This window comes from Eudoraea sp. (genome assembly GCF_039969275.1).
In the GTDB taxonomy this organism is placed as follows: domain Bacteria; phylum Bacteroidota; class Bacteroidia; order Flavobacteriales; family Flavobacteriaceae; genus Eudoraea.
Genome location: NZ_JBDVOC010000014.1, coordinates 172,768 through 230,438, shown reverse-complemented (window position 1 = coordinate 230,438; position 57,671 = coordinate 172,768). Strand labels below are relative to the sequence as shown.

Annotated in this window: 54 protein-coding genes (2 of these 54 only partly in view); 34 read left to right on the top strand and 20 right to left on the bottom strand. The window is 36.6% G+C overall.

All coding sequences use genetic code 11. The features are described from left to right. Positions 1-563: the 5' portion of an Ig-like domain-containing protein gene (locus tag ABJH90_RS13175; protein WP_348141335.1), read on the bottom strand. 1,057 nt of this gene lie to the left of the window's left edge; 563 of the gene's 1,620 nt are visible here — the first part of the coding sequence; its start codon is at positions 561-563; its stop codon lies off the left edge, out of view. 49 nt (positions 564-612) lie between these two features. Then, complete coding sequence (locus ABJH90_RS13170; protein WP_348141337.1) at positions 613-1,149, bottom strand: ComF family protein; 537 nt, start codon at positions 1,147-1,149, stop codon at positions 613-615. A gap of 208 nt (positions 1,150-1,357) precedes the next feature. Between ABJH90_RS13170 and ABJH90_RS13165 the strand changes: the two genes are divergently transcribed. Both ABJH90_RS13165 and ABJH90_RS13160 read left to right on the top strand, forming a co-directional pair. Then, on the top strand, positions 1,358-2,254 hold the full coding sequence (locus ABJH90_RS13165) for a hypothetical protein (protein WP_348141339.1): 897 nt from the start codon (positions 1,358-1,360) through the stop codon (positions 2,252-2,254). A gap of 78 nt (positions 2,255-2,332) precedes the next feature. Next, positions 2,333-3,877, top strand: a complete 1,545-nt coding sequence (locus ABJH90_RS13160; protein ID WP_348141341.1) for a glycine--tRNA ligase — start codon at positions 2,333-2,335, stop codon at positions 3,875-3,877. A 21-nt stretch (positions 3,878-3,898) separates the two neighbouring features. On the opposite strand, the gene ABJH90_RS13155 is transcribed toward ABJH90_RS13160, so the two are convergent. Next, positions 3,899-5,977 carry a TonB-dependent receptor gene (locus ABJH90_RS13155; protein ID WP_348141343.1) on the bottom strand — a complete coding sequence of 693 codons (2,079 nt, stop codon included), beginning with the start codon at positions 5,975-5,977 and terminating at the stop codon, positions 3,899-3,901. 127 nt (positions 5,978-6,104) lie between these two features. On the opposite strand from ABJH90_RS13155, the gene ABJH90_RS13150 reads away from it, so the two are divergent. Further along, positions 6,105-6,869, top strand: a complete 765-nt coding sequence (locus ABJH90_RS13150) for an exodeoxyribonuclease III (protein ID WP_348141345.1) — start codon at positions 6,105-6,107, stop codon at positions 6,867-6,869. Between the two features lie 74 nt (positions 6,870-6,943). Then, complete coding sequence (locus tag ABJH90_RS13145; protein WP_348141347.1) at positions 6,944-7,984, top strand: aldo/keto reductase; 1,041 nt, start codon at positions 6,944-6,946, stop codon at positions 7,982-7,984. Between the two features lie 68 nt (positions 7,985-8,052). On the opposite strand, the gene radA is transcribed toward ABJH90_RS13145, so the two are convergent. From radA to panC, 5 genes are all read right to left on the bottom strand, one after another. Next, positions 8,053-9,414, bottom strand: coding sequence for a DNA repair protein RadA (gene radA, locus ABJH90_RS13140; RefSeq protein ID WP_348141349.1), 1,362 nt, complete (start codon positions 9,412-9,414; stop codon positions 8,053-8,055). 115 nt (positions 9,415-9,529) lie between these two features. Next, positions 9,530-10,675 (bottom strand): alpha/beta hydrolase-fold protein, encoded by a 1,146-nt coding sequence (locus ABJH90_RS13135; protein ID WP_348141351.1) that lies wholly within the window; start codon positions 10,673-10,675, stop codon positions 9,530-9,532. A 27-nt stretch (positions 10,676-10,702) separates the two neighbouring features. Next, positions 10,703-11,668, bottom strand: coding sequence for a lysylphosphatidylglycerol synthase transmembrane domain-containing protein (locus ABJH90_RS13130; protein ID WP_348141353.1), 966 nt, complete (start codon positions 11,666-11,668; stop codon positions 10,703-10,705). Positions 11,669-11,670: 2 nt separating this feature from the next. Then, entirely contained in the window at positions 11,671-12,021 is a 351-nt protein-coding gene (gene panD, locus ABJH90_RS13125) for an aspartate 1-decarboxylase (protein WP_299158607.1), read from the bottom strand. 13 nt (positions 12,022-12,034) lie between these two features. Beyond that, positions 12,035-12,883 carry a pantoate--beta-alanine ligase gene (gene panC / locus ABJH90_RS13120; RefSeq protein WP_348141356.1) on the bottom strand — a complete coding sequence of 283 codons (849 nt, stop codon included), beginning with the start codon at positions 12,881-12,883 and terminating at the stop codon, positions 12,035-12,037. A gap of 103 nt (positions 12,884-12,986) precedes the next feature. Between panC and ABJH90_RS13115 the strand changes: the two genes are divergently transcribed. The 7 genes from ABJH90_RS13115 (at position 12,987) to ABJH90_RS13085 (ending at position 24,100) form a co-directional block, all read left to right on the top strand. Beyond that, positions 12,987-13,796 (top strand): glycogen/starch synthase, encoded by an 810-nt coding sequence (locus tag ABJH90_RS13115; RefSeq protein WP_348141358.1) that lies wholly within the window; start codon positions 12,987-12,989, stop codon positions 13,794-13,796. A 5-nt stretch (positions 13,797-13,801) separates the two neighbouring features. Then, the gene (locus tag ABJH90_RS13110) at positions 13,802-15,628 is read left to right on the top strand and encodes a DUF4270 family protein (protein ID WP_348141360.1); all 1,827 of its coding nucleotides are present in this window, start codon (positions 13,802-13,804) and stop codon (positions 15,626-15,628) included. A gap of 115 nt (positions 15,629-15,743) precedes the next feature. Further along, positions 15,744-17,591 (top strand): glutamine--fructose-6-phosphate transaminase (isomerizing), encoded by a 1,848-nt coding sequence (gene glmS, locus ABJH90_RS13105; RefSeq protein ID WP_348141362.1) that lies wholly within the window; start codon positions 15,744-15,746, stop codon positions 17,589-17,591. Between the two features lie 194 nt (positions 17,592-17,785). Further along, complete coding sequence (locus ABJH90_RS13100; RefSeq protein ID WP_348141364.1) at positions 17,786-20,572, top strand: TonB-dependent receptor; 2,787 nt, start codon at positions 17,786-17,788, stop codon at positions 20,570-20,572. 10 nt (positions 20,573-20,582) lie between these two features. Further along, a complete protein-coding gene (locus ABJH90_RS13095) occupies positions 20,583-22,112 on the top strand; it encodes a G-D-S-L family lipolytic protein (protein WP_348141366.1) in 1,530 nt (509 codons plus the stop codon). A gap of 184 nt (positions 22,113-22,296) precedes the next feature. Beyond that, positions 22,297-23,805 (top strand): F0F1 ATP synthase subunit beta, encoded by a 1,509-nt coding sequence (gene atpD / locus ABJH90_RS13090; RefSeq protein WP_348141368.1) that lies wholly within the window; start codon positions 22,297-22,299, stop codon positions 23,803-23,805. Between the two features lie 16 nt (positions 23,806-23,821). Continuing rightward, complete coding sequence (locus ABJH90_RS13085; RefSeq protein WP_348141370.1) at positions 23,822-24,100, top strand: hypothetical protein; 279 nt, start codon at positions 23,822-23,824, stop codon at positions 24,098-24,100. Positions 24,101-24,148: 48 nt separating this feature from the next. Here ABJH90_RS13085 and ABJH90_RS13080 read toward each other — a convergent pair whose 3' ends face one another. Continuing rightward, positions 24,149-24,682: a GNAT family N-acetyltransferase gene (locus tag ABJH90_RS13080; RefSeq protein WP_348141372.1), complete on the bottom strand. Its 534-nt coding sequence runs from the start codon at positions 24,680-24,682 to the stop codon at positions 24,149-24,151. Between the two features lie 60 nt (positions 24,683-24,742). Here ABJH90_RS13080 and ABJH90_RS13075 point away from each other — a divergent pair, with 60 nt between their 5' ends. From ABJH90_RS13075 to bioA, 4 genes are all read left to right on the top strand, one after another. Continuing rightward, a complete protein-coding gene (locus tag ABJH90_RS13075) occupies positions 24,743-25,909 on the top strand; it encodes a pyridoxal phosphate-dependent aminotransferase family protein (RefSeq protein ID WP_348141375.1) in 1,167 nt (388 codons plus the stop codon). Beyond that, positions 25,906-26,286, top strand: coding sequence for a DUF2007 domain-containing protein (locus tag ABJH90_RS13070; RefSeq protein WP_348141377.1), 381 nt, complete (start codon positions 25,906-25,908; stop codon positions 26,284-26,286). Before ABJH90_RS13075 ends, ABJH90_RS13070 begins: the two co-directional genes overlap by 4 nt. A 6-nt stretch (positions 26,287-26,292) precedes the next feature. Next, positions 26,293-26,910 carry a dethiobiotin synthase gene (gene bioD / locus ABJH90_RS13065; protein ID WP_348141677.1) on the top strand — a complete coding sequence of 206 codons (618 nt, stop codon included), beginning with the start codon at positions 26,293-26,295 and terminating at the stop codon, positions 26,908-26,910. 64 nt (positions 26,911-26,974) lie between these two features. Continuing rightward, on the top strand, positions 26,975-28,246 hold the full coding sequence (bioA, locus tag ABJH90_RS13060; protein ID WP_348141379.1) for an adenosylmethionine--8-amino-7-oxononanoate transaminase: 1,272 nt from the start codon (positions 26,975-26,977) through the stop codon (positions 28,244-28,246). Positions 28,247-28,261: 15 nt separating this feature from the next. On the opposite strand, the gene ABJH90_RS13055 is transcribed toward bioA, so the two are convergent. After that, on the bottom strand, positions 28,262-28,690 hold the full coding sequence (locus tag ABJH90_RS13055) for a cytochrome c oxidase assembly factor Coa1 family protein (protein WP_348141381.1): 429 nt from the start codon (positions 28,688-28,690) through the stop codon (positions 28,262-28,264). A gap of 66 nt (positions 28,691-28,756) precedes the next feature. Between ABJH90_RS13055 and ABJH90_RS13050 the strand changes: the two genes are divergently transcribed. The 4 genes from ABJH90_RS13050 to ABJH90_RS13035 all read left to right on the top strand — a co-directional run bounded on the left by ABJH90_RS13050 (position 28,757) and on the right by ABJH90_RS13035 (position 33,299). After that, positions 28,757-29,920 carry a beta-ketoacyl synthase N-terminal-like domain-containing protein gene (locus ABJH90_RS13050; protein ID WP_348141383.1) on the top strand — a complete coding sequence of 388 codons (1,164 nt, stop codon included), beginning with the start codon at positions 28,757-28,759 and terminating at the stop codon, positions 29,918-29,920. 89 nt (positions 29,921-30,009) lie between these two features. Further along, positions 30,010-31,110: a biotin synthase BioB gene (gene bioB / locus ABJH90_RS13045; protein WP_348141385.1), complete on the top strand. Its 1,101-nt coding sequence runs from the start codon at positions 30,010-30,012 to the stop codon at positions 31,108-31,110. A 68-nt stretch (positions 31,111-31,178) separates the two neighbouring features. Next, positions 31,179-32,036 (top strand): cupin-like domain-containing protein, encoded by an 858-nt coding sequence (locus tag ABJH90_RS13040; RefSeq protein WP_348141387.1) that lies wholly within the window; start codon positions 31,179-31,181, stop codon positions 32,034-32,036. Positions 32,037-32,132: 96 nt separating this feature from the next. Further along, positions 32,133-33,299: a hypothetical protein gene (locus ABJH90_RS13035; protein WP_348141389.1), complete on the top strand. Its 1,167-nt coding sequence runs from the start codon at positions 32,133-32,135 to the stop codon at positions 33,297-33,299. A gap of 9 nt (positions 33,300-33,308) precedes the next feature. On the opposite strand, the gene ABJH90_RS13030 is transcribed toward ABJH90_RS13035, so the two are convergent. From ABJH90_RS13030 to ABJH90_RS13010, 5 genes are all read right to left on the bottom strand, one after another. Then, positions 33,309-33,968 (bottom strand): sterol desaturase family protein, encoded by a 660-nt coding sequence (locus ABJH90_RS13030; protein ID WP_348141391.1) that lies wholly within the window; start codon positions 33,966-33,968, stop codon positions 33,309-33,311. Positions 33,969-34,059: 91 nt separating this feature from the next. Further along, entirely contained in the window at positions 34,060-34,536 is a 477-nt protein-coding gene (locus tag ABJH90_RS13025) for a regulatory protein RecX (RefSeq protein WP_348141393.1), read from the bottom strand. A gap of 60 nt (positions 34,537-34,596) precedes the next feature. Further along, positions 34,597-36,996 carry a glycogen debranching protein gene (locus tag ABJH90_RS13020; protein WP_348141395.1) on the bottom strand — a complete coding sequence of 800 codons (2,400 nt, stop codon included), beginning with the start codon at positions 36,994-36,996 and terminating at the stop codon, positions 34,597-34,599. 172 nt (positions 36,997-37,168) lie between these two features. Continuing rightward, the gene (locus tag ABJH90_RS13015; protein WP_348141397.1) at positions 37,169-38,716 is read right to left on the bottom strand and encodes a ribonuclease E/G; all 1,548 of its coding nucleotides are present in this window, start codon (positions 38,714-38,716) and stop codon (positions 37,169-37,171) included. A 254-nt stretch (positions 38,717-38,970) separates the two neighbouring features. Next, positions 38,971-39,261, bottom strand: coding sequence for an HU family DNA-binding protein (locus tag ABJH90_RS13010; protein WP_019669139.1), 291 nt, complete (start codon positions 39,259-39,261; stop codon positions 38,971-38,973). Positions 39,262-39,386: 125 nt separating this feature from the next. On the opposite strand from ABJH90_RS13010, the gene mutY reads away from it, so the two are divergent. The 5 genes from mutY to ABJH90_RS12985 are packed head-to-tail and all read left to right on the top strand — an operon-like array spanning position 39,387 to position 43,791. Beyond that, complete coding sequence (gene mutY / locus ABJH90_RS13005; protein WP_348141399.1) at positions 39,387-40,433, top strand: A/G-specific adenine glycosylase; 1,047 nt, start codon at positions 39,387-39,389, stop codon at positions 40,431-40,433. A 15-nt stretch (positions 40,434-40,448) separates the two neighbouring features. Beyond that, positions 40,449-40,916, top strand: coding sequence for a single-stranded DNA-binding protein (gene ssb, locus ABJH90_RS13000; protein ID WP_348141401.1), 468 nt, complete (start codon positions 40,449-40,451; stop codon positions 40,914-40,916). A gap of 23 nt (positions 40,917-40,939) precedes the next feature. After that, complete coding sequence (locus ABJH90_RS12995) at positions 40,940-42,268, top strand: gliding motility-associated protein GldE (protein WP_348141403.1); 1,329 nt, start codon at positions 40,940-40,942, stop codon at positions 42,266-42,268. Continuing rightward, complete coding sequence (gene gldD / locus ABJH90_RS12990) at positions 42,258-42,815, top strand: gliding motility lipoprotein GldD (RefSeq protein ID WP_348141405.1); 558 nt, start codon at positions 42,258-42,260, stop codon at positions 42,813-42,815. Before ABJH90_RS12995 ends, gldD begins: the two co-directional genes overlap by 11 nt. A gap of 40 nt (positions 42,816-42,855) precedes the next feature. Continuing rightward, positions 42,856-43,791, top strand: coding sequence for a pyridoxal-phosphate dependent enzyme (locus ABJH90_RS12985; RefSeq protein ID WP_348141407.1), 936 nt, complete (start codon positions 42,856-42,858; stop codon positions 43,789-43,791). Positions 43,792-43,794: 3 nt separating this feature from the next. Here ABJH90_RS12985 and ABJH90_RS12980 read toward each other — a convergent pair whose 3' ends face one another. The 3 genes from ABJH90_RS12980 to ABJH90_RS12970 all read right to left on the bottom strand — a co-directional run bounded on the left by ABJH90_RS12980 (position 43,795) and on the right by ABJH90_RS12970 (position 47,730). Continuing rightward, positions 43,795-44,214: a hypothetical protein gene (locus ABJH90_RS12980; protein WP_348141410.1), complete on the bottom strand. Its 420-nt coding sequence runs from the start codon at positions 44,212-44,214 to the stop codon at positions 43,795-43,797. A 107-nt stretch (positions 44,215-44,321) separates the two neighbouring features. Further along, the gene (locus ABJH90_RS12975; protein WP_348141412.1) at positions 44,322-46,400 is read right to left on the bottom strand and encodes a pitrilysin family protein; all 2,079 of its coding nucleotides are present in this window, start codon (positions 46,398-46,400) and stop codon (positions 44,322-44,324) included. A 4-nt stretch (positions 46,401-46,404) separates the two neighbouring features. Next, positions 46,405-47,730, bottom strand: a complete 1,326-nt coding sequence (locus ABJH90_RS12970) for a pitrilysin family protein (protein WP_348141414.1) — start codon at positions 47,728-47,730, stop codon at positions 46,405-46,407. A gap of 172 nt (positions 47,731-47,902) precedes the next feature. Here ABJH90_RS12970 and ABJH90_RS12965 point away from each other — a divergent pair, with 172 nt between their 5' ends. The 3 genes from ABJH90_RS12965 to rpmA all read left to right on the top strand — a co-directional run bounded on the left by ABJH90_RS12965 (position 47,903) and on the right by rpmA (position 49,354). Further along, positions 47,903-48,358 carry a DUF4199 domain-containing protein gene (locus ABJH90_RS12965; protein ID WP_348141416.1) on the top strand — a complete coding sequence of 152 codons (456 nt, stop codon included), beginning with the start codon at positions 47,903-47,905 and terminating at the stop codon, positions 48,356-48,358. Between the two features lie 126 nt (positions 48,359-48,484). After that, a complete protein-coding gene (rplU, locus tag ABJH90_RS12960; RefSeq protein ID WP_348141418.1) occupies positions 48,485-49,048 on the top strand; it encodes a 50S ribosomal protein L21 in 564 nt (187 codons plus the stop codon). A 45-nt stretch (positions 49,049-49,093) separates the two neighbouring features. Continuing rightward, entirely contained in the window at positions 49,094-49,354 is a 261-nt protein-coding gene (gene rpmA, locus ABJH90_RS12955) for a 50S ribosomal protein L27 (protein ID WP_019669128.1), read from the top strand. 82 nt (positions 49,355-49,436) lie between these two features. On the opposite strand, the gene ahcY is transcribed toward rpmA, so the two are convergent. Next, the gene (ahcY, locus tag ABJH90_RS12950; protein WP_348141420.1) at positions 49,437-50,753 is read right to left on the bottom strand and encodes an adenosylhomocysteinase; all 1,317 of its coding nucleotides are present in this window, start codon (positions 50,751-50,753) and stop codon (positions 49,437-49,439) included. Between the two features lie 64 nt (positions 50,754-50,817). Here ahcY and ABJH90_RS12945 point away from each other — a divergent pair, with 64 nt between their 5' ends. The 6 genes from ABJH90_RS12945 to ABJH90_RS12920 all read left to right on the top strand — a co-directional run bounded on the left by ABJH90_RS12945 (position 50,818) and on the right by ABJH90_RS12920 (position 56,941). Beyond that, positions 50,818-51,456 carry a 4'-phosphopantetheinyl transferase superfamily protein gene (locus tag ABJH90_RS12945; RefSeq protein ID WP_348141422.1) on the top strand — a complete coding sequence of 213 codons (639 nt, stop codon included), beginning with the start codon at positions 50,818-50,820 and terminating at the stop codon, positions 51,454-51,456. A 33-nt stretch (positions 51,457-51,489) separates the two neighbouring features. Continuing rightward, the gene (locus tag ABJH90_RS12940) at positions 51,490-51,750 is read left to right on the top strand and encodes a thiamine-binding protein (RefSeq protein WP_348141424.1); all 261 of its coding nucleotides are present in this window, start codon (positions 51,490-51,492) and stop codon (positions 51,748-51,750) included. Beyond that, entirely contained in the window at positions 51,734-52,372 is a 639-nt protein-coding gene (gene pnuC / locus ABJH90_RS12935; protein ID WP_348141427.1) for a nicotinamide riboside transporter PnuC, read from the top strand. The genes ABJH90_RS12940 and pnuC overlap by 17 nt, the downstream gene beginning before the upstream one ends. Beyond that, positions 52,327-52,890, top strand: a complete 564-nt coding sequence (locus ABJH90_RS12930; protein ID WP_348141429.1) for an ATP-binding protein — start codon at positions 52,327-52,329, stop codon at positions 52,888-52,890. Before pnuC ends, ABJH90_RS12930 begins: the two co-directional genes overlap by 46 nt. Further along, positions 52,887-54,428, top strand: coding sequence for a DUF4301 family protein (locus ABJH90_RS12925; protein ID WP_348141431.1), 1,542 nt, complete (start codon positions 52,887-52,889; stop codon positions 54,426-54,428). Before ABJH90_RS12930 ends, ABJH90_RS12925 begins: the two co-directional genes overlap by 4 nt. Before the next feature lie 341 nt (positions 54,429-54,769). After that, on the top strand, positions 54,770-56,941 hold the full coding sequence (locus tag ABJH90_RS12920; RefSeq protein WP_348141433.1) for a TonB-dependent receptor: 2,172 nt from the start codon (positions 54,770-54,772) through the stop codon (positions 56,939-56,941). Between the two features lie 38 nt (positions 56,942-56,979). Here ABJH90_RS12920 and ABJH90_RS12915 read toward each other — a convergent pair whose 3' ends face one another. Further along, the gene (locus tag ABJH90_RS12915; protein WP_348141435.1) at positions 56,980-57,417 is read right to left on the bottom strand and encodes a hypothetical protein; all 438 of its coding nucleotides are present in this window, start codon (positions 57,415-57,417) and stop codon (positions 56,980-56,982) included. 250 nt (positions 57,418-57,667) lie between these two features. Here ABJH90_RS12915 and greA point away from each other — a divergent pair, with 250 nt between their 5' ends. Beyond that, positions 57,668-57,671: the 5' end (the start) of a transcription elongation factor GreA gene (gene greA, locus ABJH90_RS12910; RefSeq protein ID WP_348141437.1), read on the top strand. 473 nt of this gene lie beyond the right edge of the window; only the first 4 of its 477 coding nucleotides appear in the window; it begins with the start codon at positions 57,668-57,670; its stop codon lies off the right edge, out of view.

Below are 57,671 nucleotides of genomic sequence, written 5' to 3'. Positions count from 1 at the left end.
TTTGTAATATAATTTGGTGGTTTATTATAGGTTGTTGAATCGGTATACGCAGTGTCTATTTCGTATAACATAACACTAATAAATTCGTCTGCTTTTTTATTGAAAGCATCTTTAACAACCCCTGAAACGGTTAATGAATCAATATATGTGCCTGTAGAAAAAACATAAGTTAAGAAGCTGTTCGGATTGCCTTCATTATTATCTACGATACTCTGTCCGAAATTTAATATATAGGTTGTATTTTCTAACAAAGTATCTTTTAAAGTGATTTCTACGTATTTGCTGGCACCTCCCTGAGGTGAAACTTCAGGATTGTATTTTAAAGGCGGTGAAACGATAAGCTGATTTTGAACATCCTCCAATTTTATATATTCATCAAAATAAAGCCTGATTTTTTTAGCCTTGAATTCAGTTGTCAGATTTTCGGGTTCTGCCTTTATTAAAACCGGAGGCGTAGTGTCTTTAGGCCCGCCAGTAGGAGTTCCTCTCCTGGCACATTGTAAAGCGGCCAGAACAACTGCAACTAGAAAAAAGAAGGATAAAATACGCTGTATTCGAGGCATTTGATTTTTCTATAAGGCAAAGAAACAATTAATTTAAAGAATTGTAAAATTAAGGAACAACCGCCATCGCAGCAACTGAAACTGTAACATCTTTTGCCTTTTTTATAGCCCGTACACAAGCTTCCATGGTAGCACCGGTAGTAATCACATCATCAATCAATAGCACATTTTTGCCGCATAAAAAATCAGGATTAGTCACTCTGTAAAGGTCTGGTATCCCCCTCCATCGATACAACCTGTTTTTTTTGGTTTGGGTACGGGTATTGGCTGTTTTAACAAGAATATGTTCCATATAACTAGCATTAAGATGATCTGCAATTCTTTTTGCAAACCCAGAAACTTGATTATATCCTCGTTTTTTGAGCTTTTTTTTATGTAATGGAACAGGTATTACAATATCAATATGGTCTAGAGCGTTACCTTCTCTCAGAACCTGGCCATACCAGTCCCCTAAAAATTGTCCTATTTGAGGTTGATTTTTATATTTTAAAAAGTGGATTAAATTTTTAACAATCCCTTGATCTGAATAAAAAAGGAAAGCAGAGGCCTTTTTTATGTCAATTCGGCCATAAAATATTTTATCCACTGCATTTTGCTCAATAAAATCGTATTCGGTAAGTGGTATTTGGTTTCGACAAAGTGTACATAATAGCTGCTCTCCTCGATATAATTGAACATTACATCCAAAACACAACCTCGGTAGAAGTACCGTGTTGATATCATTTATTATATTTGATAGCTTGGAAAAGTACAAATCTTTAATAAACCTAATCTTATTTGCTTAGCCTATCTGAATGGATATTCAAGATAATAAATTTAACTATAAGATAATACTTGCTGCATTAGTTGCCGTAATTTTAGGCATATTAATAGCTTTCTACTATAGTTATGCCCAATCCAGAACTCAAATAAACTATTTGGAAGATGAAAAAGGCCTGCTTGTAAAGGATTTAACCCTTATGAAGACTGAAGTAGACCGGCTTTCTGCGCTTAATGAGGTAAACGAAATAGAATTGCAGGATTCAAGATATCGTGTTCAGCAGCTATTGGATTCTGTGGGTAGACTCAACTTTACCGTAGCCAAATTAAAAGAGTACAAGAAAGAGCTGCGTGAGTTGGAAGTAAAACACGATAGCCTTAAACTTAAAAACAATTTTCTTAAATATAATAATATGCTACTCTCCGATAAATATGAGGAGACTCGCAAAATGATTGAAGAATTAAGAGGCAAAAGTAGTTCTCTTGCAGAAGCGGAAGCATTGCTGCGTGAGAAGAATAAGGAGCTTAACAAGGAATTGCGAATAAAGAGCTATTTAAAATTGCAAAATTCAGAAGGAAGTGGATTCAGAATGCGCAGCAGTAAACCCATTAAAACCACTAAGGCATCAACTATTGAGAAGCTAAGGGGTTGTGTTACAATTATTGGGAACCCCAATGATATAAACGAGGAAAAGGTTATTTACTTTCAGTTTCTTGGCCCTAACATGGGGGTTATAGAGGACAACGCTAATGTCATTTCTGTAAGTGGAAATATCTATAGTAAGAGAGTTGAGCTAGTATCCACCGGAGAGGATTTCAGTGTATGTGATTTTATAACAATTCCTGAAGGTTCGCTGGAATCTGGCACCTACACCCTTAATGTTTTTGAAGACGAAAAACTACTGTCATCTTCAGAATTTCAATTGAAATAAAGACTACTTTTTTTAATGTTATTCTATTTTATTTCTAAGTCTTAAAAAATAAATGCTATAATATTCTATTTTTGCCCAATGGCAAATCAAGAAGACATCTTTAAAAAGGTAATTTCACATGCTAAGGAATATGGCTATGTGGTGCAATCAAGTGAAATATATGATGGCTTGAGTGCGGTGTACGATTATACTCAGAACGGAGCAGAACTTAAAAAAAACATTAAAGAATACTGGTGGAAGGCCATGGTGCAGATGCATGACAATATTGTTGGCATTGATGCCGCAATATTTATGCATCCTACTACCTGGAAAGCATCCGGGCATGTTGATGCTTTTAATGATCCGCTTATTGATAATAAAGACTCCAAAAAAAGGTATCGGGCAGATGTATTGGTTGAGGACCATGTCGCTAAGATAGAAGCAAAAATTGATAAGGAAGTTCAAAAAGCTTCAAAACGATTTGGTGAGTCCTTCGACAAAACCCAATTTTTGACAACTAATCCACGTGTTTTGGGTTATCAGGAAAAAGCACGAAGTATACTTAAACGCCTAGGCAGATCTTTGGAAGCCGAAGATTTAGAGGATGTTAAAAATCTAATCGAAGAGTTGGAAATAGCTTGCCCCGTTTCAGGGTCTAAAAACTGGACAGATGTTAAACAATTTAATTTAATGTTCGGGACAAAACTAGGAGCTTCCACCGAAAATGCCACCGATCTTTATTTAAGGCCTGAAACAGCCCAGGGGATATTCGTAAATTTTCTTAATGTTCAAAAATCCGGGCGACTCAAAATACCATTTGGGATAGCACAAATTGGAAAGGCATTCAGAAATGAAATTGTTGCAAGGCAATTTATATTCAGAATGAGGGAATTTGAACAAATGGAGATGCAATTCTTTATTAAACCAGGAACGCAGATAGAATGGTATGAAAAGTGGAAAGAGTTACGCATGAAATGGCATTTATCTCTTGGAATGGGAGAAGAGAATTACCGTTTTCACGATCATGAAAAACTGGCCCATTATGCAGATGCTGCCTCGGACATAGAGTTTAAATTTCCATTTGGATTTAAAGAACTCGAGGGGATTCACTCCAGAACCGATTTTGATCTGGGGAGCCATGAAAAATATTCAGGTAAAAAATTACAGTATTTTGATCCTGAGCTCAACCAGAATTATGTGCCTTATGTTGTAGAAACTTCTATTGGAGTTGATAGAATGTTCCTGGCTGTTTTTTCAAATTCACTGAAGGAAGAGGAATTGGAAAATGGAACAACCCGGATAGTTTTAAAATTACCTGCCGTACTTGCACCCACAAAAGCAGCCGTCCTACCACTTGTAAAAAAAGATGGCTTACCCGAAATAGCGCATAAAATTATTGATGATCTGAAATGGGATTTTAATGTGGTATATGATGAAAAAGATGCTGTAGGGAGAAGGTATCGAAGGCAAGATGCTGCTGGGACGCCTTTTTGCATTACCGTAGATCATCAAACTCTGGAAGATGATACAGTTACTATTCGCCATAGAGACACTATGGAACAAAAGAGAATAGCCATACGTGCCGTTAATGAGACTATCGCCAATGAGGTTGGAATAAGGAACTGGTTGAAGAAAACGGAATAAAGTCTTATTCGAACGAATAATTCATAATTGATAATTAAGTCCCAGACTAACATAAAAATTTCTGTCATTTCCCGGGTAATAATAGCGAGGTTCGGCTCCACCGAATCCTACGGCATTGATTAATACAGATTGGGCATAATTAACATCAAAAATATTATTTATACCAAAGTCAAATGAAATGTATAAATTCTCTACTATCTCTTTTTTGTAACCCATTCTTGTGTTTAGAATATTGAATGGTTCGCTATACAGAGTATTGGCATCTGTTAGAGGAATACCATCTACATATTGATAGGTAGTATTCCAATAAAAATCTTTTGTATAGTTAAAGCGCAATCCCAAATTTATTCTATTCCTGGGGACACCGGTTAAAGGATTGCCTGAATAATCATTGTTTCCATCTACAAAATCAACGAATTTATGATCACTTAAGGTATAACTTGCAAAAGGGATGATTTGTAATTTTGAGCTTAAATCGAAAGTATAATTAAAATCTAATTCCACTCCCTGATGTCTTGTACTCCCGGCATTTGTGCCAACAAATTGATCTTCTCCTATCCGCTGAGCAACCAGCAAATCATTAATATGCATCCTGAATATAGCAAGGCTCAGCCATAACTTGTTCCCGGCAAGGAACATTTTTGTGCCAAGCTCGTAATTCACCCCCTTTTCCTGAGTAATTTCCGGGTTGATAATTCCTTCGGGAGTTAAAGTTTCTTCCAATCCGGGGTTAGAAAATCCCCTGCTAATATTTGCATAAACCTGCCTCCCCTCATCTATGGAATAGACCAAATCCAGACTGGGCATTACTATGAGATCAAAATTTCGTTTTGCATTCTTATTAGCTTCCCCGGAGTTAAATAAATCTCTGTAATCGTAATGAGTTTTATTTAGGTTTATACCAACTTGCAGTTTGAATCTTTTAGCAAGAGGTAGTGTTAGAGTGCCAAATGCATTAAATTGCCTTCTGTATTCCTTGTTGCGACTGAGTTCATTTCCCTGCAGACTTCCATTTCCATTGTTATCCTCGTATAAATTCTCATAAGTTTTCCAGTTGTATTCATCTTTGTAGAGTTCTCCTCCAAATAGGTAAGACGCTTTTCTATCCTGATATCCAAAATAACCTATAAATTGGGTTCTGAAACCATAACTGTTGGTAAACTCATCTAGAATATTAAACGGGCGGGCTTCATAATGATCAAGATATGAGTAAAAAAGACTTGTAGTATTCTCCAGTTTGCTACTTATTTTATAATTGTAAGACAACCCCAGAAGTGTATATTTATTAGATTCGAAGCCTTGTGCCTGTTTCCATGTAAAAGCAGCTTGTTTTGGATTTTCCGTAAAAGCCGTTATCCCCAAAGAACTTGGTATTTGAGCGGTGTAGTCAATATAATTTGCCAAAATGGCAATTGAACTCCTGGAGTTAAGTTCAATTGCTGTTGTCATAAGTATACCATCGCGGTTAAAGTTATTGTTCTCCCTATAGCCTTCTGTGTTTAAATGGTTATAGCGCAAATTAAACTCCAGGCTATCTGTTGAATGTGCAATACTTAAATTGTCTTTTATAAGCCCATAAGAACCTATAGTAAAGTTATTGGCAAAAAAGGTTCCTTTATTAATTTGTTTTTTAGTATTAAGAAGTATAGCACCTCCCAGATTTGTCCCATAGGCAGTTCCTTTGGGCCCTTTAATCACCTCCATTGAAGTAAGATTTTCAAGATCAAAAGCTTCAATTGTTGAAAAACCATTACCGTTGGTAACCGGAATATCCTCAAAATACAAGCGCAATTTGTCTGTGCCAAATGGGGTTCTCGCGCCCACACCCCGAATGGTTATACGGTTTGTGTTTAATGCGCCTGAAAACAGATAAACTCCCGAAATTTGATTAATTGAGGAGGCAACATCTATGGGGCTGTGATTTTGAAAGGCCTTTTCTCGAATAATCGTCGAAGGTGTAATTCCAAGAGTTTTATTGGTTTTACTAGGATTATAAATAATAACTTCCTTAAGATAAGTAATAGAATCCTTTTCTAATTCCTGAGAATGCCCGAAGAAATAATTGGAAAGAAGGATGAAAAAAAAAATGTAATGCTTCATTAATTAATATTAGGTCCAAAAATAAGTATAAAAGATAAGCTAATGGGATTGGCCTAAGTTATAGATTAAAATACACTTTGCAAGTTGAGTTAAACATTCACTATTTTTGAAATTAAATTAAATTGATTTGAAAATAGTTTCATACAATGTAAACGGTATAAGGGCAGCCCTGAACAAAGGTTTTCTTGAATGGCTCAAACAGGTAGATCCTGATGTGATTTGTCTTCAGGAAATCAAAGCAATGAAAGAGCAGTTAGATATTAGTGTTTTTGAAAAAAGCGGATATTTTCATAATCACTGGTTTAGTGCCCAAAAAAAAGGATATAGCGGAGTTGCTATTTTGTCTAAAAAGCAACCGAACCACGTCGAATATGGAACCGGAATAGATTATATGGATTTTGAAGGCAGGAACCTTCGGGCAGATTTTGACGGGCTATCTGTAATGAGTATGTATCTTCCTTCGGGAACCAATCTGGCCAGATTGGATCTTAAATTGAAATATATGGCAGATATGCAAACTTATATAGATAAGATCAAAACAAAACACCCCAACCTTATTATTTGCGGGGATTACAATATTTGTCATCAGGCAATTGACATCCATGATCCGGTGAGAAATAAAAATGTTTCAGGTTTTTTACCTGTTGAAAGGGAATGGATTAATAGTTTTATTGAAAGCGGGTTTATAGACAGCTTTCGGTTTTTTAATAAAGAACCACATCATTATACCTGGTGGAGTTACAGGGCAAATGCTCGTAATAATAATAAAGGATGGCGCCTGGATTATGGCATGGTCAGTCGTTCTCTGGAGCATAGACTAAAACGTTCTGTTATACTTTCGGAAGCAAAACACAGTGATCATTGCCCAATTCTGGTTGAATTACATAAATAATTAAAGTACTCTTAATAAAATGTAAACAAGGGAATTACTAAATTTGTCTGGTCAAAAAAGAATAGTGTTTGCTTATGATATATAAAAAATTACCTCATACGAATTTAGAAGTTAGTAAGATTTGTTTGGGTACTATGACCTGGGGCCGTCAGAATTCAGAAGAGGAAGGACATCAGCAAATGGATTATGCAGTGGATCAGGGAATAAACTTTTTTGACACGGCGGAACTTTACCCTATTCCGGCTCATCCCGACAGATATGCGGATACAGAGAAAATAATTGGTAACTGGTTTAAGAAAACAGGGAATAGAGATAAGATTATTTTAGGCACAAAGATAGCGGGGAAAGCAGATTTCACGAAGTTTATCAGATCAACGGGTTTTAGAAGGGAAACCTTAATTGAAGCGGTTGAAGGAAGTCTGGAACGACTCCAAACAGACTATATCGATTTATTTCAATTGCATTGGCCCGAGCGTTCTACCAACTATTTTGGAAAAAGAGGTTATAAACATGATCTGACAGATCATTGGCAGGATAATATTCACCAGGTATTGGAGACTCTCAGGGATCTAATTAGTGAAGGTAAAATAAGACATGTAGGACTTTCAAATGAAACACCATGGGGAACCATGCGCTTTTTAGAGGAAAGCAAAGTACACTCCAGTTTGCCCAGAATGATTACTATACAAAACCCTTATAATTTATTAAACCGCCAGTTTGAAGTAGGGCTTTCGGAAATTTCAACACGAGAAAATATAGGCCTTTTAGCCTATTCTCCTTTGGGATTTGGAGTTCTTAGTGGAAAGTATATGGGCGGCATGAAGCCTGCAAACGCCAGGATTACCTTATTTCCAGCTTATAACCGGTACATTAGTGGCAATGCAAACCAGGCTACTCAGGAATATTACAAACTTGCCCAGGAGCATGATATTTCACTTACGAAAATGGCACTTGCATTTGTGAATTCAAGACCATTTGTAACCAGTAATATTATTGGTGCAACATCTATGAAACAGCTGAAGGAAAACATATCCAGTATTGAAGTTGATCTCTCTGATGAGCTTATAAAGGGCATTGAAACAATTCATAATAATATACCCGATCCCGCTCCTTAATTTTATTTAACAAGGGAGTATATCATCATTTATAGTTTGAATAATACTTAAATCTAAATAAGATTATTTTAAATAAAGAGTTTGTTAACTACATCCTCAATTTTAGAGACCAATACAATATTTATTTTTGTATTCTTAAGTGAAATTTTATTGTTCTTTGAAACAAAAATTGTCGAAAACCCAAGTTTATCGGCTTCTAGAATTCGTTGTTCTACTCTTTGTACGGGTCTTATTTCACCAGCCAGACCTATTTCTGCAGCGAAACATAAATTTCTCTCTATTGGAATATCTGCATTGCTAGACAAAATAGCAGCGATTACTGCAAGATCAATGGCGGGATCGTCTACAGTTATTCCCCCGGTAATGTTTAAAAACACATCTTTTGCTCCAAGTCTAAAGCCAGCTCTTTTTTCCAAAACAGCCAGTAACATATTCAGGCGTTTGGCATTATATCCCGTGGCAGAGCGTTGAGGAGTGCCATAGACTGCTGAACTTACCAAAGCCTGAATTTCTATCATCAAAGGTCGCATGCCTTCTACAGTGGAAGCAATAGCTGTACCACTAAGTCCTGAATCACTTTTTGAAAGTAATACCTCTGAGGGATTATTTACCTCCCTAAGCCCATCTCCTTGCATTTCATAGATGCCCAACTCTGCCGTTGATCCAAATCGATTCTTCAGTGCCCTTAAAATTCTGTAAACATAATTACGGTCACCCTCAAATTGCAAGACTGTATCTACCATATGCTCCAAAATTTTAGGTCCTGCTATATTTCCATCCTTTGTAATATGGCCGATTAAAATTACAGGTGTATTGGTTTCTTTGGCAAATCTTATAAGTTCAGCAGCGCATTCACGAATCTGAGATATACTGCCTGCAGAAGATTCTATATAATCTGAGTGGAGGGTCTGAATTGAATCAATGACTACTATATCAGGTGCAATATCATTTATCTGTTTAAAAATATTTTGGGTCTTGGTTTCAGTAAGTATATAGCAGGTTTGATTATTGGGTTGAATCCTCTCTGCTCTCATTTTTATTTGCTTCAAACTTTCTTCGCCCGAAACGTATAAGGTCCTTAAGTTGAGTCTTAAAGCAATTTGCAGCAATAATGTGCTTTTACCGATGCCGGGTTCTCCACCCAATAGAACCAGTGAGCCAGGGACCAAACCTCCGCCTAAAACCCTATTAAATTCTTTATCGTAAATGTCCAGTCTAAATTCTCTGGAAGCATTGATCTGTCCAACCAAAACGGGCTTCGAAGTAATTGCCTTGGTATCTTTGACGCTTTGCCAGGGAATATCCTTTTCTTTTTGGATTATTTCTTCTACGATGGTATTCCACTCTTTACAGGCACCACATTGTCCCACCCATTTGGCGTATTGTGTACCGCAATTCTGACAAAAAAAAGCTGTTTTAGTTTTAGCCATTTGAACCTAAGCTGGTTTTGGCTAAAGATATTGTGGTTACTATAGAAATCAAAAGAATGTTGATACTTTAAATAGCATTCCGTATTAAAGTACAAAAGATTACAGCGGGATTGTTTTAAAAGCCAAAGTCAGCTTTTAAAGCGTCCATTTTTTCCAAAGCCATTTCCTTTGTCAGAAAATCGATCTCTTCCATCGCGAAGGCTTTCTCGAAAGTTCGCAGTGCTTTTTTGCCCTCTCCCAATTCTTCATAATACTCCCCTTCAAAATAAAATCCGAGCATTGTAGTTGGGAATTCTTCTTTACACAATTCCGCTAGGGGTTTTAAAGACTCATAATCATCTTTTTTCCTGCTTGCGGCATATATGGCCATAATATCATTTAATTCAACTTCTTTTCTAAACCCAAATAACTCTTCAATAGAATTGTATTTATCTTCCAAATATTTATAAACGGGTTCTTCTGATGTAAGGATATTTTCTTTGTATTCTTTTGGACTAATTGGTTTAAACATTTCGAACATGCTTCCCCAGGCCTTCCCAATTCCATATGTTGCAATAGATACCTCATTGGCTGTTGGATATTCATCAAAATGATAGTTGAAACCAACTTTATCTATGCTTTTTAATGCCTTGTCCATTTGTAATATGGCATTTCTGCTATCATTCCGTTCTCCACCAATAATTAAATGATAAAAAATTTGTTGATTTATTTCACTAAGTCTGGCGGGTACTCTGTTCTCCATTTCTGTTGCCAGATAAGGAGATATGCTAATGAACGCATTGAATAAGGATTTTTCTTTGAATAAATAATAATTCCCAAAGTTTGCAGTAATGTCGTAACCAACAAACATAGTAAAAGGAGCCGTATTGTATGTGGTCTTAAGGTAAGGAATGAGTTCCATTCCAAGAAATTCAAAAAATAATTTACCTTTTTCTGTAGGTAGTCCCGAGCCCTCTTCAAAGGCACAATCTTCCCATCTTAAATCATTCTCACTCTGAAAAACACCAACAATTATGGTCTCTGGAGTCCCTTGAAAAGTGCTGTAAAATTTAGAATTCGCGACCACCTGATCAAAAAGGTATTCTCCGTCCAGAACAACCACTAAAGGATATTTTTTCTCAGGGCTATAATCTTCAGGGATATAATATTTTACATCCCTTCTCTCTTGAAGTTTAAAGGATTCAAAAATCTCTTGTGTTATTTGTGCTCCCAAACCGGTACAGAACAGTAGTGTAGCAAATAGAAAAAAATTACGTATCATGCCAAGGTATTTGAAAACAGCTTTATGCTATTTATTCCTGTTCAATAACGGTAAGAGCAGGAAAGATATTGCACCAAAAACCACGACCATAAGAGTTTGTGCTATCCACATAATCCAACCAAACGCATTACCGGAAACAGCTGTAATACCAAAAATGGCTAAGGATTTACTTACTGCGATAGGGTAAAGGCCTATGCCTCCATTTGTGGTAGACATCGCAAAAGCACCGGCAACGAAGGCTACGAGTAATTGCCCAAATGAGAGATCAATAGTTTCTGGCACGGTAAATTTTATGACCCAAAACATAAGAAAATAAGCACCCCAAATAAAAATAGTGTGAAACACAAAGGCCCATTTCTTTTTCATTTTAAATATACTTAAAACACCGTCTAATAAACCTTTGATAAAGTCCCTGATTTTAATGGCAAATCTTGAACTTGACCGTCTTAAAAAGCCCATGATGAACAATAGTCCTGTAAAGGCTACGCAAAGAAAAATTAGGGTAGTTGTAAACCCAACACCCTTTTCTTCAAAGAAGGCAAGTATTATTTCGGTCTGTGAAAAAAGGGCTATTAGAATTATTAGAAATAACATCAGCAAATCTACTACCCGTTCGGTTACAATTGTCCCAAAACCTTTTTGGAAAGGAACATCCTCATAGGTTGCAAGGGCAGTGGCTCTTAATACTTCTCCTGACCTCGGGATACCTAAATTAGCAAAGTAAGCCATCAAGATGATGAAAATATTGTTAGAGACCTTTGGGGCATACCCTAAGGGTTCCAAAAGATAATTCCATCGGATCGCCCTAGAAATATGGCTCAAAATTCCTATAAATACAGAGATTCCTACCCAAAACAGGTCAGCTTCTTTGATGTACCGGATTATTTGTATCCTGTCTTCTTCAGAAGTAATTCTATATGAATACCAGACTAAAAAAACTCCCAAAGCAATTGGGAGTATGATTTTTAAGATCTTTTTCAGTTCTTTAGTCAAGACTATTTTAATAGATTAGTTTCTTCATCAGGGAATACTAAAGCCGGATTAAATTTTTTAGCTTCTTCAATATCCATTCGGGCATATGTAATCAAAATCAGAATATCACCTACCGCCACTTTTCTGGCCGCAGCACCATTTAGGGTTAGTTCACCCGTACCCCTTGGTCCTGGAATAACATAGGTCTCCAATCGTTCGCCATTATTATTATTGACAATCTGAACTTTTTCACCTTGAATAATATTTGCAGCATCCATAAGATCTTCATCTATAGTAATACTTCCTATATAATTAAGGTCAGCTCCGGTAACGCGAACCCGATGTATTTTGGATTTGACAACTTCTATTTGCATGGCACAAAGTTAATTAATTAAGGGCTATATTATCTATGAGGCGCACCCCGTCAACATAAACTGCTATAAAGGCCCTATATTTTGTATTTTTTTGTTTTCTTTTTATAGGATTTAAAGTTTCCTGATCAGTAATTTTTACATACTCTAAATCGAATTCAGGCTGTTTACCAAATTTATTTTTAACCCAATTCATTACGTTTGTAGCACTTTTCGTGCCAAATATTTCTTTGGCAGCCAAAAGTGTTTCATAGATAAAAGAGGCTTTGATTCTTAAGTCTTTTGGCAGTCTTTCATTTCTGGAACTCATTGCAAGTCCGTGAGGTTCTCTGACAATTGGGCAGCCAATAATTTCAATTGGCATATTGGTATTTTCAATTAATTTTTTAATGATTAATAATTGCTGAAAATCCTTCTCTCCGAAATAAGCCTTATTTGGCTGAACAATAGAAAAAAGCTTTTCCACTACCGTTGCAACACCCAAAAAATGATTCGATCTGTATTTCCCTTCCATTGTCTTGTCTAAGCCATCAAAATCGTATTCCTTTGAACTGATGTTGTTAGAATACAATTCTATTGCCGATGGGGTAAAAACAATTAGTTCCTCTGAAACATTTTTTAGAGATGCAAGATCTGCATCTAATGTGTCGGGATATTTTTTTAAGTCATCTTGATTATCAAATTGGGTAGGGTTTACAAAAATACTGACTACAACCACCTTTGTTTCGGAGATGGCTTTTTTAATTAAGGAAAGATGTCCTTTATGCAATGCTCCCATAGTTGGAACCAAACCAACAGTTGTTGAAGTATTTTTTAATGTGGCCAAATGAGCTATTAGTTCCTTTTTGCTACTGAATAACAACATAATCAATTTTAAAAGCCAGCAAACTTACTATAATTACTGCTATTCTACATTATTTTTGTAATTTTGCAGCTATGTTTTTCCGATAAACAAAATACATTGTTTTATGAATGGTAAAAAGATATTGTTTGTATCTTCTGAATTAGTGCCCTATTTACCAGAGAATGAAGTTTCCTTAATGTCTTACGAAACGCCAAGAATGGTCAATAGTAAAAAGGGCCAAATAAGAATTTTTATGCCAAGATATGGCAATATCAATGAGCGGAGGCATCAGTTGCATGAGGTAATCAGACTTTCTGGAATGAACCTCGTCATCAATGATATGGACATGCCGCTTATTATTAAAGTTGCTTCAATACCTCGTGAGCGTATACAAGTCTATTTTATAGATAATGAGGAGTATTTTAAACGCAAAGCTACCTTTACCGATGAGAATGGAGAACTATTCCCTGATAATGATGAAAGGGCTATTTTCTTTGCAAAGGGAGTAGTAGAAACAGTAAAAAAATTGAATTGGACACCAGATATTATCCATGTTCATGGATGGATGGCTTCACTTTTACCATTATACTTAAGAACCTACTACGCAGATGAACCACTTTTTGCCGACAGTAAAATTGTAACCTCAGTTTATAGCAAGGGTTTTGATGGAAATCTGGATGGTAATATGAAGAAAAAAATATTATTTGATGGGATTACTGAGGATAGTATCTCCCATCTAGAGTCTCCTACCTATAATAATTTGTTAAAAGTTGCTGTAGATTTTTCTGATGCCATTATTTTAGCAGCCGAAGAAATATCAGAAGATTTAAGTGATTATATTACCAACCTCCAAAAACCTCTGTTGCCATATGTTCCTTTGCAGGAATTTGAAGAAGCATATGCAAACTTTTATAGCACTGAAGTTTTAAAATAGGCCTCATGAAGATTTTATTAAAATTGGTATTCTCTGCAATTGCAGTTTTGGTACTTATGTTTAGTGCCGTTTCATGTGATGAAGACCTTACCACAATTGGAGATGGTGTTATTGGAGACGATCCTTTTAGGACAAACAAAGCGGTATATGACGTTTTTGTATTTAACAAAAAAATCAATGCAGTTGAGACAAACCAACTTCCTATATACCAGATTGGAACATATATTGATCCGCTTTATGGCAATACCGAGGCGAGTATAACTTCTCAACTAAGACTGCAAGGGGGGATTGGAAATCCATCATTTGGACTTTTTTCGCAGCAAGGAGAAGATGATTCGGTATCAAACCCCGAATCAACTGCCATTGAAGAGAATGAAACTGTTAAAGAGGTAATTCTATATATCCCTTACCTTCAAAACCCAAATGGAGACAGCGACTTAGATGGTGTACCGGATACTTTGGATGCAGACCCGGAGGACCCTAATAGTGATAGTGATGGAGATGGTCTTACCGATAATGATGAAAGAATACTTGGAACAAATCCGCTTAATGATGACACTGATGGTGATGGTATAGGAGATAGTGAAGATACTGATACCGCTGTAAATAGGTATCCCCGAAAAGTTGACCTTGACAGTATTTATGGAAACCGGGAAGCTCCTTTCAATTTTAAAGTAGAACGATCAACTTACTTTTTAAGAGATTTGGATCCGGATACAGGGTTTCTGGAATCACAGGAATACTATTCAACTCAGGAATTTTCCCCTGATTTTGTTTCTGACGTACTTTATGACGGAGAGGTAACCATATCAGATGAGGAAACATTAATATTTCCCGAAGACGACCCCGACACTGAGGCGGACGAATCTCTAAATGAACCCGAGCGAATTCAACCGGGTATTCAGGTAGTTTTGGATCCTGACTTTTTTCAACAAAATATTTTGGATAAGGAAGGCCAGTCAGAATTATTAAGTCAGGCTAATTTCAGTGATTTCCTTAGGGGATTGCACTTATCTGTTTCTGCCATTACCGATGATATTCTGCTTATTCTAGACGTGACTGATGCCACAATTACAATAACTTATGATTACGATAAGCAGGAGGATGCAGAAATAGTTAAGGAAGAAGCGGAGTACCAATTGACATTAATTAGCAGAGATTTAACTTTTGGAACAATTATTGGCAATGCGGTTAACACTTTAATAAATGCACCATTTCCATCTGAGATTACAAATAATTTGGATACAAACGAAAGTGCAGATAGGATATATCTCAAAGGAGGTTCAGGATCCTATGCGGAAGTCCAATTGTTTGAGGAAAATAACGGAGAGGATATTCTAAATGAGATCAAAGCAAAAAATTGGATTGTTAATGAAGCCAACCTCATCTTTTATGTAGACAGAGATAAGTTGGATATGGCAGGCACGATTAATGAACCCCCTGCATTATATCTTTTTAATTCGGAGACAAACAACCCTATATATGATCTAAGAGTGGCTAGTGATCCTGATCTCAGAACCAGAATTAATATAAATTATGGCGGGTCTTTGGAAAAAGAGAATAACAAAGGGGTCCAATATAAAATGAAAATAACCAATCATATTAATGATATTTTAATTAGAGATTCTACAAATGTCACTCTAGGCCTCTCTGTAACTGCAGATTTGGCAACTATTACTTCTAAAAATGCGGTGCTTGACTTGACTGAAGATGATTTACCGGTTGCGGCCACAATTACTCCTTTAAGTACCATTCTTTTCGGCAATAATGTTCCTGTTGAAGAAGAGGATATGAAGCTAAAGTTAGAGATATTCTATACCGAGCCAAATTGATATGATTACTTAATACCACTTACAGTATTTTATCGTTATATAACCGAATTTACAGGAAAGTTTGCTTTTCTTCTTGTAAATTTGCTCATCTACTAACTGTTTAATTAGTAATTGTATGTGTGGAATTGTAGGATATATTGGTAATAGGGAGGCATATCCAATAATTATGAAGGGCTTGCAACGGCTTGAATACCGAGGGTACGATAGTGCAGGAATTGCTTTATTCGACGGGAATAAGATTAATCTCGCTAAAACCAAGGGTAAAGTCAAAGATCTGAAAGAAAGGTCCGAAAGTAATATTCCCTTAAATGGGAGTGTTGGCATCGGACATACAAGATGGGCAACCCATGGAGTTCCTAACGATGTAAATTCACATCCACATTATTCAAATTCCGGAAATCTTATAATTATTCATAATGGGATTATTGAGAATTATGAATCCATAAAACAAGAGCTAACTAAAAGAGGCTATACCTTCGAATCTGATACAGATACCGAGGTTTTGGTCAATCTTATTGAAGAAGTAAAGAAAAAAGAAAATGTACTTTTAGGAAAAGCTGTGCAGATTGCATTAAACCAGGTAGTTGGTGCCTATGCGATTGCCGTTTTCGATATTCAAAAGCCAGATGAAATTGTGGCAGCCAAATTGGGTAGTCCATTGGCAATAGGTATTGGAGAAGATGAATTTTTCATAGCTTCCGATGCGTCACCTTTTATAGAATTTACCAACAATGCGGTTTATCTGGAAGACCAGGAAATGGCCATAGTGCGTCTTGGCAAAGAAATTAAACTTCGAAAAATAAAGAATGATGCAATAGCTTATCCTTTAGTGCAGGAGCTTCAATTTAATCTAGAAGAAATTGAAAAGGGAATGTATGATCATTTTATGTTAAAGGAAATTTATGAACAACCAAGTGCTATTAAAGATACTTATAGAGGAAGATTACAAGTTGATCAGGGCATAATAAAAATGGCCGGGATTGACCAGAATCTTGAAAAATTTCTCAACGCAAACAGGATAATTATTGTGGCATGCGGAACTTCCTGGCATGCCGGGTTGGTAGCAGAGTATATATTCGAAGATTTGGCAAGAATACCTGTTGAGGTAGAATATGCATCAGAATTTAGATATAGAAATCCTGTAATTACAGAAAAAGATGTGGTTATTGCCATTTCGCAATCCGGTGAAACTGCCGATACATTGGCGGCGATTAAGCTGGCTAAAGAGAATGGAGCATATGTTTTTGGGGTATGTAATGTCGTTGGTTCTTCTATTGCACGGGAGACTCATGCGGGCGCATATACACATGCGGGGCCGGAAATTGGTGTGGCTTCAACTAAAGCATTTACTACTCAGATAACAGTCCTGACACTAATTGCTCTTAAAATCGCAAAAGAAAAAGGTAAATTTTCTGAATCTAAGTTTCGAGAATTCCTTTCTGAGTTAGAAAATATACCAAGTAAAGTAGAAAAAGCGCTTCAATCTAATCCATTGGTTGAAATTATTGCAAATGAATATAAAGATTCGGAAAATTGCTTATATCTGGGCAGGGGTTATAACTTTCCCGTAGCACTCGAAGGAGCACTTAAGCTCAAAGAAATAAGTTATATCCACGCTGAGGGATATCCCGCCGCCGAAATGAAACACGGCCCTATTGCACTTATTGATGAACAAATGCCTGTTATTGTAATTGCTACCAACAAAGGTCATTATGAGAAAGTAGTTAGTAATATTCAGGAAATAAAATCCAGAAAGGGAAAAATTATAGCCATTGTTACAGAAGGTGATGATCAGGTAAAAGAACTGGCAGACCACGTGATAGAGGTTCCTGAAACACTCGAATGTCTCATCCCGCTTTTAACAACCATACCCCTACAATTGTTATCTTATCATATCGCCATAATGAGAGGATGTAATGTAGATCAACCTCGTAATTTAGCGAAATCGGTTACGGTAGAATAACTTAGTTCTATAAATCATAACTAAAAGGCGGCCATAAAACTGGTCGCCTTTTTTAATTAAATTATTGAATTATGAGGTTTTGAAGTATTAATTTGCGAAATTAATACTATATGGACCTACTTTTTTTTCTTTTTACATTTTCAATTTAAAAAATTCTGTATCTTGGCTATATACTAATTTAACTCAAAATTAACATGAGAAGAATCTTTCTTTTTTCCCTACTGATGTTGGGCTTTGGAGTCTATTCACAGACAACCGTGAATGGAAATGTAACGGATGAAAATGGCCAACCTGTTCCGGGAGCCAACGTGGTTATAGTTGGGAAAGCAATAGGAACAACCTCCGATTTTGATGGTAATTTTGTTCTTGAAACTTCTGAAATACCTCCCTTTCAATTGAGGATAACGAGCATTGGATATTCGGAGGCGACAGCAGATGTTACGGCGAATAATCAAACCATTTCTGTTACCCTTGGCGAGACACAAACATTTTTGGATGAGGTAGTGATCTCAGCTTCCAGAACACCGGAACGGATTTTTGAATCTCCGGTTACAGTAGAACGCTTAGGCATAGAAGCAATAAAGAATACCACCGCAGCAGATTTTTACGGTGGATTGGAAAATTTAAAGGGGGTTGATATAAACACCAACAGTTTAACCTTTAAATCAGTAAATACCCGGGGTTTTGCAACCTTTGCAAATACACGTTTTATGCAATTGGTAGATGGGATGGATAATTCTACCCCTGCCTTGAACTTCCCTATTGGCAATCTGGTTGGTTTAATTGAAGCGGATGTACAAAGCGTTGAATTATTACCTGGAGCATCTTCGGCTTTATACGGTGCAAATGCTTTTAATGGGCTTCTTTTTATGCGAAGTAAAAGCCCATTTGATTATCAAGGAATTAGCGCTACTATTAAACAGGGCATTACCTCACAGGAAGCAGCCGGGGATAATAGTTATACTGATTTTGGTATAAGGGCAGCATATAAGTTTTCTGATAAATTTGCGGGTAAAGTGAACTTTGGCTATCTCAAAGGAACAGATTGGGCCGCTACAAGCGAAGTAGATAAGTTTGACCCTACTCGTACCAGGGCAGATCTGAATTATGATGGTATTAACGTATATGGCGATGAAGTGTCCGCAGACATAAAAAGTGTTGCTGTTACGCTTGAGGGCCTTGGTATATTACCAGAAGGAGCTAATGCCTTAGTGCCATCAGTACAGGTAAGTAGAACCGGATATAATGAAGCGGATCTCACCAATTATAATGCAGAAAGTATCAAAGCGGATTGGGGCTTGTATTACAGACCCGTAGTAGGAAATAGTCTCGAAATCTCCTATGTAGGTAAAGTTGGCACAGGATCAACTATTTACCAGGGCACAAACAGATACAATATTAATGGGTTTTTTCAGGAACAACATAAGCTTGAAGTTAGAAACGATAATTTTTTCCTGAGGAGCTATTTAGTGGCGGACAAGGCTGGGGATTCTTATGATATGGTTTTTACGGGAATAAACATCAATAGAAGATGGAAAGATGATAATACATGGTTTGGTGAATATGCCGGAACCTACGTAGAGGCTACCTTAGGGGGTGCCACTGATGCACAAGCGCATGCCGCGGCCAGAGCACAGGCAGAATCTGGTCGTTATCTACCGGGTTCACCAGAATTTCAGAGTGCCTTTAACAGTGTTATAAAGGATCCTGATCTCGCCACGGGGTCGCAGTTTAGGGATGCCTCTAAATATTATCACACCAATGGAAACTACAATTTCAGCCATTTAATTGATTGGGCAGATATCCAACTCGGAGGTTCCTTCAGACAGTACAGTTTAAATTCGTTTGGAACAATTTATACGGATTATGATGGTCCCATTGATTATTCAGAATATGGTGTCTACACTCAAATCCAGAAGGATTTGGAGTTAAATGAACAATTGAAGCTCAAGCTTACCGGATCTATTCGTTATGACAAATCGGAATTTTTCGATGGGTTCTTTTCACCCAGATTATCCGCCGGACTTACTATTAACAGGAATCATAATGTACGGGCTTCAGTCCAAACAGGATTTAGAAACCCTACCACCCAGGATTTGTTCATAGGCTTGGACGCAGGAAGAGCCATCCTGGTGGGTTCGGCCCCGGATAACCTGGATAGATACGTCAGGGACTACGATGTAAGTGGCGGTGGACAAGCATTAGGACAACCGGCAACGATTACCCAAACAGGAGCGGCCGCTTATAATAATTCATATTCTCTCAGTTCCGTGCAAACACTTGGGCAAACTGGTGACCCTGGTGATTTAAGAATCGCCAATCCCGATCTGGTAAAACCGGAACAGGTAACTTCATTTGAGATAGGATATAGAGGAAAAATAGACAAAATAATCATCGATTTTAGCACCTATTATAACAACTATAAGGATTTCATTTCTCAGGAAGTAGTTGTAGCACCATTTTACGGAACTGTTGGAGATGGAGCACTCTCGGTAGCAGCTATTAGTAATGATGACTTTCAGCCCTACAGTGCCTATACAAATTCTAATGTGGATGTAAACTCCTATGGGGCATCCCTGGGATTATCGGCAAAAGTATTTGGGAATTTTGATCTTGGGGGAAGCTATACTTTTGCGAAACAGGATTTTGATCAGGAGGCCAATCCTGATTTTATGACAAGTTTCAACACGCCGGAACATAAATTTAAAGCGTCCTTTGGCCATCAGGAACTTTTTGAAAACTTCGGATTTAATATTGCGTATAGATTTAGTGATGATTATTTCTGGGAAGCAACTTTTGGCAATGGGGTTGTTCCTGAGTTCCATACCCTCGATTTGCAGATAAATTATCGGGTTCCCGGAATAAAATCAACATTTAAGGCAGGCGGCACCAATATTCTTGGAAATGAATACTTTACTGCTTTTGGAACTGGCTTTATTGGCTCTATTTATTATCTGTCTTGGGCAATTAATACTTTATAATATGATGAATATGAAAATTAAATATATCTGGTTATTGGTATGCATTATAGGGTTTTCGGCTTGTAATGATAAGGAAGATTTTGATATGACCGAGGCTGAGGTGGAGTTACCACCTGCCACCCCGGGATCTGCCGATTTTTCGAACTTTGTTTCTTTGGGCAATTCTTTGATAGCTGGTATTACAGATGGCGCGCTATTTATGGAAAGTCAAAATAATTCATTACCTAACATTCTATCACAACAATTTGCACTTGTAGGGGGTGGAAGTTTTACACAACCTTTAACTAATGATAATTTTGGTGGATTGGCGTTGGCAGGTAATCGGCTTCCGGGATTTGATCCGAGACTTGTTTTTGGGGGGGCTGGCCCAATACCTTTAGAATCTGCGATTGGCCCCGTAACGGTAACAACTGATATTGCCTTAAACAATCCTACCGGTCCTTTTAACAATTTGGGAGTACCCGGAGCAAAGAGTTTTCATTTGCTGGCACCGGGCTACGGTAATTTAGGAAATCTTGCCTTAGGACTGGCGAATCCTTATTTTGTAAGAATGACAGGGTCAACTCCTGATGCCAGTGTTTTGCAATTGGCAGTAACCCAGGCACCGTCTTTCTTTTCATTATGGGTAGGTAACAATGATGTTTTGGGATATGCCCTGACAGGTGGAGATGGAACTGACCCTATAACGCCTGTTGACGGGCCTCCTGGAGTAGGTTTTAATCAGAGTTACGGCGCTTTGATCGCATCACTTACCGCTTCCGGTGCCGGAGGTGTAGTTGCTAATATTCCTGATGTTTTGGGAATACCACATTTCACTACGGTGCCCTATAATCCAGTACCTTTGGATGCTGGGACTGCCGCTGCGGTTAATCAGGCTTATGCACTTTATAACGGTGGCATTATGGCAGCATTGGCGGCTTTAGATGGAACAGGACTCTTTACTCAGGAAGAGGCAGATGCCAGAATCATTAGTTTTGAGGCAAGTGAAACCAATGCGGTGGTCATTGAAGATGAAAGTTTAACAGATTTAGGAGCTATTAATCCTGCTTTTGCAGGTTTACCACAAATTAGACAGGCTACGGCAGAAGATCTGATTGTTTTACCGGCCTCGAATTTCATCGGTACTCTGGCAGACCCAAACAATCCGCTATCCGTGAATGGTGTAGCCATACCTTTAGCTGATAAATGGGTGCTTATACCAAGTGAACAGGCGGAGATTTCCCAAGCCACAATTGCTTACAATGCCACTATATCAAGTACGGCAAATGCGGCAGGGCTCGCTTTTGTGGATGCCAATGCCTTATATGCCCAATTGTCAAGTGGCGGTATTACTAGTGGTAATTTTACCTTAACCTCCAATTTGGTAACAGGTGGAGCATTTTCATTGGATGGTGTACACCCTACGGCCAGAGGCTATGCTTTAATCGCTAATGATTTTATGAAAGCCATAGATGCCACCTATGGTTCAAATTTTGAAGCTTCGGGGAATTTTGTAGATATAGGGAACTATCCTACAAATTATTCACCTTCCTTGCAGTAAACAATTACAATACAGTAAAAAAGCACCTGCAAATAGGTGCTTTTTTTTATGTCAAAAAATCAAAGTATTACATTCTTATTTAAAAAGGAAAAACATATCTTTGCAGCCTGAAAAATAATCAATTTATACTTCTATTTAGATTGTTTTTAATTTGGTATAATTTTTAAATATAAATACTTGCATAATGGCTAAAGTTACAGGTAGAGTATCCCAGATAATTGGACCGGTTATTGACGTTGAATTTCCATCTGGTGCAGAACTGCCAAGAATTTATGATTCCCTGGAAATCACTATGAAAGATGGTTCTCTTTTGGTATTAGAAGTGCAATCACATACTGGCGAAAATACAATTAGGTCTATATCTATGGACTCTACAGATGGTTTGAGCAGGGGTACCGAGGTTTTGTCTACAGGTAACGCCATTCAAATGCCTGTTGGGGATGATATTTACGGACGCCTGTTTAACGTAATTGGTGATGCCATTGATGGCCTGGGAGATTTACCAAAGTCAGGTAAAAACGGACTTCCAATACATAGGGAAGCGCCGAAGTTTGAAGATTTAACCACAACAACAGAAGTTTTATTTACTGGAATTAAGGTCATAGACCTAATTGAACCCTATGCTAAAGGAGGTAAAATTGGGCTGTTCGGTGGTGCTGGCGTTGGTAAAACTGTATTGATTCAGGAATTGATAAATAATATCGCCAAGGGCCATGGTGGACTTTCAGTATTCGCCGGAGTTGGCGAGCGTACGAGAGAGGGAAATGACTTGTTGCGCGAGATGTTGGAATCTGGAATTATAAAATACGGGGATGACTTTTTGCATTCTATGGAAGAAGGAGGATGGGACTTATCTAAAGTTGATAAGAAAGTTATGAAAGAGTCAAAAGCGACGTTTGTCTTTGGACAGATGAATGAACCTCCTGGAGCTCGTGCAAGAGTAGCACTTTCAGGACTTACCATTGCAGAATATTTTAGGGATGGAGCAGGAGAAGGACAAGGTAAAGATGTTCTGTTTTTTGTTGATAATATTTTCCGTTTTACACAAGCCGGATCAGAAGTGTCTGCACTTTTAGGTAGGATGCCCTCGGCTGTAGGTTATCAACCTACTTTGGCTACAGAAATGGGTACAATGCAGGAACGAATTACATCAACAAAAAGAGGTTCTATTACCTCTGTACAAGCGGTATATGTTCCAGCGGATGACTTAACAGACCCGGCGCCTGCAACTACTTTTGCTCACTTGGATGCTACTACTGTTTTGTCTAGGAAAATTGCCGAACTTGGTATATATCCGGCTGTTGATCCTCTCGATTCAACTTCCAGAATTCTTACCCCAGAAATATTAGGAAATGATCATTATGGCTGTGCTCAAAGGGTTAAAGAGCTACTGCAGCACTATAAGGAATTACAAGATATTATCGCTATTCTTGGAATGGAAGAACTCTCAGAAGAAGATAAATTGGCAGTTGGCAGGGCCAGACGGGTACAACGATTTTTGTCACAACCCTTTCATGTAGCTGAACAATTTACTGGTATTCCCGGTGTTCTGGTTGATATTAAGGAGACTATAAAAGGTTTTAATATGATTATGGATGGGGAATTAGATCATTTGCCTGAATCTGCCTTTAACCTTAAAGGAACTATAGAAGAGGCGATTGAAGCCGGAGAAAAAATGTTGGCCGAGGTTTAATAAGAATATTTAAACTATGTACTTAGAAATTGTATCCCCTGAAGCTGTATTATTTGCCGGAGAGGTTATTTCTGTGACTGTACCCGGAGTTAATGGGGAATTTCAGATGCTTACCAACCATGCTCCAATTGTTTCAATACTTCAGGAAGGTGAGGTTAAGATTCAAGGAGATATTCAGATTGAAGAGGAATATAAAGATAGGTTTACCAAAGATTCAAATGGAAAAACCATGCTCCATATTAATAGTGGGACAATAGAATTGAATGATAATAAATTAATAGTTCTTGCAGATTAAAGAATTCTAAAAATATTATAAAAAAGCCATACAACATGTATGGCTTTTTTATTTCAGTACTAATAAATGCCATTTTCTTCCATTGGAGTTATAAGTCTTTAGTTCGATGAAACCAACGGCAAAGTGTGCCTTAAGGGAACGTTTATTTAATGCATCTACTTCAGTAATAATGCAATCGTAATTTGTACTGATGACAACTTGCATTTTCTTGTAAAGGTTTTGAAAAATGCCCATTTTTCGATATTCTTTATGAATACAAACCTGTCCCATTACCATATATTTTTCACCAGGGGACAATACAGAATTAATTTCTTCAAACATAGGTTTTAGGACATCTATTTTATTGCCAAATTTAGGATGCATACACAAGGCATATCCAATAACTTTCCCATTTTCCTTGGCAATAATATGTGAGCATACCTTATTCATACGATCTAATAAGTTCAGGGTATGAGTTACGGTTAAAAAACCTTCCTGTTCCATTTCTTTAATAGATAATGCGTTGGGAATATTTTCTTTCTGCAATGAAAGAATCTGTTTCAATTCCAATCTGCTTTGCACCCGGCCAATTTGAATTGTCATCGTTTGGAGTTTCTATAATTCAATATACAATTTAAAAATAGGATATATTACATTTGTGACATGAGTCACTTACCTGAAAAATTACGTAAGAAATTAGTGGAGCGGGAGGAAATAAATACCCTTAGAACCTTACCAGAAGATATTCGGAGAATTGATTTTTCATCCAACGATTACTTGGGTATTGGACAGAACAATTGCGTTTTTGAAAAGGCCATTAGTATTCTTTCTGAAAAAGGGATTACTAATAATGGTGCTACAGGATCCAGGTTGCTTACAGGAAACGGTATTTTATATAGTGAGGCGGAAGAACTTCTTAGGAATTTACACCAGGCAGATTCGGCCTTGATTTTTAATTCCGGATATGATGCTAATATTGGACTGTTTTCATCAGTTCCTCAAAGAGATGATATAATATTATACGACGAGTTTATTCATGCCAGTATTAGAGATGGTATTAAAATGAGTAATGCCCGGAACCATAAGTTTAAACATAACGATCTTAAAGACTTATTATCCCACATCCTGCGAGGACAAAAAAACACTAATAACAATAGGGAAATATATATAGTTACTGAATCTGTTTTTTCAATGGATGGAGATTCGCCAGACCTGAAAGCCTTGTCTGTATTATGCAAGAAATACAAATGTCTATTGATTGTTGATGAAGCCCATGCTATTGGCTTATTTGGTTCAAATGGCTGCGGCATGGTTCAGGAATTGGAATTACAGGAAAATATTTTTGCCAGGATTATCACTTTTGGTAAGGCACTGGGGTGCCATGGCGCAGCTATTTTGGGAAGTGCAGACCTGAATAAATATTTGATAAATTTTGCAAGAAGCTTTATCTATACTACCGGGCTGCCACCCCACACTGTATCAACAATAATTGCGGCATATCAGTTTATGACAAGCCCTGCAGGACTTAAGAAGAGAGAATTACTTCATGAAAATATTGATTTGTTTAATCAGGAGAAGGAACTTCTGGGGATTTCATCTTTTTTTATTCCTAGTTCCTCGGCCATTCATTCATGTATTATTAAAGGCAATAATGAAGTAAAGCAAGTAGCGCAAATAATTCAAGAAAATTCATTTGATGTTAGACCTATTCTATCTCCTACCGTGCCCAAAGGAGATGAACGTTTACGTTTTTGTTTGCACAGCTTTAATTCAAAAGAGGATATTTGCATTATATTACAACACCTGGCAATTGCAATTAAAAAGATATGAATCAGGAATTTTATACGCTTGGTGCATTTGAGTATGCTGCTGACGTACAAATTATAAAAGGGAAACTTGAGTCTGAAGGTATTCGGGTCTTTTTAAAGGACGAAAATACTATAAATACAGATCCTTTGATAAGTCAGGCTATTGGTGGGGTTAAGTTACAGGTTTACTCAAAAGATAAAAACAGGGCTTTGAATATATATAATGAAATAAGAAACTATGCTTTGGATAGCAAAGGGAATCCAATTACCTGTCCAAATTGTAAAGCACAAAGATCTGAAGTATACTATAGTAGAAAGGGCATTATTAATAAGCTATTTCCATTTTTAGAAAAGAAGAAATACAAATGTCTGAAGTGTAATATGATTACCCAACCATAGCACATGATGAAACGAATTTTTGTCACCGGAATATCTACAGATGTCGGAAAAACCATTGCTGCGGCCATTGTAACTGAGTCTCTAAAGGCCGATTATTGGAAGCCTGTACAAGCAGGAGATTTGAAGAATACAGATAGTCATAAACTTGCTGAACTGATAACCAATGAAAAAACTAGAATTCACGAGAGTAGTTACGAATTAAAAACTCCTATGAGCCCTCATGCCGCGGCAGAAATTGATAATCTTATAATTGACATCAGCCAAATTAACGAACCTGAAACCACAAATCATCTTGTAATTGAAGGAGCAGGTGGTTTACTGGTGCCTTTAAATGAAAAGGATACCATTTTAGATATCATCAAAGCTAATTATCAGGTAATAGTAGTTTCGAGGCATTATTTAGGAAGCATTAACCATTCATTGTTAACCATAGATAGCTTAAAGCAAAAAGGGTTTAACGTGGCTGTTATATTTAGTGGTAACGAACATCCAAGCACAGAAGACATTATAATACGAAAGACAGGTGTGAAAGTAATAGGCAGGATTGAAGAGGAAACTAATTTTGATAAATCCCTCATTAAACAATATGCTGCAAAATTCTATCCAATGCTACAAACACTTTGAGCGCTATTATGATAAAGTCTAATCAAAGGTTAGGCATTGAAACTAACAACTATAATCTGAAATCTTGAAAAATCTAACTGAAAGAGATAAAAAACATTTGTGGCATCCGCTTACCCAGCATAAACTACATTCTGATATGCTTGGTATTGTCAAGGCGAAAGGAGTTATTCTGTACGATGAAGACGGTGGTGAATATATAGATGGTATTGCTTCCTGGTATACCTCAATGTATGGTCATTGTAATGATTTTATTTTGGAAAAGGTACAACGGCAAATGGTTGTTCTGGATCAGGTGGTATTTAGTGGTTTTACCCACGAACCTGCCATTAGGCTATCGGAAGAATTAATAAAAATATTACCTCCTAATCAGCAGAAAATATTCTTTTCAGACAACGGTTCAACGGCTACAGAAGTTGGTATTAAAATGGCTTTACAGTATCATTTTAATCAGGGCAATAAAAGAAAAGTACTTCTGGCATTTGAAGAGGGCTTTCATGGTGATACTTTTGGGGCCATGTCTGTCTCCGGACTTTCCGTTTATAATGGGCCCTTTGAAGATTATTTTATTAAGGTAGAACGTATTCTGACCCCAACTAAAGAGAATGTGAGTGATATTTTACTTCAACTTACTGAAAGACTTAGGCAAAACGATATAGCGGGATTTATATATGAACCTCTGGTACAGGGTGCGGCAGCTATGAAGATGCATGATGCAGAAGGTTTAAATATGATTCTTGACTTGCTCAAAAAACATGAGGTCTTACTAATTGCAGATGAGGTCATGACCGGATTTGGCAAGACAGGCAAGAATTTTGCCTCAGATCATATCCCTGTTAATCCAGATATCATATGCCTTTCTAAAGCCCTTACCGCGGGTTTGCTTCCTATGGGAGCAACTTCATGCACTCAGCAGGTCTATGATGCCTTTTACAGTTCAGAGATTTCTAAAGGACTTTTCCATGGCCATACCTATACGGCAAATCCGTTGGCTTGTATGGCGGCTCTGGCCGGCATTGAATTACTTCAATCTGAACAAATTCAAAAGGATATCCGGCGGGTCATTAAATCTCACCAAGAGTTTGGATTGAAAATTAAGGAACATCCGAAGGTGGCAGCAGTTCGTCAGTGTGGAATCATCTTTGCACTGGACTTAAATATTAAAATGGAGCGTTACGGTAGTTTACGTGACCGGCTGTTTAACTTTTTTATGGAGCATGGTGTGTTTTTACGTCCATTGGGGAATACTATCTATATTTTGGCTCCCTATATCGTTACCGATTCTCAGTTAAAACAGGTTTATAATGCAATTGAACTTGCATTAGATGCAATAGTATAGGGTTTAACATAGATTTTAGTCCCAGTCATCATTCATAAGATCTAACTCGTCATTATCCTGGATAACAACCCTTATTTCCTGATAAGTCCATTTATCACCTTTAGCAGTGGCTTTAATGAATAAAGTGCCACTTTCCTTTGGGCCGGCAATAGGAACTTTCATATCAGCACTTTTTTCATCATTATTCAAATTAAATTCACCTTGAATCATGCCATTTTTTTCAATAGGAGAACCCATTAGTTCAATTAATTCAGAGTCTGTATTAATTTTCTCAATGGCATATTCCATGGGAATAGAATCATCCATAATTGAAGTAATACCAAAAAATATAGAACCAATAGCAACCCCTAGGATAATAAGAATAGTCAAACAACCGCCAACAGGTACTACCCATGGCCAATTTCTTTTCCACCAACTCCGCTGAGGTATCAATTCATTGTTCATTGTTTTTTATATTGTTTTTACACTTTCAAGGTAAGAACTTTTATTTTTACTTTAAATACTAATTCCTTGGCTCAACCTATTACGATTACATCAATTGCTTCCATCTCCTCTTTGGGAATTAATACAGAGGACATTTGGGCCAATTATAAACATTCAAATCACCTCTTAAAAGAAGCAACTTTTGAAGGCAAGGCTGCATGGGTATCATCTTTGTCTGAATCCGAAAAATCAGAAATAAGGGCACTTAGAAGTAGTAATACTAAGTATCAAAGTCTGGATGATAGTGTACTTTATGGTATTTTTACAGCCAGGAGAGCTGTAGCAAATGCGGGCTGGGAAGAAAAAGATAATTTTGGAGTTAATATTGGTTCTTCCCGAGGAGCAACCGGGCTTTTTGAAAAATATCACAAGGAGTTTTTGCAAAAAGGTACTACCGCTTTATTAACCTCCCCTACAACCACCCTCGGAAATATTTCTTCCTGGATAGCCCATGACCTCAAGACAAAGGGTCCCATTATTTCACACTCTATAACCTGTTCTTCAGCTCTTCACGCCATACTGAATGGTGTTGCGTGGATTAGGAGTGGGATGGTCGAAAAATTTCTTGCAGGCGGCAGTGAAGCACCATTGACTTCTTTTACTATTGCCCAAATGAGAGCCCTTAAGATATATACCCGGAATGATAAAAGTGAATATCCCTGTAGAGCTCTCGACCTTAGTAAAATTAAAAATTCTATGGTACTTGGAGAGGGAGCAGGTGTTGCTTGTTTGGAATATGGAATCGGGAAAAGGCCCCTTGCTATCATTGAAGGAATTGGATTTGCCACAGAACCATTGGAACATAATATTTCTCTTTCCGCAGATGCCGGATGTCTCCAGGATTCAATGCTTATGGCCATGGAAGATATAAATCCTAAAGAGGTAGATATTATTGTGATGCATGCGCCGGGCACTATTAAAGGGGATAAATCTGAATTTACTGCAATTCAGCAGATTTTTGGTAATTCTATACCTTCACTTACCACCAATAAATGGAAAGTAGGACATACTTTTGGTGCATCTGGAATCCTAAGTGTGGAAATGGCAATTTTAATGTTGCAACATCAAAGATTTTTAGGGGTTCCTTTTATGAGGATTAATCCGCCTCAGAAAATAAACAGAGTACTTATTAATGCAGTAGGATTCGGTGGAAATGCGGTTAGCATTTTATTAAAAAATCCCAAAAACTAAGCTGTTAACATCACTGCAATTAAGATTTGATTTATTGATTTCTTTACGGATTAAAGATTATTTTTGATGTTTATATAAAATTCTTACATATGGGTGTAGAACGACATAACTGGACAAAACAGGAGATTCTTGAAATATATAATAAACCCTTGATGGAATTATTATACGAAGCAGCCACCGTACATCGCAAGTTTCATGATCCGAATACCGTACAGGTATCTACTTTACTATCCATTAAGACCGGTGGTTGTCCCGAAGATTGTGGTTATTGCCCCCAGGCAGCACGTTATCATACAGATATTGAAAACAATGACTTAATGACTGTTCGGCAGGTAAAGGCACAAGCTTTACGCGCCAAAGAATCCGGAAGTTCAAGAGTATGCATGGGAGCTGCATGGCGAAATGTAAAGGATGGCCATGAGTTTGAACAGGTTTTAGAAATGGTAAGAACCATCAATAAACTGGATATGGAGGTTTGTTGTACACTAGGAATGCTAACGGAAAATCAGGCAAGACGTTTGGCAGAAGCAGGTCTTTATGCTTACAATCACAACCTGGATACATCTGAAGATTATTATAAGGATGTAATTTCAACAAGGGCTTTTGACGATAGATTAAAAACCATTGAAAATATCAGGAAAAGCAATGTAACTGTTTGCAGTGGCGGTATTATAGGGATGGGCGAAAGATTAGAAGACAGGGCAGGAATGTTAGTAGCCTTATCCACGTTAAATCCTCAACCAGAGTCTGTACCTATTAATGCACTTGTAGCTGTAGAAGGTACTCCTATGGAGGACATTGACCCTATTTCCATTTGGGATATGATAAGGATGGTTGCTACAACCCGAATTGTTATGCCAAAAACCCAGGTAAGATTATCCGCCGGGAGAACAGAAATGACCAGGGAAGGACAAGCGATGTGCTTTTTTGCAGGAGCCAACTCCATTTTTGCAGGTGATAAGTTATTGACAACACCAAATCCTGATGTAAATGAAGATTTGGATATGTTTAAGCAATTAGGTCTTGTTCCGCAAAAACCTTTTGTTAAATCACCGCAGCCAAAGACGGTGGAAGCAAAAGAATCTGATTTACAACCAATTGGAGAAAAACCAAAATGGTCAAGACCGGAACATAAGATAGAGCGTAACGAGCTTGCAAAGGTTAAATCCAAACATGATGGACTGTCCTAGATAAACCTTAAGTAAGATAGCTTTTATCAACTTTTTTTAACTTTAAAGTTCAATATACATCTGAGATTTTGCAATTAGAGGATATACCAAGAGTAAAAACTATTAGCAGGGAGGACTTTATAAAGAATTATTTAAAGCCTCAAAAACCGGTTGTAATTGAAAAATTCATAACAAATTGGCCGGCCTATTCTAAATGGGGTTTTGAATACATGAAACAAGTCGCAGGCGATATAACAGTGCCTCTTTACGACGACAGGCATGTTGATCATAAGGAGGGATTTAATGAGCCTCACGCCAAAATGAAGATGGCAGACTACATAGATCTTCTAAGACAGCAACCAACGAAATACAGAATATTTTTATGGAATTTAATCAAAGAAGCACCACAACTTCAAAATGATTTCTCCTATCCGGATTTTGGACTGCGATTAATGAAGGGACTACCTATGTTATTTTTTGGTGGAATGGATTCACATACTTTTATGCATTATGATATAGATCTTGCGAATATTTTCCATTTTCATTTTGAAGGTAAAAAGGAATGTATCCTTTTTCCTCAGACTGAAAATAAATTTCTCTATAAAGTACCGCATTCGCTAATTACGCATGAAAGTATAGACTTTTCTAACCCAAATTTGCACGAATGGCCTGCTTTAGAATTTGCTAACGGATTTAGGACGCAATTGAACCATGGTGAACTCCTCTATATACCGGAAGGTTTTTGGCATTATATGAAATATATAACGCCGGGGTTTTCAATGAGTTTGCGCGGGATTGCTCGTAACTCCAAAAATCTTGGAAAAGCAGTATACAATGTCTTCATAATGAGACATTTTGATAATCTGATGCGAAGAATCAAAGGACAGCAATGGATTGACTGGAAAAATGATCAGGCAATAAAGAAGACGAATAGGATACTCCCCTAATTTCATAATCAGAAAGATTTCAAAATAAAAATTTATGACCTCTTTATCTTTTCTTTCGATTTATGATTATGTTTACATTTCTTTTAATTGTATTTAATGCATCTTGTCGAAGTAAAGTCCCACCGCGATTGTAAAAGATTCGTTTCATTCCCAGATGATCTTTACAAAAATCAAAAACAGTATATAAAACCCCTTTATAAGGATATTGCAGATATTTTTGATCCTGCCGTCAATAATAACTTTCAACGCGGTAACTGTGTCCGATGGATTTTATTAGAGGATAATAAAATTATTGGCCGTATTGCAGCTTTTATTTTAAGAAAGACCTCTACAAAAGGTGAAACTGAATCTTTTGGTGGGGTAGGTTTTTTTGAATGTATTAATGATCAAAATGCTGCTAATGCATTATTCGATATAAGTAAAAAGTGGTTGTTTGTCGGAGGGGTTGAGTTTATGGATGGACCAATAAATTTTGGAGCAAGAGACAAATGGTGGGGGCTTTTAACCAAAGGATACGAATTGGAACCCAATTATCAATGCAATTACAACTTCCCTTATTATAAGGCACTCTTTGAAAACTATGGTTTTCAAACATATTTTGAGCACTATACCTTCTTAAAAATAATAGCGGAAGATGTTAATCCAAGATTAGAGCGAAAGGCTTCTATAGTAAATAGTAACCCCGATTATTCGTTTGAACATTTCAAAATGGAAAAGTTTGAAGAACAAACAGATTGTATAATAGATATGTACAATAAAGCATGGGTTAATCATGAAGGGGTCTCAGCTATATCTCGAGAACAGGGGCATTTACTTATGAAAAAATTGAAGCCAATTATTGACGAAAAAATAATATGGTTCGCCTATTATAAGGGAGAACCGGTAGCCTTCTATATAAATATTCCGGAAGTGAATCAATGGTTCAAATATGTTAACGGGAAGTTAGATCTTATTGGGAAATTAAAATTTGTGTGGCATAAATGGCGAAAAAGAAATAAAAAAATGCTGGGATTTGTATTTGGGGTTGTGCCGGCACATCAGGGTAAAGGACTGGATGGCGGAATAATTCATGCTTTTCACAATATGGCAAAAAGCCTATCTAACCAATATGAAGTTATTGAAATTAATGGAATTGGTGATTTTAACAGAAAAATGATTATTGTAGTAAAACAGGTAGGGGGTGAGATATGTAAAATACATACTACCTATCGATACTTATTTGATAGAACAAAACCTTTCGAAAGAATGAAGGCAATAAAATAGAACTCTAAGTTATGCCAATTCTTCTTTTTTACCTTTTGCCTTAGATGGAGGCATAGTTCCAAAGACTTTATCCCAAAAAGTATTTGATACACCAAAAGCCTTATCGGGATATCTGTAATGGTGAAGGCTATGATGCTGCCATATATTCTTGAATCTCTTTGGAGGTCGCATAACATGTGTGGCCCTGTGAACAAAGGAATACATTAAATAGCCAGAAAAGAATCCCGGGAAGAAGCCAAAGGATAGTTGAGATATTCCAAGTACCCAAAAAATACAATAAAAGAGAAGGAATAATACGCTTGCCATTATTAATCCCGGAACAGGAGGCATTAATAAGCGTTCTTCATCTCTGGGATAATGATGATGTGAACCATGCATAATAAAATGAAAACGTTGAGACCATTTTGCTTCAGTAACCCAATGGAAAACAAAGCGATGTAACATATATTCCGCGAATGTCCAAAAGAAAACACCGGTGATAAAAAGCCCGATAATCTCAATAGGAGACAAACCTATTTTTATATAAGCAAAGGAAATCATTGCTATAATGGTAATTCCATAGACAATGATATTTTGAATTGGATTTGTTTTGGTAAGGCTTTCCAAAAATGGATTTTTGAATATTCTTGCCTTACCGTGATGAAACTCTGTAGTGACTTTTGGCTTCATATTTTTTTATTTTAAGCGGCAAAGTTACGAAATATAGCCCTAAATGCAAGTGTTTTGTGTCATGAAGGATTAAAAAAGAAACTTTAATAATCTAGGATATAAGTTCAAAAATTTTTGAATAGACCAAATTTATTTCCCAACCTCGATATAATAAATAGTCTGCCAACTTTTTTCTCCGTTTTTGCAGATCCCCTTCTTTAATTTGTATTAATCTCTTTCTGGCTATCAAATCTAATTTTTCTAAATAGTCTTTTTCATCTATCTCTTCCAACGCCAATTTTATGTTGAATTTTGATATGTTTCTTCGTCGCAATTCTGAGACAATTTTTCCTTTACCCCAGTTTTTGACATTAAATTTTCCTCTGGCATAACTCCTGGAAAATCGTTCTTCATTTAAAAAATTGTTTTCGATTAAATGAGTGGTTATAAGATCTATTGCTTCAGGAATCATTCGCATTGTCCGTAATTTCGTTATAACTTCTAAATGACAACGCTCCTGATAAGCACAATACCTTTCTGCCTTTTGTTTGGCTTCATTTATTGTATAAGTTTTTTGAGAATAATTCATATTGAGGATAATGATAACTGTTTTATAAAAGCTATGAATAAATCCCGATTTTGACTCCCATTACTTAGGGGCTGTTTTAATTTCAATGATCGGATCTTTGGAAAGATAGAATATTTGATTTTCAGTTGTGGTTACATCAGCATTACCTTTTACTATCTCGTAATCTACATTTTCTATTTTTGGAAGCACGATTTCTAAAGTCCAGTCATTTTCGGATTGAGTTACTTTTACTGTAGTTATTTTATCTTTTTTCTCAAAGAAAACAGAAATATTATTATCTGAGATAATCACATTTTCTAAAGTTGCTGAATTCCATTCTTCGGGCATTTGAGGCATAATCTGAACCTTTTTTTTCGATGCCGTGGGTCGGATTCCGAAAAATTGATGAATTATAGGAATTGCAAAACTATAGATATTCCAGGCTTGAGTAATCATTCCATAATCGGGAGAAACTTCATAAATGCTACCAGGAAGGGCATAACTAAAGGTGCGGGTCATCCTTTTAAGATAATTCAATGCATTATCAGGTCTTCCATAATTATTTTCCGCAATGGCCTGAACACCTGTAGGCAGGGTCATTACGGCACCTGTATATGAAAAAATTTTACTTCCTTTAAAGGAGCCGTCATCAGAACCTGCAGAGGCATCCCTGTCTATACCAGTCACAAAAACACCAAAAGGATTTACAAATTTCTCAGATGTCCGTAGCGCTTTAATGGCTTTCTCATTCTCTGCAATTTTCATTTCCATTGGCGTATTTACTACCCAGTTGTGATGAAGAACAAATGGCCTTAGTTCCTTAGAAGGATTACTTAGGATAGATTTTTTTGTCTCTTCCAATTCCTCAATTGCCCACGGCTTATTTAGGGTATCTGCTCTTATTATGGCATCGTCTATTAAATGCAAGGCCTGTTTGTCTGTGCCAATAAAGTCTGCATAGGAATTAAATTCTTCAGCCCAAAAGTCTTTATTAATTTTGTCTTCTAAAATACTAGCCATCTTTCCATAATCTGAGGCTAATGAATCCTCTCTCAGTTCCTTTGCCATTTTTGAAGCATCGGCAAAAGCTTTTTGGGTATAAACAGCTACATCTATCATTTCACTATCAAGGCCATGTATTTCCATCATGCCGAAACCATCGGGGAAAAGATTTTTGTTAGAATCATTTTCAGTCATTAACCAGTTTAGACCTTTCTTAATTGTCGGGAAATATTTTTCCAAAAATTGTAAATCTCCGTTCCATAGATATATCTGCCATATTAATGACGCAAATTGCGGTGTTTCGTTAATATTTCCCTTGTTAAAGACAGCACCATTTGTAGACATTTCGTGAAGGATTCTGCCATTGCCATTAACTGCTTTGGAAACACTATCCAGGAGATGAATTGTTTTATAAACAATATCTGTCTGACCGATTGCCATATATCCTTGCAGGGCGTATTCACTATCTACCCCAAACCACCATGGATAATCAGGAATACCCGCGGTTATTCCTCTTCCAACTTCAGGAACATCCCTAATTAACCAATCACAGTTGTATTTTAGCCATTCAAAAGCCTTTTGCAATTCCTTATCCGGAATTGTCAGCTTGGATCGTTCTGCAAGTTCACTATACCGATGTTTTTTCGATATAAGGTAATCAGTACTTTTATTTTGAAGAGTATCATAGGTTGCCAATACTTGTTCTTTGGATTGATAAGAACCAGCTATGGTAAAATTTATTATTTTGATTTCATTGGGTTGCAGGGAAATCTCATATGTTAAATTGGCTGATATCCCCTGACCTTGGCGAATACTTTTTTCAAAACTGTATTCAGAAGGTTGTATTTGAGTGCCAAAAATTACATACCATGGATTTTTGTTATCCTTTATAAGCCATGCACTGGATTTCTTTAGAAATTCTGCCTTGTCTTCACTATCTATCATCCCTGTTCGCTCTCCTAGCCAAACAGGTCTTAAGTCGGAAAGTCCGCTGAATATAAAGTCAAAGTTTTGAGTTTTGTCCGATAGGCTTTTCAATTTGTATTGAATCAGAATCCCTTCCTTGCCATCAGGCACAAATTGAAAGCGTTCAATTTGTAGATTATTTTCACTAAGATTATACGTATGTTTATTTGCATAAGGATAGTTAACAAAAGAAAAAGCCGAATCCAATTTTAAACTTTGATCTCGCCAATCCAGCGTTACCTCAAACCCATCCATTAATTTTATCGGGTGATTCCAGATACCACCCATTTCGCCTTTAACATGCCATCCCAAATCTGGGAAAGATCCATTTTGGTGGCCCACCATGTATACGCGATCCCCTGCTGTAACATATGGAGAATTTAAATAATCACTTTTGCCATTTATAAAAGGACTGTCTTTAATTATTTCTGTAAAATCGTTATTGTCAGTAGTTGTGGTACAAGAAATAATCAGTAAAAATAACAGTAAAATTATACTAGCCGGATTCTTCATAATTATTTGGGCTATAACCTATTAAGAACAAATTTATGAATAACTGTTAAAATTACATAAAAACAGATTTTTAAGTTACCTATAAATTGATACAAATTTTTGACGAGTGGTATTTAGTGACAGTTCCCTATATGGCAAAAAAAAAGCGACTCCATTTTTGAAGTCGCTTTTTTTATCTAATGGTTTTTCCATCTTTATCTTTAAAATGGTATTCGAGATATGTATAAGCATCTCTTGGCTGAATTTTTATCCATTTTTTATGTTCCATAAACCATTTGGAACGATGTGAGGGGAATCCTTTGGTCAAATAAGCAGCAATAAAAGGATGTGTATTCAGCACAATTCCTTTATCCCTTGCAGGACCTTTCAATATTCTTTCGAGATCTACATTTATTTTTTCAACTAAAACAATTGGAGCCTCTACTTCCTGGCCTTGGCCACTGGGATTTACCTCAGTTGTCTTAATGTTAACTTCGGGACGTACCCTTTGCCTGGTAATTTGTATAAGACCAAACTTGCTAGGAGGCAATATTTTATGTTTGGCTCTGTCTTCTTTCATCTCATCCCTTAGATGATCAAAAAGTTTTCTTCTGTGATCGGCTTTTACCATGTCTATGAAATCAACGACAATGATACCACCCATATCTCGCAAACGTAATTGTCTTGCAATTTCTGAGGCGGCCAGGAGATTCACTTCCAAAGCAGTATCTTCTTGATTTTTTGCTTTGTTGGAACGGTTACCACTATTCACATCTATTACATGAAGAGCTTCGGTATGCTCTATCACCAAATAGGCTCCTTTGCTCATGGATGCGGTTCGCCCAAAGGAAGTCTTGATCTGCCTTTCGATACCAAATTTTTCAAAAATTGGCACAGAAGAACTATACAACTTAACTATAGATTCTTTTTTCGGTGCAATCTCTTGCACATAATCTTTAATCTGGTCATAAAGCGTCTCATCATCAACGTGGATACCGCTGAAGGAATCGTTAAAAACATCTCTTAATATTGAGGAAGCTCTATTTAGCTCAACCAAAACTTTGGAAGGTGTCGGCGCTTTATACAATTTCTTACACATTGCTGTCCACTTGTTCAGCAAGTTCTGAAGATCTTTGTCTAATTCTGCTACTTTTTTGCCTTCTGCAACTGTTCTTATAATTACCCCAAACCCTTTGGGTTTAATGCTTTTTACCAGCCTTTTCAGTCTGTCTTTCTCTTCTTTGCTTCCTATTTTTTGTGAAACGGAAACACGATCTGAAAAAGGTACCATAACCAAATATCGTCCGGCTATGGAAAGTTCCGAACTAATTCGGGGGCCTTTGGTAGAAATGGGTTCTTTAACAATTTGCACTAAAAGAGACTGATTGGCTTTAATTACATTATTAATGCTGCCATGTTTATCAATATCTTTTTCAAATGGAAAATTTTTAAGGGAAAAATCTTTTAATTTCCCGGTACTCACTAATTTAATAAACTTCAACATGCTGGACAATTGTGGTCCAAGGTCATGATAATGTAAAAATGCATCTTTTTCGTAACCTACGTTAACAAAGGCTGCATTAAGACCGGTAACCGGTTTCCTTACTTTGGCAATTAAAATATCACCAACATTGAAATTATTATCGTCTTCATCTTTATGAAGTTCTATGAGTTTTCCATCATTTAATAAGGCAAAATCAACGGTATCAGAATTGGATCTTACGATTAATTCTCTATTCACCTGATTCAATTTATATTCGTCACCTATAATAGGACGAATGGATTAAACAATAGTTGTCACAGGTTGTATAAACCCGTTGAAATTCTTTTTTGGAATTTCTATGTCAATGAACGTATAAAATGAAAAAGTAGTTATCTAACTACTTTTTCTTGTGGCGGTTAGCTCTCCTTCGTTTTTTTCGTTTGTGGGTAGCTACCTTATGTCTTTTTCTTTTTTTACCACTCGGCATGAAAATATACTTTTGGTTACTGTTATTATTTGACTTGTACGTTGCTTTTTACTCCTTCTACAAAGACCTTAGCAGGTTTAAATGCCGGAATGTTGTGAGCCGGTATTTTGATAGTAGTATTTTTAGAAATATTTCTACCTGTTTTTTCCGCTCTTGTTTTAATAATAAAACTGCCAAATCCTCTGAGATAAACATTATCTCCATTTTCTAAGGAAGATTTTACTTCTTCCATAAAACTTTCAACAGTTGCTTGTACGTCTCCTTTTTCTATACCCAGTTTTTCTGAGATTCTCGATACAATGTCAGCTTTCGTCATTTTAGTATTTTAGATTTCTGTAAGTTTTTCAAGCTTGCAAATATATAAATTAAATTCATTCTTTCATCTTAATCAACTAATTTTAAGTATATAAACTCTTACTTTTGCTCCTTAGTATTTAAGTGATGACGTTTTCAAAAATAATTCTTCTTTGGTATTCTGAAAACAAAAGGTCACTTCCCTGGAGAAATACCACCGACCCATACAGGATTTGGCTTTCAGAAATTATGTTGCAACAAACAAGAGTGGCTCAAGGAACCCCTTATTATTTTAAGTTCATTGAACAATTCCCAACAGTTTATGATCTGGCGGATGCTAGTGAAGAAAATGTTTTAAAACTATGGCAGGGACTTGGATACTATTCACGAGCCAGAAACCTGCACTTTACCGCCAAAAGAATTGTTAAAGAATACAATGGGAATTTTCCTGATACTTATGAAGAATTATTGAAATTAAAAGGGGTAGGAGATTATACAGCTAGCGCCATAGCGTCCATTAGTTATAACCGACCAGAACCAGTTGTAGACGGTAATGTTTATAGAGTATTATCAAGATATTTTGGCGTTGAACTTCCAATAAATGCTTCGGAAGGAATAATATATTTTAAAAATCTGGCCCGGAAAGTTTTGAGCTCAAAGAACATAAGAGACTACAATCAGGGAATTATGGAATTTGGCGCTATTCAGTGTGCTCCTAAAAAGCCTCTTTGTTTATCCTGTCCACTAAATAAGACTTGTGTGGCACTTCAGACAAATAGTATTGATAAATACCCAGCAAAATTGAAAAAGGCAAAAGTAAAAAAGCGGTTTTTTAATTATCTGGTTGTTTTGGATGAAGAAAGAAATACGCATCTCATAAAAAGATCGGGAAAAGATATTTGGCAGAATCTGTATGAATTCCCACTTTTAGAAACCAGGGAAGAAATAGGTATCAAAGAGGTAAAACAAAGATTGCCGGAAATTCTGACTCTTGAAGAACCCCACCTGGTATATGAGTCTTCCGATAAAACTATCGTACATAAATTGTCTCATCAACACTTGCATACGAAGTTTTGGATAGTCAAAACATCAGATCGTTTAGCAGATGGATTGTCGCCTGTGGAGTTGGATAAATATCCTGTACCTGTTTTAATTGCAGAATTTATAAAAACACTCAAAAATTCGTACTTTTGATATAATTAAAATATTATGAGCGGAACATTGAATAAGGTGATGCTAATAGGGCATCTGGGAGACGAAGTAAAAATGCATTATTTTGATGGTGGTAACTGTATAGGCAGATTTCCTATTGCTACAAATGAAACTTATACCAATAAACAAACCGGCGAAAAAGTTACTAATACGGAATGGCATAATATTGTTGTGCGCAATAAAGCAGCAGAAATATGCGAAAAGTACCTTAGCAAAGGGGACAAAATATATGTAGAGGGAAGATTAAAAACCAGACAATGGCAGGGAGAAGATGGTAATACGCGATATACTACCGAGATTAACGTTCAGGATTTTACCTTTCTATCTACCAAAAAGGAAAGTATGGCCAACGTTACAGCTAATATCCCGAAGGCTCAGCCAACGTCCGAAACAACTCAACCTAACGCCGCCAACGAAGTACAACCTGTAAATGAGCAGGAACAGGATGATGATTTACCATTCTAAACAAATAAAGTAAATTTTGACTATTGGATCCTGACCCCCTTAGTTTATTTTTAAATTTTCTAGTAATTGATGGCACTTTCACATTAAAAGTTGTAATGCTATTAGTGCTTTTAGTTTGCTCAGGCCTGATTTCAGGTGCTGAAGTGGCTTTTTTTGGCTTGTCTCAAACCGATTTAAATGAAATAGAAGAAAGGAAGACTGCCAGAGGGAAAATAGTGGTTAAGTTATTAGAGCGCCCAAAAAAACTTCTGGCAACAATCTTGATCTCTAATAATGCTATTAATATTGGGATTGTCCTTTTGTTTAATTCCATAGGAGACACTATATTTTTCAAAATTAATTATCTATTATTTGGATTAATATCTGTTCGTTTTTTGTTGGAAGTTTTGGTAGCTACTTTTTTAATTTTAATGTTTGGTGAAATTCTTCCTAAGATCTACGCGAATAGAAATAGATTTGAGTTTTCACTTTTTATGGCTTACCCATTAAAGCTTCTGGATATACTTTTAACACCTCTCAGTTCTCCGATGCGTTCTGCAACTATATTTATGCATAACAAACTTGGAAAACAGAAATCCGGTTTAAGTGTAGATCAACTTTCACAAGCACTTGAACTTACTTCAGAAGGTGATACAACGAAAGAGGAACAGAAAATTTTGCAAGGAATTGTTTCCTTTGGCAATACGGACACAAAACAGGTGATGAGGCCGCGTATTGATATCTTCGCTCTTAGTGAGGATATGAAATTCACAGAAGTTTTGGAAGAAATTAAACAGCATGGATATTCCCGTATTCCTGTATTTTCAGAGAATATGGATAACGTTTTAGGAGTCCTGTATGTTAAGGATTTACTTCCTTATATAGATAGGAAAAATTTTAATTGGTTAACGCTAATCAGGGAGCCATATTTTGTACCTGAAAATAAAAAACTTGATGACCTGCTGTTAGAATTCCAGGATAAAAAAAACCACCTTGCAGTTGTTGTGGATGAGTATGGCGGGACTTCAGGGATTGTTACCTTAGAGGATGTAATTGAAGAAATTGTTGGGGATATCTCTGACGAATTTGACGATGAAGACTTGATTTTTTCCAAACTGGACGACTTCACTTATATTTTTGAAGGGAAAACGGCATTAAAGGACTTCTACAGGGTGGCAAAAATTGAAAATGAGGAAGTTTTTGAGGCAGAAAAAGGAGAGTCGGAAACAATAGCCGGGTTTGTGTTGGAAATATCAGGGAGTTTTCCTAAAAGGGGAGAAATTGTAACTTTTCAGGATTACCAGTTTTTAGTAGAGAGCCTGGACAAAAAACGATTAAAGCAAATTAAAATAACCTTACCTGATGAATCCTAAGTTATATTTATTTACTCTAATATTCAGTATAGTATTGGTTTCATGTGGTGATGACGCTCTACCAAAGCCAAAGGCTATGCTTCGATTAGAATACCCAGATTCTCCTGTTGAATTGCTGGGTACAGAGAAATACCAATTTGAACATAACTCACTGGCACAAATTAAAAGAAATAAAAACTTTTCTGTTACCCTGGATTACCCTTTAATGAAAGGATCTATTTTTATAACCTATAAGGAAGTGAGCAATAATTTGGAAGAATTGTTGGCAGACGCTCAAAAATTGTCCTATGAACACGTGGTTAAGGCCGATAACATTACGGAACAGCCTTTTATCAATGAAAAAGGCAGAGTGTATGGCATGTTCTACGAAGTATTGGGGGATGCCGCATCACAGGCACAATTTTATGTAACAGACAGCACTCAACATTTTGTAACAGGATCCCTTTACTTTAAAGTGAAACCCAATTATGATTCTATTTATCCGGCAGCTATTTATTTGCAAAAGGATATAAGGAGAATAATGGAATCACTCCAATGGAAAGAATAGCTAAAGCATATACTCTACATATGAAACTGATTTGTAATTTATGTATAGACAACAACTTCTTGACTGCCATAATAGGATAAAGCCATATATACATCGTACGCCGGTACTCACGTCCCGTTTATTAAATGAAATAGCAGGGGCAAAATTGTTCTTTAAATGTGAGAACTTTCAAAGAATGGGCGCCTTTAAAATGCGTGGCGCCACCAATGCCATATTGTTATTATCGGAAAAAGAAAGGGCCAATGGTGTTGTTACACATTCATCAGGGAATTTTGCCCAGGCACTTTCACTTGCAGCTCAGAGCCTTAACGTAAAGGCATATATTGTAATGCCATCGAATGCGCCAGAGGTTAAAAAAGTTGCTGTAAGTCAATACGGTGGTAATATTGTGCTGTGTGAACCAACAATTGAGGCCAGAGAGGCTAAGGCCTGTAAAATTGCCAAGGAGACAGGTGCCACTTTTATTCACCCTTCAAATGATATGAATGTAATAATTGGACAAGGTACTGCTGCCCTGGAATTGTTGGAAGATTATTCCGGATTGGATTACATGTTTGCCCCAATTGGTGGAGGGGGATTAATTGCAGGGACAGCTTTGGCAGCACATTATTTTGGAGATAATTGTAAAGTTGTTGGTGGTGAACCGTATGAGGCAGATGATGCGTACCGTTCATTCCATAGCGGTAAGATTGAATCAAATAGTACAACAAACACCATTGCAGATGGTTTAAAAACAGTGTTGGGAGACAAAACCTTTCCAATAATTAAGAAATATGTACACGATATAATACGTGTCACTGAAGATGAAATAGTTATTGCTATGCGCCTAATCTGGGAACGTTTAAAGATCATAGTTGAGCCCTCCAGTGCGGTTGCACTTGCAGCCTTAATTCGGGAAAAGGAAAGCTATCATGATCAGCAAATAGGGATCATTATTTCAGGTGGTAATGTAGATTTGAATCAATTGCCTTTTTAAATCCTATTCCAGTAATATTTCAGCATTTTCAATACTGTTATTGATCTGTAGTTTTAATGATTTAACTTTCTTTTCTTCCTCATTCAACCACTCTTGTTTTTGTTCGGTAAGTGCTGCGCCATTAAGGATTTCATCTGAAGTGAAACGATCTCCAAAACCTTTCATCCAATCCATCATTGATTTATGAGCTGCCTGTAAATCTCTCATGGCTTTGTCATATGCAATTCCCTTTTCTGTGGAGTCTACTTTTGGTTTGAGTTCTGAAACAAGTTTACCAATCGTCCCCATTTTAGGCATCACTTCATCATGGATAGCCATAACTTCTTTCATTTGTGTGAGGGTTTCAGATTTCTTTTCTTCTTCTTTACACGATAAAAATAAGACCATTGTTATGGTGGTAAAAAACACATATTTTATTTTCATGATACTCAGCTTTTGAAGTTGTAAAATTAAGAATAACTGTAGCCATATACCATTAAAAAGCACCCCAAATTTGAGATGCTCCCGTTAAAATATATAGTTTTAGAATTCTAATTAAAATCTTCTTCTGATACTTCCACATTAATTACAGCTTCCAACAATTTGGTCTCAATCATTTGCGGACCCATAGAGCCCACTCTGACAGAAGGAAATTTAATTCCATCTACCTCCTGATAGTCTTTATAATTTACTTCCTGGTTCTGGGTTTGACCGTTCATAGTAACTATTGTTGTCTCCTTTACCTTTAATCCTGATTCGACATCATAAAAATAGGTAGCCTGAACGATTTCCCCTGGAACTTCTATTTTGTAGGCAGTTTTACCATCTACATCTTCTGTGCCTGTAAGTTTTGCTTTAGTACTTAAAGCAATTCCCTGTTCAGGAAAAATGCCTATTGCAGCTTTCATATCCTGCTGCATTTCTGGCGGTAAAGGAACTTTGTTGCCGCCTTGTTTCATAAACAATTCATCTCCTTTTGCAATTACCCCCATCATTGGGGCATCATTCATAAAAGTGGTTTGCACATATTTATCTGCAGTTCTTTTTTCTTCAGTTTTAATAATTGATCCCATGGCAGATCCTTCGTAAACCAGTTTTAAGGATTGTATTTTGTCTACTGCCGCTTTTCCTCCTATTGCATCAAAATAGGCGTCTAGAACACTCTGTACATTAACTCCTTCTGGTAAAGCAATTTCATAATTTGGCTTTTCTACCACTTTTGCGTACTTATCATAATAGTTCACCGGAACCATTCTGCCATTAAAAGGAACCTTTTCGAGATTTTTCAAAACTTCACTTCCTTTACCGGCTACAACAATCCTTGCATTATTTATATGGAAGTATTTCTGAGCAGCTTTTTGCACATCTTCAATAGTAATTGCATTTATGCGTTCTAAATACGTCTTATAAAAATCTTTAGGTAAACCTTCTGTTTCTATATTCAAAGCATATCTGGCAATAGTAGAGGGCTGTTCTAAAGCCATAACAAAACTCCCAACGTATAGGGCTTTTGCGTCCTTTAGTTCTTTTTCAGTAACAGGTTCTTTTATTATCCTGTCAATTTCTTTGATTATTTCTACTACAGAACTATCCGTTACAGAGTTACGAACACTGGTAACTGCCCTGAATCTTGATGGGGCATATTTATCATTACCGACACTTGAGTATGCGCTATAAGTAAAACCTTTCTCTGATCTGAGATTTTGAAAAACACGAGCCTGAGGTCCACCGCCTAATATGCGATTAGCCATCAGCGCTGCCAGATAGTCCTCACTTTTCATTTTCAGATTCACAAGATTTTGTATGGCTATCTCCGATTGTACTGCATTGGGAACATCTACAAAGTTTATCTGGGTATATTGTACATCCAAAGGTTCTGAGTATCCTAATGAAGGGGGTGCCGCCTTTACCCAATCATCAAAATTTTTAGTCACTAATTTTTTGACTTCATCAAATTTCACATCCCCGATCACTACCAAATAAGCATTGGCAGGAACAAATAATTCACCATAAAATCTTTTAACATCTGCGAGAGTAACATTATTAACGGTCTCTTCTGTAACAAACTCACCATAAGGATGATTTGTGCCATAAGCTAGCGCAAGTTGTACCCTGCGTGCAATTGCCGGAACATCTTTTTCTTCCGTTTTTAAACCCGTGATAAGTCTATCTCTTTCCTTATCAAATTCTTCCTGGGTAAAATTGGGATTAATAGCAGCATCTGCCATAAGCTCCAAGATTCTCGTAAAATATTTGGACAGCCCACTTGCAAAAGCACTTTGGGAGCCAAAATTTAACGATGCTCCAAGAAAATCAACCTCTTCATTAAAATCATTTTTGGAAATTGATGTTGACCCATTTCCTAATAAACCTGAAGTGAGGCTTGAAACTCCTGCTTTTTCTCCTTCGGCAATTGGGGGATTGTCTATAGTGAGCTGTATGGAAACCCTTGGTAGTTTATGATTCTCTACTACCAAAACTTTAAGTCCATTCGTAAGTTCGAAACGTTGCGGGTCTTCCAGTTTAATTTCAGGTGCCGGACCTGGTTTAGGAATTACAGTCCTGTCTACTTGAGCCTGTACGGTCAGGGCTATAAAAAGCAAAACAAATATTGTATATTTTTTTTTCATTTTCTTAATTATCAATTTTTTGTTCGGGTAGGTAATCTATGATTACCCTTTGATTAGGTTTTAAGTATTTCTCAGCGACTTCCTGGATTTCTTGCCGTGTAATTGAACGGTAAATGTCAATTTCTTTATTTATTAAAGTAGTATCTCCGTACAACATATAATATCGGGCCAAAGAATTTGCGATACCTTGTACACTCGAATTAGAGTTTACAAAATTATTCTCGAATTTATTTTGCAGTTTTTGAAAGTCATTTTCAGAGATAATTTCTTCACGCACCTTAGCAATTTCTTCTTCCATTTCAGTAACCAGAACATCCAGAGAAGTTTCCCCAACAGGAAGCGCATAAACTAGATACATACCATAATCCTCCTGTGGAATTTTAAGGGCACCTACTTGTAAAGCTTGTTTTTGCTCGTCAACCATTTTTTTGTACAATTTGGAACTTTTACCATCACTGAGGTAGGTTGAGATCATGTCGAGAACATAAGCATCTCTTTGTGTAAATCCCGGGGTACGATAGGCAATAAGTGATGCCGGTATTTGAATATTTGGGTCATAAGCTTGGGTTTGCTCTTCTATAACAATAGGTTCTTCTTTTGGATAATTCCTCACTATTGTTTCACCCTTAGGGATATCTGAAAAATAATCCCTAATCATCTTTTTTGTTTGAGTTATTTCAATATCTCCAGCAATCACTAGCACTGCATTATTAGGGGCATAGTACTTTTTATGATATGCAATCACATCTTCAAGTGTAGCCGCATCCAGATCTTCCATATACCCAATATTTGGATCCTTATATGGATGAACTTTGAAAAGACTTTTTCCTAATACTGAAAGTAATTGTCCATATGGTGAATTGTCAACTCTAAGCCTCTTTTCCTCTTTTACCACTTCCTGCTGAGTATCTAAACCTAATTGATCAATAATAGGGTGAAGCATACGTTCAGATTCCATCCATAAACCTAATTTTAGACTATTTGATGGAAACACTTCATAGTAATAGGTTCTGTCTTGAGAAGTATTGGCGTTATTCTGGCCTCCATTGGCACGAACAATTTTAAATCCATCTCCCCTTTTCATATTTTTTGTTCCTTCGGTCGTAAGTAGATGTTCAAATAAATGGGCAAATCCGGTGCGACCTTCAGTACGGTCCTTGCCTCCAACATGATACATCACTGATGTGGTTACCACAGGGGCCGTATTATCCTGATGCAGAATAACATGAAGCCCGTTCTCAAGATTGTACTCCTCATAAATTACTTCTTGCGCACTGAGTATCCCAAAAGTCAGGAGTGCTGACAGAGCGGTGTAAAACTTTCTTTTCATAAATTTCAAATTAAAAGATTGGTTTATACTTGCTTTTACATGTTTTTAAAGGTCAGCTAATATAATTTTTTTGGGTTTATAAGAAAGAAAACACTTCTTCTTTAACAAGAATTTATACGATAATTGTACAATATTCATTATTTTCAACTACACAAGCAGAAAAATAAAGAAAATGAAACGAATTGCTCTCCCTATACGCTTTGGTATTGCGACCAGTGGGAGTCTTATTGCATATTTTTTGATTTTATCGCTTTTTGGTTTACATACCAACGTGTTCTTTAGTCTTTTTAATGGAATAATTACAGGTTTCGGAATATATGAGGCCATAAAATATTTTAGACTTCAGGAAAAATCCAACTTCAACTACGGGGAGGGATTTAAAACAGGAATGGTTGCCGGAGTTGTGGCAACGCTCATTTTTACCTTCTTTTTTGCTTTTTACTCTACCGAAATCAATACAGGCTTTTTAAAAGAACTTTCAACCAGTTGGTTTAATAATTTCAAAAATTTTGAAGGAATCGTATTCTTCACAGTGGCAATTATGGGTTTTGCCACAACCCTTGTGCTGACACTTACTTTTATGCAGTTGTTCAAAACTCCAAAGGACCTCAAAAAAAAATCTGTTTAGAATAAAAAAAACTCTTGTGATTTCCCAATTTAGCAGTATATTTGCACCCGCCTTTAGAGCGCCTTTGGTATATAATAAGTCAAAATGCTCATTTAAAGGGAAATAAAAAATATTTAATATTACGCTATGTATGCAATTGTAGAAATAGCAGGGCAGCAATTTAAAGTTGCAAAAGACCAAAAAGTTTATGTTCACCGTTTGCAGGAAGACGAAGGAAAAAAAGTTTCTTTTCACAACGTCCTTTTACTGGAAGATGGTAATAACATTACAATTGGCGCCCCAGCTATAGACGGAGCCGCAGTAGAGGCTAAAGTCGTTAAACACCTTAAAGGTGACAAAGTAATTGTCTTTAAAAAGAAAAGACGTAAAGGGTTTCGAAAGAAAAATGGGCATCGCCAATATTTAACGGAATTAGTTATCGAAAGTATTGTAGCCAAAGGTGCTAAGAAAACAGCAGCTAAGGCTGAGCCGAAAAAGGAAGCTCCTGTAAAAGCTGCGCCAGTAAAAAAAGCAGCTCCAAAAGCTAAAGCCCCTAAGGCTAAGGTTGAAAAAACTAAGGCTGCACCTAAAGAAGCAATTGACTTAAGCAAAAAGACAGTGGCGGAATTAAAGGAATTGGCCAAAGCCAAAGGAATCTCAGGAATTTCTTCTATGAAGAAAGCCGATCTTATTGAGGCATTAAATAAATAAGTTAATAACAAATACCGGCCCAGGCTTGGTATAAAAAATAATATCATGGCACATAAAAAAGGTGTAGGTAGTTCTAAAAACGGTAGAGAATCAGAATCGAAACGCTTAGGTGTTAAGATTTTTGGTGGACAGGCTGCTATTGCAGGAAATATTATTGTAAGACAACGTGGTACCAAGCATAACCCTGGTAATAATGTTTACGCCGGAAAAGATCATACATTGCATGCAAAAGTAGACGGACTTGTAAAGTTTCAAAAGAAAGCAGGTGGAAAATCTTATGTTTCTATAGAGCCTTTTGAGGCATAATACTCAATTGAATAACTCAAATAAAAAAACCCATTATGTTTTCATAATGGGTTTTTTGTATTTCTAAATTAAGCTTAGTTCTCTAATACCTGTAATAGTCTGGCTTATAAGGGCCTTTAACTTCAACCCCAATATAAGATGCCTGTTCTTCTCGCAATTCTGTAAGTTCAGCACCTAAACGTGCTAAATGCAGTTTGGCAACTTTTTCATCCAAATGCTTAGGAAGCATATATACCTTATTTTCATATTTATCGCTATACTTCCAAAGTTCTATTTGTGCAAGTGTTTGGTTTGTGAATGAATTACTCATGACAAAACTTGGATGACCGGTGGCACATCCTAAATTAACCAGACGTCCTTCGGCAAGCACTATAATGTCCTTTCCGTCAATAGTATATTTATCTACCTGTGGTTTAATCTCATCCTTTGTATTACCATAATTATCATTTAACCAGGCCATATCTATTTCGTTGTCAAAATGTCCAATATTACACACGATAGCTTTATCGCGCATGGCTCTAAAATGTTCTTCCTTGAGGATATCCTTATTTCCAGTAGCTGTAATTACAATGTCTGCATTACCGACTACAGTTTCTAGTCTTTTTACCTCAAATCCGTCCATAGAGGCCTGCAAAGCGCAAATGGGATCTATTTCAGTAACTGTAACTATTGCTCCGGCTCCTCTGAAAGAGGCTGCTGTACCTTTTCCAACATCTCCATAACCCGCAACAACTACTCTTTTTCCGGCAAGCATAGTATCCGTGGCCCTGCGAATGGCATCTACCGCACTTTCCCTGCAACCATATTTGTTGTCAAATTTGGATTTGGTAACAGAATCATTAACATTTATTGCCGGCATAGGCAATACGCCATTTTTGAAACGCTCATATAGTCGGTGGACCCCAGTGGTTGTTTCTTCTGAAAGACCTTTAATTCCAGATGTGAGTTCCGAGAATTGATCCAATACCATATTGGTAAGATCGCCGCCATCATCCAGTATCATATTAAGCGGTTTGCGTTCTTCACCAAAAAACAGTGTTTGTTCTATACACCAGTCAAATTCCTCTTCATTCATACCCTTCCATGCATAAACAGGAATGCCGGCAGCTGCTATGGCCGCAGCGGCATGATCCTGAGTGGAAAATATGTTGCAAGAACTCCATGTAACTTCTGCACCAAGAGTAGTCAGTGTTTCTATAAGTACCGCTGTTTGTATGGTCATATGAAGACAACCGGCAATACGGGCACCCTTAAGTGGTTGTTCTTTTTTGTACTCTTCACGTAAGGCCATAAGCCCGGGCATCTCGGCTTCAGCCAATTCTATTTCTTTTCTTCCCCATTCTGCCAAGGTAATGTCCTTAACTTTAAATGGAACGTATGGTAATGTATTAGTTCGCATATCTTTTTTATTTTTTACATTCGTCCTATCAAAAGTCAAAGATAGTGATAACTTAAAATATTGTATGCCTCTTTACAAAACTATAACAGTAAACCCAAATACTAAGGTATACATTTGGAAGATTACAGAGTCTGAAAAGGAACTTTCCTTAAATATTGACCTTACCAATAAGTGCCAGCTTAGAATGAATGGTATGAAGTCTGAACTGCATAGGAGGGGATTTTTAAGTATACGGCACTTAATGGGGGTAGCGGGTTATGTGGATAAAGATCTTTTTTACGACCAGGCGGGAAAACCACATCTAAAAGATGGAAATCATATCTCCATCACACATTCATATCAATTTACAGGAATAATTGTAAGTCAGAAAGAGGAAGTTGGGATTGATATTGAGAAACAACGAGATAAGATAAGCATTATTGGGCATAAGTTTACACCAATAGAGTTATATGCAGATATTAAAAACGCAAAAGAGATTGTTAAAAAACTAACAATTGTTTGGGGTGCTAAAGAATCCCTTTATAAAATATATGCTACCCATGGGTTGAGTTTTATAAACCATATTTATATTGATGATTTTATAAACACCAATAATACTACTAAAGGTATTATCCGGTATGATGGGCGCACAACTGATTATGACATTACTTTTTTGGAATTTGAAGGATTCACCTGTGTATATGCAATTAAAAATGAAACGTAACATAAAGATTGGCCGGATTTTAATTTACAATTTATGAATATATCTGTTGAACTGACCTTAACCCCGCTACAGGATAATTATGAAGAGCTTATAATAGGTTTTATTAAAAAAATACGAGCCTCCGGTTTTACCGTCTTGGAAAATCCTTTAAGCACTCAGATTTATGGAGATTATGATGATATAATGAAACTGCTTAATAATGAAATTAAACTTGTTTTGGAATTAATGGAAAATGGTTTAATGTATATCAAGATCGTAAAAACAGACCGAAGCAATTATGAGTCAGATTTTTGATTGGGTTTTTGCTCAATACCAGGATACCCCTGCGTTTCTAATCATCCTTGAAATGATAGGTGTTGTTTTCGGGTTTTTAAGCGTATGGTATGCAAAAAGAGAAAATATCCTTGTATTTCCTACCGGAATAATCAACACGGGGATCTTTGTATATATTCTTTGGGTATATGGGCTATTGGGAGACATGCTTATAAACGCGTATTATTTTTCCATGAGTATTATTGGCTGGTACCTATGGACGAGAAAAGTAGATGCCGACCATTTTATCCCAATAACAAAAACGAACAAGCAAGAGAAAAAATGGTCCGTAGTCCTGTTTATTGGTGCTGTTGTTTTTGTCCTTCTGGTATATTCCTTGTTTGATAAATTCAATAGTTGGACGGCCTATGTGGATACCCTTACAACAGCCATTTTCTTTGTAGGGATGTGGCTAATGGCGAAAAAAAAACTCGAAAATTGGATCTATTGGATTATTGGTGATGTAATTACAGTTCCTTTATATTTGTATAAAGGACTTATTTTTACATCACTTCAATATTTATTATTTACCATAATCGCCATTTATGGCTATATGGCATGGAAGAAAAACTTAAACAAAAGCCCGCTAACATTATTAAAGTAGTTCTGTTTGGACCTGAATCAACAGGGAAGACTACCTTGGCTCAGGAACTTGCAAATCACTATCAAACAGAGTGGGTGCCCGAATACGCCCGTGAATATTTGCAGGAAAAGTGGAGTAAAGAACAAAAAACTTGTGAACCTCATGATTTGATGCCCATCGCAGAAGGCCAAATTCGTTTGGAAAATTACTTGACGGGAAAAGCAAATAAACTTCTTATTTGCGATACAGATCTTTTAGAAACTAAAGTATATTCTGAAGCATATTACCTTGGTTATTGCGATCCTGTTTTGGAAAAATACGCTTTGCGGAATACATACGATCTTTATTTGCTAACTTCCATAGATATTCCCTGGGAAAAAGACGATCTTCGGGATAAACCTAATGAACGCGAACGCATGTTTCTATATTTTAAAGAAACATTGGAAAAGTATGATAAGAATTTTGTTATTTTAAATGGGGATAATGGGAAAAGACTTGCACTGGCCATTAAATCTATCGATAAACTGCTCGACACATGATTGAGTTTTCACCAATGGATTTACAACAACTACAGGAAAAAGGAATCTCAAAAGAAAAGGTTCTGGATCAGATTGAGACCTTTAAAGAGGGGATACCATTTGTAAGGTTGGAAAAGGCCGCTATAGTTTCGGATGGGATTTTGAAATTGAGTAAAACACGGGAGAAAAAGTTAGTCAGTAAGTTCGAAGAACTAAAAAGGCTATTAAGTTTACTCAAATTTGTTCCGGCGTCTGGCGCTGCATCTAGAATGTTTAAATCCCTCTTTAACTTTTTAGAGCATTACGATCCTGAGGTCGAAGATGTAGATGCCTATGTAGAAAGATTGAATGATACAGATTTAAAGACCTTTTTCAAACAAATTAAAAAATTTCCTTTTTACGAGATTGTTCAAAAGCGAATAAAAAGTAAATCTGGTTCAGCAAATGACATCAAATATCGTTTTGTATGTGAAATGTTACTGAATGATAATCTTAATTATGGTTTTTACCCGAAAGGCCTTTTACCCTTTCACAATTACGGGGAATTTACTGTTACTCCTTTTGAAGAGCATTTGAAAGAAGCTTTCAGGTATGTTGCCTTAAACAATACTGCAAAATTACATTTTACTATTTCAGAACAGCACCAATCCTTGTTTTCTCAGGAATTTAAAGCTGTTGGCCCCAGGGTATCAAAAGCTACCAAAACGGAATTTGAAGTTACCTATTCAAATCAAAAACCTTCTACAGATACTATAGCCGTAACTCCGGATAATGAACCATTTGAGAAGGATGACGGTTCATTACTATTTAGACCTGGTGGTCATGGTGCACTTATTGAGAACTTAAATGAACAAAATGCCGATATTATCTTTATTAAAAATATTGATAATGTAGTAGTGCCTAAACACGAAGCTGAACTCGCAAATAGCAAAAAAGTACTTGCCGGTTTGCTTCTGGAAGTACAACAAAAAGCATTTGCCTATGCAGATCAACTGGATAGAAATGACATTAATGGGGAGCAATTACACGAAATCAAAACATTTTTAGAAAATGATCTCAATGTGAGGTTTTTGGAGAGTTTTTCAAGTTTTAGTATCGCCGAGCAATTGGAAATATTAAAAGATAAGATCAACAGACCCATCCGTATTTGTGGAATGGTTAGGAATGAAGGTGAACCGGGAGGAGGTCCTTTTTGGATAAGAGACGCACATGATCATATTTCACTACAAATTGTAGAATCTGCACAGGTTGACGCCTCTGATGAAAGCCAAATGGCCATTTTAAAGAATTCAACACATTTTAACCCGGTCGACATTGTATGTGGAGTTAGAAATTTTAGAGGAGAAAAGTATAACCTCTTGAACTTTGTTGATACCAAACAGGGTTTTATCAGTAAAAAAACAGAAAATGGTAAAGAACTAAAGGCCCTGGAATTACCCGGACTTTGGAACGGGGCGATGGCCTTTTGGAATACCATATTTGTTGAAGTTCCCTTATTCACGTTTAACCCGGTAAAAACGGTAAACGACCTTTTAAAGCCGACACATCAGGTAACTTAGTTTAGGGAGATATGTTCTTTTGAAGAAAAGGATTTTTTCTTATTATGTCGAATCTTAATTATGGAGTTTTATTATGAAAAATGGAACTACCATCGTAACTTTGTTTCATCTCAAAAGGGGTGCGAACTCCTGTTATAAAGTATTCTATAAATCTGTTTACATTAGACACGATTTTTAAGATTTTTTCAGGATAAGCTGAGATTATACCCAAAGAACCTGGGCAGGTAATGCTGCTAAGGGAGGCGAAAATCGCCATTTGGATTTTTTTCTGTCTCTTCAGGAAAAGAAAAAATCATAAAAAGTAGAATAGAACCCCTTTTATTCGTGTAATGGAACTACGAATGAAGGCTTTTATACCATTTTTTTTCTTGATTTGTATTGGTGCAAAGTCTAATGCTCAACAACAAGAATCGGATACCACTTCCCTTAAAAAAATTGTTTTAGATGAGGTTTTCGTTTCTGCCATAAGGGTTACTCAAGAAACTCCTGTAACGTTTTCCAATTTAGAAAAGGATGAAATAATGCCAAGGAACCTTGGTCAGGACATCCCTGTTCTTATGAACTTTTTACCCGCCGTTGTAACAACTTCAGATGCCGGGGCCGGAGTAGGGTATACGGGTATACGCGTTAGGGGAAGTGATGCCACCCGGGTTAATGTTACTATTAATGGAATACCTTATAATGATTCTGAATCACACGGAACGTTTTGGGTGAATTTGCCCGATTTTGCATCCTCCACGGAGAACCTGCAATTACAGCGTGGAGTTGGAACATCAACAAATGGCGCGGGGGCTTTTGGGGCAAGTTTAAATATTTTGACAGAAGCTACCTCGCTGGAAGCCTATGGACATATATCATCTTCCTATGGCAGCTTTAATACCCTGCGTAATAATATTAAGTTCAGTACAGGATTGTTAAATGAACACATTGAAATTTCCGGGAGATTATCCAGAATAACATCTGATGGCTATATTGACAGGGCTTCTTCTGAACTGGATTCCTATTTTTTACAAGGTTCTTATGTTGATGATAATACATTGATTAAAGCACTCCTTTTCGGAGGACACGAGGTTACTTACCAGTCATGGTTTGGCATTGATGCCGGAACTCTTGCTACTGACAGGACTTTTAACCCGGCCGGTATGTATACCGATGAAAATGGTAATACTCAGTTTTATGACAGGGAAGAAGATAATTATAAACAAGATCATTTTCAGCTACTCTGGAATGAGAATATATCACCTTTATGGAGCACAAATATTGCATTTCATTATACCAAAGGACGCGGTTACTTTGAGCAGTTTAGAGAGGATGATGATTTTGCAACCTATGGATTTACCCCAATAGTGGTTGATGGAGAGGTGGTGAATACAACAGACTTAATCCGTCGCCGTTGGCTTGATAATGATTTTTACGGAACAGTATTTTCAGCTAAATATCAAAAAGAAAGAATAAACCTCATCATTGGTGGAGGGTGGAATTCCTATAAAGGAGATCATTTTGGTGAAGTAATTTGGGCGCGTTTTGCAGGAAATAGTATGATTAGGGATAGATATTACGATGATGATTCCAAAAAAACAGACTTTAATGTGTTCGGAAAAATAAATTATGAGATTGCGCAAAATTGGAGACTTTTTGGAGATTTACAATTTAGAAATGTACAATACAGGGCAAACGGTGTTGAAACTGGAATGGTAGATGATACATTTAATTTCTTTAATCCTAAACTTGGTGTCACCTATGATCTTAATAATGCAAATAATTTATACCTCTCCTTTGCGGTTGCCAATCGTGAACCTAACAGGAATGATTATGAGAATGGCAATCCTAAACCAGAAAAACTGAATGATTTTGAACTGGGTTGGCGGTATATCACACCTTCTGTTCAGGTAAGCACCAATATATATTACATGAGATATAAAGATCAGTTGGTATTAACCGGAGAACTCAATGATGTAGGAGCCCCACTCCGGGCGAATGTTGGTGACAGTTATCGTCTTGGTCTTGAAGTTGATGCCAGTATTGGTATTGGTAAGCGCTTCAAATTACAACCCAATATAGCACTGAGCACAAATAAAAATATTGATTTTCTTTTTCAGAGAGATGGGGAGTTACAAAACTTGGGGAATACCAACATTGCCTACTCCCCTGATATTGTGGTGGGTAACATTCTTAGCTACTTGCCAAATGAAAAATTTCAAATGTCGTTACTTACAAAATATGTTGGAAAACAATTTATGGGAAATATTGATGCGGAAGGTTCTGTTCTTGAGGACTATTCTCAAACAGATTTAAATATACAATACACTTTCATTACAAATTCATTCATAAAAAGCATTGTACTCTCAGGCCTGATTAATAATGTTTTTAATGCAAAATTTGTGTCCAACGGCTACTTTTTTACCTATGATGACGATTTTTCCAATCCGGGAACTATAACTACAATTGAGGGTGCCGGATACTACCCACAGGCCGGGATAAACTTTTTAATAGGAGCGACATTTAACTTCTAAGGTTATCTAGTAGTAATTTAGGATGTTTTACCTTTTTCTCAGTTGGAAATTACAACCGTTGTTCCATCAAATGAAGTGTTATAAAATAAAAGGTCATAATAGCGTTCCCCATCATCAGGCCTGTCTAATTGTTGTCCGGTAAACAAACTATATTCAAAATCTTCGCATGAACAAATTACAGTTTGACTATTGAGATCCATTGTAGAACAGGCGTTTGGAGCATGATTTGGGCAACTGGCTTCCCAGGCAAAAAATTGGTCAAAACCCGTATTGATTACAAAAACACCCCTTATTCCAACGCCCTGGTTTCCAATATATATTGCATTTCCTGTGTTGGTTAAAGGACTATATAAGGGTAAATTAAGATTAGCTTCAAATCTGAAACCAACATCCAGCAAATAAGGATTCCGGTTTTCTTCATCTTTACTACAGGCAAGAAGCAAAATAAAAACTAGCCAAAGGCATATTCTTTTCATATAATAATGAGATTCAAATAAGATATCTTAAACAAAATTGAACAAAAAATATGTATCTTTGCGTTAAATCCTCTTTAAAAAAGGGGATTTTCTTATCAGTTAAACCTCATTTTGATGAATTGCTCCACTTAATGTGTTTATCTTAAATTAGTTAAATCAAAATGGTAGTTTAAACTAATCCTGCGTTTTCGTAGGATTTATTGTTATATGCTTTTGGGCAAGCTTAAGATGTTCAATAAATAATGAAGTTATGA

Excerpts from the sequence above, each read along its gene's own strand:
- bioB (WP_348141385.1), top strand. The coding sequence starts at position 30,010 with ATGGGTGTAGAACGACATAACTGGACAAAACAGGAGATTCTTGAAATA.
- ABJH90_RS13095 (WP_348141366.1), top strand. The coding sequence starts at position 20,583 with ATGAAAATTAAATATATCTGGTTATTGGTATGCATTATAGGGTTTTCG.
- ABJH90_RS13035 (WP_348141389.1), top strand. The coding sequence starts at position 32,133 with ATGCATCTTGTCGAAGTAAAGTCCCACCGCGATTGTAAAAGATTCGTT.
- gldD (WP_348141405.1), top strand. The coding sequence starts at position 42,258 with ATGAATCCTAAGTTATATTTATTTACTCTAATATTCAGTATAGTATTG.
- panD (WP_299158607.1), bottom strand. The coding sequence starts at position 12,021 with ATGCAAATAGAAGTTGTCAAATCCAAAATACATCGGGTTCGCGTTACC.
- ABJH90_RS13145 (WP_348141347.1), top strand. The coding sequence starts at position 6,944 with ATGATATATAAAAAATTACCTCATACGAATTTAGAAGTTAGTAAGATT.
- ABJH90_RS12975 (WP_348141412.1), bottom strand. The coding sequence starts at position 46,400 with ATGAAAAAAAAATATACAATATTTGTTTTGCTTTTTATAGCCCTGACC.
- rpmA (WP_019669128.1), top strand. The coding sequence starts at position 49,094 with ATGGCACATAAAAAAGGTGTAGGTAGTTCTAAAAACGGTAGAGAATCA.
- ABJH90_RS12915 (WP_348141435.1), bottom strand. The coding sequence starts at position 57,417 with ATGAAAAGAATATGCCTTTGGCTAGTTTTTATTTTGCTTCTTGCCTGT.
- atpD (WP_348141368.1), top strand. The coding sequence starts at position 22,297 with ATGGCTAAAGTTACAGGTAGAGTATCCCAGATAATTGGACCGGTTATT.
- radA (WP_348141349.1), bottom strand. The coding sequence starts at position 9,414 with ATGGCTAAAACTAAAACAGCTTTTTTTTGTCAGAATTGCGGTACACAA.
- ABJH90_RS13135 (WP_348141351.1), bottom strand. The coding sequence starts at position 10,675 with ATGATACGTAATTTTTTTCTATTTGCTACACTACTGTTCTGTACCGGT.
- ABJH90_RS13110 (WP_348141360.1), top strand. The coding sequence starts at position 13,802 with ATGAAGATTTTATTAAAATTGGTATTCTCTGCAATTGCAGTTTTGGTA.
- ABJH90_RS13020 (WP_348141395.1), bottom strand. The coding sequence starts at position 36,996 with ATGAAGAATCCGGCTAGTATAATTTTACTGTTATTTTTACTGATTATT.
- ABJH90_RS13010 (WP_019669139.1), bottom strand. The coding sequence starts at position 39,261 with ATGACGAAAGCTGACATTGTATCGAGAATCTCAGAAAAACTGGGTATA.
- rplU (WP_348141418.1), top strand. The coding sequence starts at position 48,485 with ATGTATGCAATTGTAGAAATAGCAGGGCAGCAATTTAAAGTTGCAAAA.
- ABJH90_RS13030 (WP_348141391.1), bottom strand. The coding sequence starts at position 33,968 with ATGAAGCCAAAAGTCACTACAGAGTTTCATCACGGTAAGGCAAGAATA.
- bioD (WP_348141677.1), top strand. The coding sequence starts at position 26,293 with ATGAAACGAATTTTTGTCACCGGAATATCTACAGATGTCGGAAAAACC.
- ABJH90_RS12970 (WP_348141414.1), bottom strand. The coding sequence starts at position 47,730 with ATGAAAAGAAAGTTTTACACCGCTCTGTCAGCACTCCTGACTTTTGGG.
- ABJH90_RS12965 (WP_348141416.1), top strand. The coding sequence starts at position 47,903 with ATGAAACGAATTGCTCTCCCTATACGCTTTGGTATTGCGACCAGTGGG.
- glmS (WP_348141362.1), top strand. The coding sequence starts at position 15,744 with ATGTGTGGAATTGTAGGATATATTGGTAATAGGGAGGCATATCCAATA.
- ABJH90_RS13055 (WP_348141381.1), bottom strand. The coding sequence starts at position 28,690 with ATGAACAATGAATTGATACCTCAGCGGAGTTGGTGGAAAAGAAATTGG.
- ABJH90_RS12940 (WP_348141424.1), top strand. The coding sequence starts at position 51,490 with ATGAATATATCTGTTGAACTGACCTTAACCCCGCTACAGGATAATTAT.
- ABJH90_RS13160 (WP_348141341.1), top strand. The coding sequence starts at position 2,333 with ATGGCAAATCAAGAAGACATCTTTAAAAAGGTAATTTCACATGCTAAG.
- ABJH90_RS12985 (WP_348141407.1), top strand. The coding sequence starts at position 42,856 with ATGTATAGACAACAACTTCTTGACTGCCATAATAGGATAAAGCCATAT.
- ABJH90_RS13115 (WP_348141358.1), top strand. The coding sequence starts at position 12,987 with ATGAATGGTAAAAAGATATTGTTTGTATCTTCTGAATTAGTGCCCTAT.
- ABJH90_RS12945 (WP_348141422.1), top strand. The coding sequence starts at position 50,818 with ATGCCTCTTTACAAAACTATAACAGTAAACCCAAATACTAAGGTATAC.
- ABJH90_RS13025 (WP_348141393.1), bottom strand. The coding sequence starts at position 34,536 with ATGAATTATTCTCAAAAAACTTATACAATAAATGAAGCCAAACAAAAG.
- panC (WP_348141356.1), bottom strand. The coding sequence starts at position 12,883 with ATGTTGTTATTCAGTAGCAAAAAGGAACTAATAGCTCATTTGGCCACA.
- ABJH90_RS13080 (WP_348141372.1), bottom strand. The coding sequence starts at position 24,682 with ATGACAATTCAAATTGGCCGGGTGCAAAGCAGATTGGAATTGAAACAG.
- ssb (WP_348141401.1), top strand. The coding sequence starts at position 40,449 with ATGAGCGGAACATTGAATAAGGTGATGCTAATAGGGCATCTGGGAGAC.
- ABJH90_RS13075 (WP_348141375.1), top strand. The coding sequence starts at position 24,743 with ATGAGTCACTTACCTGAAAAATTACGTAAGAAATTAGTGGAGCGGGAG.
- ahcY (WP_348141420.1), bottom strand. The coding sequence starts at position 50,753 with ATGCGAACTAATACATTACCATACGTTCCATTTAAAGTTAAGGACATT.
- ABJH90_RS13070 (WP_348141377.1), top strand. The coding sequence starts at position 25,906 with ATGAATCAGGAATTTTATACGCTTGGTGCATTTGAGTATGCTGCTGAC.
- pnuC (WP_348141427.1), top strand. The coding sequence starts at position 51,734 with ATGAGTCAGATTTTTGATTGGGTTTTTGCTCAATACCAGGATACCCCT.
- ABJH90_RS12930 (WP_348141429.1), top strand. The coding sequence starts at position 52,327 with ATGGAAGAAAAACTTAAACAAAAGCCCGCTAACATTATTAAAGTAGTT.
- ABJH90_RS13085 (WP_348141370.1), top strand. The coding sequence starts at position 23,822 with ATGTACTTAGAAATTGTATCCCCTGAAGCTGTATTATTTGCCGGAGAG.
- ABJH90_RS12980 (WP_348141410.1), bottom strand. The coding sequence starts at position 44,214 with ATGAAAATAAAATATGTGTTTTTTACCACCATAACAATGGTCTTATTT.
- mutY (WP_348141399.1), top strand. The coding sequence starts at position 39,387 with ATGACGTTTTCAAAAATAATTCTTCTTTGGTATTCTGAAAACAAAAGG.
- ABJH90_RS13155 (WP_348141343.1), bottom strand. The coding sequence starts at position 5,977 with ATGAAGCATTACATTTTTTTTTTCATCCTTCTTTCCAATTATTTCTTC.
- ABJH90_RS13100 (WP_348141364.1), top strand. The coding sequence starts at position 17,786 with ATGAGAAGAATCTTTCTTTTTTCCCTACTGATGTTGGGCTTTGGAGTC.
- ABJH90_RS13165 (WP_348141339.1), top strand. The coding sequence starts at position 1,358 with ATGGATATTCAAGATAATAAATTTAACTATAAGATAATACTTGCTGCA.
- ABJH90_RS12920 (WP_348141433.1), top strand. The coding sequence starts at position 54,770 with ATGAAGGCTTTTATACCATTTTTTTTCTTGATTTGTATTGGTGCAAAG.
- ABJH90_RS12925 (WP_348141431.1), top strand. The coding sequence starts at position 52,887 with ATGATTGAGTTTTCACCAATGGATTTACAACAACTACAGGAAAAAGGA.